At 72.1% G+C, this 56,526-nt stretch carries 52 protein-coding genes and 1 riboswitch (1 of these 53 only partly in view); of the genes, 15 read left to right on the top strand and 37 right to left on the bottom strand.

What is annotated here, in order from left to right:
* Both WDV06_RS09540 and WDV06_RS09535 read left to right on the top strand, forming a co-directional pair.
* Positions 1-476, top strand: the 3' portion of a protein-coding gene (locus WDV06_RS09540) for a deoxyribonuclease IV (protein WP_395509202.1). The gene continues 385 nt to the left of window position 1, outside the view; 476 of the gene's 861 nt are visible here — the last part of the coding sequence; the start codon falls outside the window, past its left edge; its stop codon occupies positions 474-476.
* Positions 477-577: 101 nt separating this feature from the next.
* Positions 578-1,144, top strand: coding sequence for a DUF4396 domain-containing protein (locus WDV06_RS09535; protein WP_395509201.1), 567 nt, complete (start codon positions 578-580; stop codon positions 1,142-1,144).
* A 27-nt stretch (positions 1,145-1,171) separates the two neighbouring features.
* On the opposite strand, the gene WDV06_RS09530 is transcribed toward WDV06_RS09535, so the two are convergent.
* Positions 1,172-1,804, bottom strand: coding sequence for a sulfite oxidase-like oxidoreductase (locus WDV06_RS09530; RefSeq protein WP_395509200.1), 633 nt, complete (start codon positions 1,802-1,804; stop codon positions 1,172-1,174).
* Between the two features lie 172 nt (positions 1,805-1,976).
* Between WDV06_RS09530 and bfr the strand changes: the two genes are divergently transcribed.
* Complete coding sequence (bfr, locus tag WDV06_RS09525; RefSeq protein ID WP_037926968.1) at positions 1,977-2,453, top strand: bacterioferritin; 477 nt, start codon at positions 1,977-1,979, stop codon at positions 2,451-2,453.
* A gap of 22 nt (positions 2,454-2,475) precedes the next feature.
* Here bfr and WDV06_RS09520 read toward each other — a convergent pair whose 3' ends face one another.
* Positions 2,476-2,730, bottom strand: coding sequence for a (2Fe-2S)-binding protein (locus WDV06_RS09520; RefSeq protein WP_395509199.1), 255 nt, complete (start codon positions 2,728-2,730; stop codon positions 2,476-2,478).
* A gap of 153 nt (positions 2,731-2,883) precedes the next feature.
* Positions 2,884-4,248, bottom strand: a complete 1,365-nt coding sequence (locus WDV06_RS09515) for a class II 3-deoxy-7-phosphoheptulonate synthase (protein WP_395509198.1) — start codon at positions 4,246-4,248, stop codon at positions 2,884-2,886.
* A gap of 335 nt (positions 4,249-4,583) precedes the next feature.
* Between WDV06_RS09515 and WDV06_RS09510 the strand changes: the two genes are divergently transcribed.
* The gene (locus tag WDV06_RS09510) at positions 4,584-6,512 is read left to right on the top strand and encodes an anthranilate synthase family protein (RefSeq protein ID WP_395509197.1); all 1,929 of its coding nucleotides are present in this window, start codon (positions 4,584-4,586) and stop codon (positions 6,510-6,512) included.
* A 118-nt stretch (positions 6,513-6,630) separates the two neighbouring features.
* Here WDV06_RS09510 and WDV06_RS09505 read toward each other — a convergent pair whose 3' ends face one another.
* The 5 genes from WDV06_RS09505 to WDV06_RS09485 all read right to left on the bottom strand — a co-directional run bounded on the left by WDV06_RS09505 (position 6,631) and on the right by WDV06_RS09485 (position 11,658).
* Positions 6,631-7,635, bottom strand: coding sequence for a 2-hydroxyacid dehydrogenase (locus tag WDV06_RS09505; RefSeq protein ID WP_395509235.1), 1,005 nt, complete (start codon positions 7,633-7,635; stop codon positions 6,631-6,633).
* Between the two features lie 93 nt (positions 7,636-7,728).
* Positions 7,729-8,760 carry a 6-phosphofructokinase gene (locus tag WDV06_RS09500; protein WP_395509234.1) on the bottom strand — a complete coding sequence of 344 codons (1,032 nt, stop codon included), beginning with the start codon at positions 8,758-8,760 and terminating at the stop codon, positions 7,729-7,731.
* A gap of 175 nt (positions 8,761-8,935) precedes the next feature.
* Positions 8,936-9,580, bottom strand: a complete 645-nt coding sequence (locus WDV06_RS09495; RefSeq protein ID WP_395509233.1) for a response regulator — start codon at positions 9,578-9,580, stop codon at positions 8,936-8,938.
* A gap of 71 nt (positions 9,581-9,651) precedes the next feature.
* Positions 9,652-10,866, bottom strand: a complete 1,215-nt coding sequence (gene macS, locus WDV06_RS09490) for a MacS family sensor histidine kinase (RefSeq protein ID WP_395509196.1) — start codon at positions 10,864-10,866, stop codon at positions 9,652-9,654.
* 48 nt (positions 10,867-10,914) lie between these two features.
* Positions 10,915-11,658: a lysophospholipid acyltransferase family protein gene (locus tag WDV06_RS09485; RefSeq protein WP_395509232.1), complete on the bottom strand. Its 744-nt coding sequence runs from the start codon at positions 11,656-11,658 to the stop codon at positions 10,915-10,917.
* A gap of 208 nt (positions 11,659-11,866) precedes the next feature.
* Between WDV06_RS09485 and WDV06_RS09480 the strand changes: the two genes are divergently transcribed.
* Together WDV06_RS09480 and WDV06_RS09475 are read left to right on the top strand one after the other, a co-directional pair.
* Entirely contained in the window at positions 11,867-12,646 is a 780-nt protein-coding gene (locus WDV06_RS09480) for an alpha/beta hydrolase (RefSeq protein ID WP_395509195.1), read from the top strand.
* Positions 12,639-13,190, top strand: a complete 552-nt coding sequence (locus WDV06_RS09475; protein ID WP_395509194.1) for a hypothetical protein — start codon at positions 12,639-12,641, stop codon at positions 13,188-13,190. Before WDV06_RS09480 ends, WDV06_RS09475 begins: the two co-directional genes overlap by 8 nt.
* A gap of 277 nt (positions 13,191-13,467) precedes the next feature.
* Here WDV06_RS09475 and WDV06_RS09470 read toward each other — a convergent pair whose 3' ends face one another.
* The 6 genes from WDV06_RS09470 to WDV06_RS09445 all read right to left on the bottom strand — a co-directional run bounded on the left by WDV06_RS09470 (position 13,468) and on the right by WDV06_RS09445 (position 19,032).
* Positions 13,468-14,262, bottom strand: a complete 795-nt coding sequence (locus WDV06_RS09470; protein ID WP_395509193.1) for an endonuclease/exonuclease/phosphatase family protein — start codon at positions 14,260-14,262, stop codon at positions 13,468-13,470.
* 75 nt (positions 14,263-14,337) lie between these two features.
* Positions 14,338-15,279: an ROK family glucokinase gene (locus WDV06_RS09465; protein ID WP_395509192.1), complete on the bottom strand. Its 942-nt coding sequence runs from the start codon at positions 15,277-15,279 to the stop codon at positions 14,338-14,340.
* Positions 15,280-15,340: 61 nt separating this feature from the next.
* Positions 15,341-15,808: a DUF5304 domain-containing protein gene (locus WDV06_RS09460; protein WP_395509191.1), complete on the bottom strand. Its 468-nt coding sequence runs from the start codon at positions 15,806-15,808 to the stop codon at positions 15,341-15,343.
* Between the two features lie 79 nt (positions 15,809-15,887).
* Complete coding sequence (locus tag WDV06_RS09455; RefSeq protein ID WP_395509190.1) at positions 15,888-17,057, bottom strand: ArsA family ATPase; 1,170 nt, start codon at positions 17,055-17,057, stop codon at positions 15,888-15,890.
* A 629-nt stretch (positions 17,058-17,686) separates the two neighbouring features.
* Positions 17,687-18,133, bottom strand: coding sequence for an SRPBCC family protein (locus tag WDV06_RS09450; protein ID WP_395509189.1), 447 nt, complete (start codon positions 18,131-18,133; stop codon positions 17,687-17,689).
* Positions 18,134-18,249: 116 nt separating this feature from the next.
* The gene (locus tag WDV06_RS09445) at positions 18,250-19,032 is read right to left on the bottom strand and encodes a metallophosphoesterase family protein (protein WP_395509188.1); all 783 of its coding nucleotides are present in this window, start codon (positions 19,030-19,032) and stop codon (positions 18,250-18,252) included.
* Positions 19,033-19,285: 253 nt separating this feature from the next.
* Between WDV06_RS09445 and WDV06_RS09440 the strand changes: the two genes are divergently transcribed.
* The gene (locus tag WDV06_RS09440; RefSeq protein ID WP_395509187.1) at positions 19,286-21,082 is read left to right on the top strand and encodes an AMP-dependent synthetase/ligase; all 1,797 of its coding nucleotides are present in this window, start codon (positions 19,286-19,288) and stop codon (positions 21,080-21,082) included.
* 12 nt (positions 21,083-21,094) lie between these two features.
* Here the strand turns inward: WDV06_RS09440 and WDV06_RS09435 are convergent, their stop codons facing one another.
* The 7 genes from WDV06_RS09435 to WDV06_RS09405 form a co-directional block, all read right to left on the bottom strand.
* Positions 21,095-22,711 carry a GMC oxidoreductase gene (locus WDV06_RS09435; RefSeq protein ID WP_395509186.1) on the bottom strand — a complete coding sequence of 539 codons (1,617 nt, stop codon included), beginning with the start codon at positions 22,709-22,711 and terminating at the stop codon, positions 21,095-21,097.
* A 109-nt stretch (positions 22,712-22,820) separates the two neighbouring features.
* Complete coding sequence (locus tag WDV06_RS09430; RefSeq protein ID WP_395509185.1) at positions 22,821-23,963, bottom strand: glycosyltransferase family 4 protein; 1,143 nt, start codon at positions 23,961-23,963, stop codon at positions 22,821-22,823.
* 347 nt (positions 23,964-24,310) lie between these two features.
* A complete protein-coding gene (locus tag WDV06_RS09425) occupies positions 24,311-25,435 on the bottom strand; it encodes a hypothetical protein (RefSeq protein WP_395509184.1) in 1,125 nt (374 codons plus the stop codon).
* A gap of 25 nt (positions 25,436-25,460) precedes the next feature.
* Positions 25,461-26,516, bottom strand: coding sequence for a C40 family peptidase (locus tag WDV06_RS09420; protein ID WP_395509183.1), 1,056 nt, complete (start codon positions 26,514-26,516; stop codon positions 25,461-25,463).
* Positions 26,517-26,755: 239 nt separating this feature from the next.
* Positions 26,756-27,808, bottom strand: coding sequence for a C40 family peptidase (locus tag WDV06_RS09415; RefSeq protein WP_395509182.1), 1,053 nt, complete (start codon positions 27,806-27,808; stop codon positions 26,756-26,758).
* A gap of 254 nt (positions 27,809-28,062) precedes the next feature.
* A complete protein-coding gene (locus WDV06_RS09410; protein WP_395509231.1) occupies positions 28,063-29,427 on the bottom strand; it encodes an NYN domain-containing protein in 1,365 nt (454 codons plus the stop codon).
* 39 nt (positions 29,428-29,466) lie between these two features.
* Positions 29,467-29,709 (bottom strand): hypothetical protein, encoded by a 243-nt coding sequence (locus tag WDV06_RS09405; protein WP_042813634.1) that lies wholly within the window; start codon positions 29,707-29,709, stop codon positions 29,467-29,469.
* A 125-nt stretch (positions 29,710-29,834) separates the two neighbouring features.
* On the opposite strand from WDV06_RS09405, the gene WDV06_RS09400 reads away from it, so the two are divergent.
* Both WDV06_RS09400 and WDV06_RS09395 read left to right on the top strand, forming a co-directional pair.
* A complete protein-coding gene (locus WDV06_RS09400; RefSeq protein ID WP_395509181.1) occupies positions 29,835-30,557 on the top strand; it encodes a rhomboid family intramembrane serine protease in 723 nt (240 codons plus the stop codon).
* Positions 30,554-30,835, top strand: coding sequence for an Lrp/AsnC family transcriptional regulator (locus WDV06_RS09395; protein ID WP_344153804.1), 282 nt, complete (start codon positions 30,554-30,556; stop codon positions 30,833-30,835). The genes WDV06_RS09400 and WDV06_RS09395 overlap by 4 nt, the downstream gene beginning before the upstream one ends.
* 18 nt (positions 30,836-30,853) lie before the next feature.
* On the opposite strand, the gene WDV06_RS09390 is transcribed toward WDV06_RS09395, so the two are convergent.
* The 6 genes from WDV06_RS09390 to ctaE form a co-directional block, all read right to left on the bottom strand.
* A complete protein-coding gene (locus WDV06_RS09390) occupies positions 30,854-32,251 on the bottom strand; it encodes an aminotransferase class V-fold PLP-dependent enzyme (protein WP_395509180.1) in 1,398 nt (465 codons plus the stop codon).
* Positions 32,252-32,483: 232 nt separating this feature from the next.
* Positions 32,484-32,600: riboswitch (SAM riboswitch) on the bottom strand.
* Positions 32,601-32,679: 79 nt separating this feature from the next.
* Positions 32,680-33,744 (bottom strand): anthranilate phosphoribosyltransferase, encoded by a 1,065-nt coding sequence (gene trpD / locus WDV06_RS09385; protein ID WP_395509179.1) that lies wholly within the window; start codon positions 33,742-33,744, stop codon positions 32,680-32,682.
* A gap of 178 nt (positions 33,745-33,922) precedes the next feature.
* Positions 33,923-35,548, bottom strand: a complete 1,626-nt coding sequence (gene qcrB, locus WDV06_RS09380; protein ID WP_395509178.1) for a cytochrome bc1 complex cytochrome b subunit — start codon at positions 35,546-35,548, stop codon at positions 33,923-33,925.
* Positions 35,545-36,603: a cytochrome bc1 complex Rieske iron-sulfur subunit gene (gene qcrA, locus WDV06_RS09375; protein WP_395509177.1), complete on the bottom strand. Its 1,059-nt coding sequence runs from the start codon at positions 36,601-36,603 to the stop codon at positions 35,545-35,547. The genes qcrB and qcrA overlap by 4 nt, the downstream gene beginning before the upstream one ends.
* Entirely contained in the window at positions 36,600-37,409 is an 810-nt protein-coding gene (gene qcrC / locus WDV06_RS09370) for a cytochrome bc1 complex diheme cytochrome c subunit (protein ID WP_344153790.1), read from the bottom strand. Before qcrC ends, qcrA begins: the two co-directional genes overlap by 4 nt.
* Positions 37,410-37,486: 77 nt before the next feature.
* On the bottom strand, positions 37,487-38,107 hold the full coding sequence (ctaE, locus tag WDV06_RS09365; protein ID WP_385523670.1) for an aa3-type cytochrome oxidase subunit III: 621 nt from the start codon (positions 38,105-38,107) through the stop codon (positions 37,487-37,489).
* Between the two features lie 200 nt (positions 38,108-38,307).
* On the opposite strand from ctaE, the gene WDV06_RS09360 reads away from it, so the two are divergent.
* Positions 38,308-38,712, top strand: coding sequence for a hypothetical protein (locus tag WDV06_RS09360; protein ID WP_395509176.1), 405 nt, complete (start codon positions 38,308-38,310; stop codon positions 38,710-38,712).
* Positions 38,713-38,785: 73 nt separating this feature from the next.
* Here the strand turns inward: WDV06_RS09360 and WDV06_RS09355 are convergent, their stop codons facing one another.
* From WDV06_RS09355 to ctaC, 4 genes are all read right to left on the bottom strand, one after another.
* A complete protein-coding gene (locus WDV06_RS09355; protein WP_395509175.1) occupies positions 38,786-40,036 on the bottom strand; it encodes a L,D-transpeptidase in 1,251 nt (416 codons plus the stop codon).
* A 125-nt stretch (positions 40,037-40,161) separates the two neighbouring features.
* Positions 40,162-40,560 (bottom strand): cytochrome c oxidase subunit 4, encoded by a 399-nt coding sequence (locus tag WDV06_RS09350; RefSeq protein WP_042813651.1) that lies wholly within the window; start codon positions 40,558-40,560, stop codon positions 40,162-40,164.
* Positions 40,557-42,284 (bottom strand): aa3-type cytochrome oxidase subunit I, encoded by a 1,728-nt coding sequence (gene ctaD / locus WDV06_RS09345; protein WP_042813652.1) that lies wholly within the window; start codon positions 42,282-42,284, stop codon positions 40,557-40,559. Before ctaD ends, WDV06_RS09350 begins: the two co-directional genes overlap by 4 nt.
* A complete protein-coding gene (gene ctaC / locus WDV06_RS09340) occupies positions 42,281-43,252 on the bottom strand; it encodes an aa3-type cytochrome oxidase subunit II (RefSeq protein WP_395509174.1) in 972 nt (323 codons plus the stop codon). Before ctaC ends, ctaD begins: the two co-directional genes overlap by 4 nt.
* Before the next feature lie 349 nt (positions 43,253-43,601).
* On the opposite strand from ctaC, the gene WDV06_RS09335 reads away from it, so the two are divergent.
* Complete coding sequence (locus WDV06_RS09335; protein ID WP_395509173.1) at positions 43,602-44,987, top strand: cysteine desulfurase/sulfurtransferase TusA family protein; 1,386 nt, start codon at positions 43,602-43,604, stop codon at positions 44,985-44,987.
* 231 nt (positions 44,988-45,218) lie between these two features.
* Here the strand turns inward: WDV06_RS09335 and WDV06_RS09330 are convergent, their stop codons facing one another.
* Positions 45,219-46,196 (bottom strand): carbohydrate kinase family protein, encoded by a 978-nt coding sequence (locus WDV06_RS09330; protein WP_395509172.1) that lies wholly within the window; start codon positions 46,194-46,196, stop codon positions 45,219-45,221.
* A 186-nt stretch (positions 46,197-46,382) separates the two neighbouring features.
* Positions 46,383-46,739, bottom strand: coding sequence for a hypothetical protein (locus WDV06_RS09325; RefSeq protein WP_395509171.1), 357 nt, complete (start codon positions 46,737-46,739; stop codon positions 46,383-46,385).
* A gap of 204 nt (positions 46,740-46,943) precedes the next feature.
* Here WDV06_RS09325 and WDV06_RS09320 point away from each other — a divergent pair, with 204 nt between their 5' ends.
* Together WDV06_RS09320 and WDV06_RS09315 are read left to right on the top strand one after the other, a co-directional pair.
* Positions 46,944-47,159: a hypothetical protein gene (locus WDV06_RS09320; protein ID WP_395509170.1), complete on the top strand. Its 216-nt coding sequence runs from the start codon at positions 46,944-46,946 to the stop codon at positions 47,157-47,159.
* A gap of 85 nt (positions 47,160-47,244) precedes the next feature.
* The gene (locus WDV06_RS09315; protein ID WP_395509169.1) at positions 47,245-48,705 is read left to right on the top strand and encodes a hypothetical protein; all 1,461 of its coding nucleotides are present in this window, start codon (positions 47,245-47,247) and stop codon (positions 48,703-48,705) included.
* Positions 48,706-48,781: 76 nt separating this feature from the next.
* On the opposite strand, the gene WDV06_RS09310 is transcribed toward WDV06_RS09315, so the two are convergent.
* On the bottom strand, positions 48,782-49,138 hold the full coding sequence (locus WDV06_RS09310; RefSeq protein WP_030029080.1) for a HesB/IscA family protein: 357 nt from the start codon (positions 49,136-49,138) through the stop codon (positions 48,782-48,784).
* Positions 49,139-49,473: 335 nt separating this feature from the next.
* On the opposite strand from WDV06_RS09310, the gene nadA reads away from it, so the two are divergent.
* Entirely contained in the window at positions 49,474-50,661 is a 1,188-nt protein-coding gene (gene nadA, locus WDV06_RS09305) for a quinolinate synthase NadA (protein ID WP_395509168.1), read from the top strand.
* A gap of 62 nt (positions 50,662-50,723) precedes the next feature.
* On the opposite strand, the gene WDV06_RS09300 is transcribed toward nadA, so the two are convergent.
* The 3 genes from WDV06_RS09300 to WDV06_RS09290 all read right to left on the bottom strand — a co-directional run bounded on the left by WDV06_RS09300 (position 50,724) and on the right by WDV06_RS09290 (position 55,578).
* Positions 50,724-53,846, bottom strand: a complete 3,123-nt coding sequence (locus tag WDV06_RS09300; protein ID WP_395509167.1) for an efflux RND transporter permease subunit — start codon at positions 53,844-53,846, stop codon at positions 50,724-50,726.
* A gap of 157 nt (positions 53,847-54,003) precedes the next feature.
* Complete coding sequence (locus WDV06_RS09295) at positions 54,004-54,723, bottom strand: response regulator (protein WP_395509166.1); 720 nt, start codon at positions 54,721-54,723, stop codon at positions 54,004-54,006.
* A gap of 33 nt (positions 54,724-54,756) precedes the next feature.
* Entirely contained in the window at positions 54,757-55,578 is an 822-nt protein-coding gene (locus WDV06_RS09290) for an adenosylcobinamide-GDP ribazoletransferase (protein ID WP_395509165.1), read from the bottom strand.
* Between the two features lie 70 nt (positions 55,579-55,648).
* On the opposite strand from WDV06_RS09290, the gene WDV06_RS09285 reads away from it, so the two are divergent.
* Positions 55,649-56,446, top strand: coding sequence for a hypothetical protein (locus WDV06_RS09285; protein ID WP_395509164.1), 798 nt, complete (start codon positions 55,649-55,651; stop codon positions 56,444-56,446).
* Positions 56,447-56,526: the final 80 nt, after the last annotated feature.

Below are 56,526 nucleotides of genomic sequence, written 5' to 3'. Positions count from 1 at the left end.
ACATGCTGCCGCTCCTGGACGAGCTGACGCACGAGGACGACCCGTTCCTGCTGCTGGAGTCCACGGCGGGCCAGGGCTCCTCGCTGTGCTCGCGGACCTGGGATTTCGGCCCGTACTTCGAGGCGCTCGACCACCACGAGAAGCTCGGCATCTGCCTGGACACCTGCCACATCTTCGCGGCGGGCCACGACCTGGCCGAGCCGGGCGGCACCAAGCAGACGCTGGACCTGCTGGTGGACACGGTCGGCCCGGGCCGGCTGAAGCTGATCCACGCCAACGACTCCAAGGAGGGCGTGGGCGCGCACAAGGACCGGCACGCCAACATCGGGCAGGGCCACATCGGCCGGGAGGCCTTCGCCGAGCTGTTCTCGCACCCGGAGACGGACGGCGTCCCGCTGGTCATCGAGACCCCGGGCGGCAAGGAGGGGCACGCGGCCGACGTGGCCCTGCTGAAGGAGCTCCGCGACCTGCACTGACCACGGCCACAGTCCTTGAGGGAATACCCCTGGGGGGTATACGGTTCCACCAGTCGGCGGGACCGTCACCCGGCGTTCCGCCAGACCTTCAGGGGGTTGTCATGGAACAGGCGCACGAACACCACGAACACCACGAGCACCAAGAGCACCACGGCCACCACGGACCTCACGAGCCCGCACACGAGGACCACCGCAGCCACGCCGGCCACCAGGCCCACCACCACGCCGGGCCCGTCGGCTGGGGCATGGCCGCCAAGGCGACCCTGCACTGCCTCACCGGGTGCGCCATCGGCGAGGTGCTCGGCATGGTCGTCGGCACCGCCTTCGGCTGGGGCAACCTGCCGACGATGGTCCTGGCGATCGTCCTCGCGTTCTTCTTCGGCTACGCCCTCACCCTGCGCGGGATCCTCGCCGCCGGCGTGGACTTCCGTTCGGCCGTCCGGGTGGCGCTCGCCGCGGACACCCTGTCGATCGCCGTCATGGAGCTGATCGACAACGGCGTCATCGCCGTCTGGCCCGGCGCCATGGACGCCCACCTCTCCGAGGCCCTGTTCTGGGGCGCCCTGGCGATCTCGCTGGCGCTCGCCTTCGTCGTGACCACCCCGGTCAACAAGTGGATGATCGGCCGCGGCAAGGGCCACGCCGTCGTCCACCAGTACCACCACTGACGCGCACCGCGCCCCACTGGAGGACGGTCACAGCTCCGGACCGTCACCCGGCCCCTCCTGGTACGAGTACCGCTGCTCGCGCCAGGGGTCGCCGATGTTGTGGTAGCCGCGCTCCTCCCAGAAGCCGCGACGGTCGGCCGTCATGTACTCGATGCCCCGGACCCACTTGGGCCCCTTCCAGGCGTACAGGTGCGGGACCACGAGGCGCAGCGGGAAGCCGTGTTCGGCCGTCAGGGGTTCGCCACCCATGTGGGTGGCGAAGACGGTCCGGTCGGAGGCGAAGTCCGCCAGTCTCAGGTTGGAGCTGAAGCCGTACTCGGCCCACACCATCACGTGCGTGGCCTGCGGGGCCGGCGGCGCCAGGGCGAGGACGTCCCGGGCCAGCACCCCGCCCCACTCGGCGCCCTGCATGCTGAACTTGGTCACGCAGTGGAGGTCGGCCACCACCGAGTTGAACGGCAGTGCCGTGAACTCCTCGTGGCTCCAGCAGCGCTTCTCACCGTCGGCCGTCGCGCCGAAGACGCGGAACTCCCAGCGGTCCGGCTTGAACTTGGGCACGGGACCGTAGTGGGTGACGGGCCAGCCCCTCTGCAACCGCTGCCCCGGAGGGAGCTCGACCTGCTCTGCTCCCGGAAATTCCCGGCTGTCCGGCTGACCCATGTCTCCATGGTGACAGACGTGGCGGGGTGGTCACGACCAGGTACGAGCCGAAACGGGCAAGTCCCGGTAACTCCCACTAAGGAGGTACTTACTGGACGGTCCCCTACGGCGGTGCAAAGATGCGCGCACTGCCCAGTCACCTAGCTGACATTGCCTGGAAGGAGCCTCTGCGATGCAGGGCGACCCCGAGGTCCTCGAATTCCTGAACGAGCAGCTGACCGGCGAGCTCACGGCCATCAACCAGTACTGGCTGCACTACCGCATCCAGGACAACAAGGGGTGGACGAAGCTCGCCAAGTACACGCGTGAAGAGTCCATCGACGAGATGAAGCACGCGGACAAACTCACCGAGCGCATCCTCATGCTCGACGGTCTGCCGAACTACCAGCGCCTCTTCCACGTGCGCGTAGGACAGACGATCACCGAGATGTTCCAGGCCGACCGGCAGGTCGAGGTGGAGGCGATCGACCGCCTCAAGCGCGGCATCGAGGTCATGCGGGGGAAGGGCGACATCACCTCCGCCCGCCTCTTCGAGGAGATCCTGGAGGACGAGGAGCACCACATCGACTACCTCGACACCCAGCTGGAGCTCATCGAGTCCCTGGGCGAGGCGCTCTACATCGCACAGCTGATCGAACAGCCGAGCTGACGGCTCCGGCGGATCGGACCGCTCAGGCGGCTTCCGCCAGCTGCGGAGCCGGGGCGGCGGCGAGGACGGCCGCCGCGTCGCCCTTCTCCAGCAGTTCCCGGCGCGGGCACGCGCCGCGGCCCAGGATCCCCTGGATGGTCCGCACGCAGGAGCCGCAGTCGGTGCCGGCCTTGGTGACGGAGGCGATCTGGCGGGGGGTGCAGGCTCCGGCGGCCGCGTGTTCCTTGACCTGCCTGTCGGTGATCCCGAAACAAGAGCAGACGTACACGCGGTTCACCTCCCTGAGCGGAATGGTTCTGCAGCCATCCCCGGTGCGGTGAGGCTTACCTAACCGTACCCAAAGTTAGGGTTGCCTAAAAGGCCCGGAGACGAGGATGGGGCGCGGATCACATCGATCCGCGCCCCGTCCTCACTCAGTGCTCAGCGCACCTCACTGGTCGCGGTACATCTCCGCCACCAGGAACGCCAGGTCCAGGGACTGGCTGCGGTTGAGACGCGGGTCGCAGGCCGTCTCGTAGCGCTGGTGCAGGTCGTCGACGAAGATCTCGTCGCCGCCGCCCACGCACTCGGTGACGTCGTCACCGGTGAGCTCGACGTGGATGCCGCCCGGGTGGGTGCCCAGCGCCTTGTGGACCTCGAAGAAGCCCTTGACCTCGTCCAGGACGTCGTCGAACCGGCGCGTCTTGTGGCCGGAGGCCGCCTCGAAGGTGTTGCCGTGCATCGGGTCGGTGACCCAGGCGACGGTCGCACCGGACGCCGTGACCTTCTCGACCAGCTCGGGGAGCTTGTCGCGCACCTTGTCGGCGCCCATGCGGACGACGAAGGTCAGCCGGCCCGGCTCGCGCTCGGGGTCCAGGCGGTCGATGTACGTCAGCGCCTCGTCGACCGTGGTGGTCGGGCCGAGCTTGACGCCGATCGGGTTGGCGATCTGCGAACAGAACTCGATGTGCGCGTGGTCCAGCTGGCGGGTGCGCTCACCGACCCAGACCATGTGGCCGGAGGTGTCGTACAGCTTGCCGGTGCGGGAGTCCGTACGGGTGAGGGCGCCCTCGTAGTCCAGCAGCAGGGCCTCGTGCGAGGAGTAGAACTCCACCGCCTTGAACTCGGCCGGGTCGGTGCCGCAGGCCTTCATGAAGTTCAGGGCGTTGTCGATCTCCCGTGCGAGCTGCTCGTAGCGCTGCCCGGACGGGGAGGACTTCACGAAGTCCTGGTTCCAGGCGTGCACCTGGCGCAGGTCGGCGTAACCGCCGGTGGTGAAGGCGCGCACCAGGTTCAGCGTGGAGGCCGACGCGTGGTACATGCGCTTGAGGCGCTCGGGGTCCGGGACGCGGGCCTCTTCGGTGAAGGCGAAGCCGTTGACCGAGTCGCCGCGGTAGGTCGGCAGGGTCACGCCGTCGCGGGTCTCGGTGTCCTTGGAGCGGGGCTTGGAGTACTGGCCCGCGATGCGGCCGACCTTGACGACGGGCACGGAGGCCGCGTACGTCAGGACGGCGCTCATCTGGAGCAGCGTCTTCAGCTTGGCGCGGATGTGGTCGGCGGAGACGGCGTCGAAGGCCTCCGCACAGTCACCGCCCTGCAGCAGGAACGCCTCGCCCTTGGCGACGGCTCCCAGGCGGGCGCGCAGCTGGTCGCACTCGCCCGCGAAGACGAGCGGAGGATACGATTCGAGGTCCGCGACGACAGCGCGCAGGGCCTCGGCATCGGGGTACGAAGGCTGCTGCGCCGCGGGAAGGTCTCGCCAGGTCGCCTTGGCGGCGAGGGCGTGGGTTTCAGCGTTCACGGTCACCCCGTACACATTACGGCGTCAAACGCCGTGTCCGGCCTGATGCCCACCAGGTGAGATGATCTCGTTCGAAGGTCCACATGGCCCGAGATGAACGGAATGCAAGGTTCAGGCGACCGATGAGCCGGGATGCGGCGGTGCGGGAGCGCTGTGGGCTATGGTGCCTTCCATGTACGCGCTCTCCAGCCAGACCTGGTGGTGGTCCGCTCCCGGCGGCCCACCCCTCGTGCGTACCCACTGACACGAGCGAAACGAAGGCCGCCCCGAGGGGCGGCCTTCTGCGTGTACCCGCAGGTACCGGCCGGCCGCCCCTCCTCCCGACACCCACCGGAAGGACGCCCGCCACCGTGCACCAGTCCCACGTCTCCCCGTCCGACGTCTCCCCCTCCCCCTTCCGCCTCTCCCGGCTCCTCGACGAGAACGCCCCGCCCTTCGCGCTGCTGCGCCGGCGCACGCCCGGCCGGGACCACGACACCGTCGAGGTGCTCCTCGGCCCCGTCCACGAGGCCGGACTCCTCGCCGACCTGCCCGTCCGCGAGCTGCCCACCCTCGCCCTGGTGCCCTTCCGGCAGATCCGCGAGCGCGGCTTCGACGTGCGCGACGACGGCACGCCGCTGAGCGTGCTGGCCGCCGAGGAGGCCTACGAGGTCCCGCTCGCCGAGGCCCTCGCCGCGCTCCCGGACCACGTCGTACGGGTCGAGGGCGGCGGCTTCGACGTCGGCGACGAGGAGTACGCCGCCACCGTCGAGCGGGTGATCCGCGACGAGATCGGCCGGGGCGAGGGCGCGAACTTCGTGATCCGGCGGACGTACGGGGGCCGGATCGACGGCTTCGGCCGGGCCGACGCCCTGGCCCTGTTCCGGCGGCTGCTGGAGGGCGAGCGGGGCGCGTACTGGACGTACGTGGTCCACACCCCGGACCGGACCCTGGTCGGGGCCAGCCCCGAGGTCCACGTCCGCATGACGGGCGGCACGGTGGTGATGAACCCCATCAGCGGCACCTACCGCTACCCGGCGGGCGGCCCGACCGCCGAGTCGCTCCTCGCCTTCCTCGGCGACCGCAAGGAGACCGAGGAGCTGTCGATGGTGGTCGACGAGGAACTGAAGATGATGTGCACGGTCGGCGACATGGGCGGAACCGTCGTCGGCCCGCGGCTGAAGGAGATGGCGCACCTCGCGCACACCGAGTACGAGCTGCGCGGCCGCTCCTCCCTGGACGTGCGGGAGGTGCTGCGGGAGACCATGTTCGCGGCGACGGTCACCGGCTCACCGGTGCAGAACGCCTGCCGCGTGATCGAGCGGTACGAGCACGGGGGCCGCGGATACTACGCGGGCGCGCTGGCCCTGCTCGGCCTGGACTCCTCCGGCTCGCAGACGCTGGACTCCCCGATCCTGATCCGCACCGCCGACATCGCCCCGGACGGGACGCTGCGGGTGCCGGTCGGGGCCACCCTCGTCCGCCACTCGGACCCGCACGGGGAGGTCGCGGAGACCCACGCCAAGGCGGCCGGGGTCCTGGCCGCCCTGGGCGTGCGGGCGGCGGCGCCCCTGCCGGACCGCGCCGGCGGCGCCCGGCTGGCGGACGACCCCCGCGTCCAGGCGGCGCTGGCCTCGCGGCGGGCGGACCTGGCGCCGTTCTGGCTGCGGATGCAGGAGCGACTGCCCGCGGTGGGCGGGCACGCGCTGGTGGTGGACGGCGAGGACACGTTCACGGCGATGCTGGCGCACGTGCTGCGGGCGGCGGGGCTGGCGGTGACGGTCCGCCGCTACGACGCGCCGGGGCTGCGGGAGACGGCGCTGGCCTGGGACGGCCCGGTGGTCCTGGGCCCGGGCCCGGGCGACCCGGGCGACGGGGCGGACCCGAAGATGCGGGTGCTGCGCGGGCTGGCGGGCGAGCTGCTGGCCTCGCACCGGGGCGGCCTGCTCGGGGTCTGCCTGGGGCACGAGCTGCTGGCGGCGGAGATCGGCCTCCCCCTCGTCCGCAAGGCGGAGCCGGCGCAGGGGGCGCAGGTGCGGATCGACCTGTTCGGCAGGCCGGAGGTCGTCGGCTTCTACAACACGTACACCGCCGCCTGTGACGCGGAGGCGGAGGCGGAGCTGGCGGCGCACGGGGTCGAGGTCTCCCGCGACCCCGTCACCGACGAGGTCCACGCCCTGCGGTGCGCTGCGCGGGGCTTCGCGGGGGTGCAGTTCCATCCGGAGTCGGTGCTGACGCTGCGGGGCGCGGAGCTGCTGTCCGACCTGGTCCGGGGCCTGACCCCGGTGGGGCGGGCCTAGCCGTCGGGGGTGCTCCGCCCCGGACCCCGCGCCTCGAAACGCCGGCGTGGGGTCGGGGGCGGAGCCCCCGGGAACGGTGGATGGGCGGGGTGGGGAACGAGGCCGCCGCGGGCGGACCTCAGGCCGGGGCCGGGACCAGCGTGTTCTCGGAGCGGCGCCCCGCCAGGTAGTCCCCCACGTTCCGGACGGTCGCCTCGATGATCTGCCCCACCGCGTCGTGCGTGTAGTACGCCTGGTGCGAGGTGACCAGCACGTTCGGAAACGTGATCAGCCGCGCGAGGGTGTCGTCCGGGACCGCCTCCAGGGACTTGTCCAGGAAGAACACCCCCGCCTCCGCCTCGTACACGTCCAGCCCCACCCCCTCGAACCGCCCCGCCCGCAGCTCCCCGACCAGGGCCTCCGTGTCGATGAGCCCGCCCCGGCTGGAATTCACCAGGATCGCGTCGTCCTTCATCGAGGCCAGCGCTTCCGCGTCGATCAGGTGGCGGGTCGCCTCCATCAGGGGCACGTGCAGGCTGACCAGGTCCGCCGCCGCGAGCAGTTTCCCCTTCTCCACGTACGTCATGCCCAGCTCCACGCACGCCGGGTTCGGTGCGAGGTCCCAGCCCAGCAGCCGCATCCCGAACCCGTGCGCGATCCGCGTGAAGGCCTCCCCGATCTTCCCCGTGCCCAGCACCCCGGCCGTCCGCCCCCGCATGTCGCGGCCCATCAGCCCGTTCAGCCGGAAGTCGAAGTCACGGGTGCGGTTCGACGCGCGGACGATGCGCCGGTTCACGGCCATCGCCAGGGTCCAGGCGAACTCGGCGACGGAGTGGGGCGAGTAGTACGAGACCCGGCTGACGGTCAGCCCCAGCCGCCGCGCCGCGTCGAGGTCGATGTTGTTGAAGCCGGTGGACCGCTGGGCGATCAGCTTCGTGCCGCCCGCCGCGAGGACGTTCAGGACGCGGCCGCCCAGATCGGCGTTGACGCTGGAGGAGACGACCTCGTACCCGGCGGCGATCGGGGCGGTGTCCTCGCCGAGGAAGACGTCCAGGCAGCGGACCTCGTGCCGGCCCTCTCGCGCGAAGGCCCGTTCCAGGAGGGGTGCCTCGTCGGCGGTCACGCCGAAGGCCAGGATCTCCACGTTCACTCCCGAAAGGTCGGACCACGGGCCGTTCCATCGCTTTCGTCACGATACGTCCCGTGGTCCGGCCTCCCGCAGAGGCGGGGCGGCGGCTCAGCCGAAGAAGACCCCGGCCTCCTCGTACAGCTTGGGGTCCACCGTCTTCAGCTTGGCCGTCGCCTCGGCGATCGGGACGCGGACGATGTCCGTCCCCTTCAGCGCGACCATCTTCCCGAAGTCCCCGTCGCGCACCGCGTCGATCGCGTGCAGTCCGAAGCGGGTGGCCAGCCAGCGGTCGAAGGCGCTCGGGGTGCCGCCGCGCTGGATGTGTCCGAGGACCGTCGTGCGGGCCTCCTTGCCGGTCCGCGCCTCGATCTCCTTGGCCAGCCACTCCCCCACGCCCGACAGCCGGACGTGCCCGAAGGAGTCCCGGGAGACGGCGTCCTTGAGCACCAGCTCGCCGTCCTTGGGCATGGCCCCCTCGGCGACGACCACGATCGGCGCGTAGCTCGCCTTGAACCGGGAGGTGACCCAGGCGCAGACCTGGTCGACGTCGAAGCGCTGCTCGGGGACGAGGATGACGTTCGCCCCGCCCGCGAGCCCCGAGTGCAGCGCGATCCAGCCGGCGTGCCGGCCCATGACCTCGACGACCAGCACCCGCATGTGGGACTCGGCCGTGGTGTGCAGCCGGTCGATGGCCTCGGTCGCGATGCCGACGGCCGTGTCGAAGCCGAAGGTGTAGTCGGTGGCCGACAGGTCGTTGTCGATGGTCTTGGGCACGCCCACGCAGGGGATGCCGTACTCCTCGTACAGCCGGGCGGCCACGCCCAGGGTGTCCTCGCCGCCGATCGCGATGAGCGCGTCGACCTCGGCCTTGGCGAGGTTCTCCTTGATGGCGCGGACCCCGTTGTCCGTCTTGAACGGGTTGGTGCGCGAGGAGCCGAGGATGGTGCCGCCGCGGGGCAGGATCCCGCGGACGGCGGGGATGTCCAGGGGGACGGTGTCGCCCTCGACCGGCCCGCGCCAGCCGTCCTTGAAGCCGACGAACCCGTATCCGTACTCCTGGACGCCCTTGCGGACGACGCCCCTGATCACCGCGTTGAGCCCGGGGCAGTCGCCGCCGCCCGTGAGCACTCCGACCTTCATGGAATCTCCCTTCGCCATGACGGCCACGCTAGTGGTGACGCAGGTCACAGCGAGGGCTCTGGAGGGGTCAATTCCGGTGGAATTACGGGGCGTTGCGTACGCGTGTTCACTCGTAAGGGGAAGTAAGTACGACCGGTGCGGCCTTGCGCGTCCCCCTTACGCGTCGCTCCGTGCCTCACGCGTCGTCGAGCCCGCGTTCTATCGCGTACCGGACGAGTTCCACCCGGTTGTGCAGCTGGAGCTTGCCCAGGGTGTTCTGGACGTGGTTCTGCACCGTGCGGTGGGAGATCACCAGCCGCTCCGCGATCTGCTTGTACGACAGCCCCTTGGCCACCAGCCGCAGCACCTCGGTCTCCCGGTCGGTCAGCTGCGGGGCCTTCGGCACGTCGGCGGCGGCCGGCGCCGGGTCGGTGGCCAGGCGCCGGTACTCGCCGAGGACGAGCCCGGCCAGGCCCGGCGTGAAGACCGGGTCGCCCACGGCGGTGCGGCGGACCGCGTCGATCAGCTCCCGGGCCCCGGCGGACTTCATCAGGTAGCCGGTCGCCCCGGACTTCACCGCCTCCAGCACGTCCGCGTGCTCCCCGCTCGCCGACAGGACCAGCACGCGCAGCGACGGGTCACTGCCGACCAGCTCTTTGCAGACCTGGACGCCGGGCATGCCGGGCAGGTTGAGGTCGAGCACCAGCACCCTCGGGGCGGCGGCGCGGGCCCGGCGGACCGCCTCCGGGCCGTCCCCGGCGGTGGCGACGACGTCGAACCCGGCGGCGGCCAGGTCGCGGGCCACCGCGTCCCGCCACATCGGGTGGTCGTCGACGACCATCACCCTGATGTCGCGGAGCTCGCCGCCGTCGACGCCGCCGACTCCGTTCCCGCCGCCGCTCTCGCTGTCGTTCACTGGGTTCTCCCCCTCGGTACTTTCAGTTCCACTTCGGTGCCCTGCCCGGGGACGGACACCAGTTCGGCGCTGCCGCCGAGGTCGCGCAGCCGGCCCCGGATGGACAGGGCCACGCCCATCCGCCCCTCGCCCTCCGCCTGGTCGAGCCGGCCGGCCGGGATGCCTGGGCCGTCGTCCCGTACGGTCACGATCACCTCGTCGCCCCAGTCCTCGACCAGGATCCAGGCGCTGGCCCCCTCCCCGGCGTGCTTGCGCACGTTGTCCAGGGCGGCGCCCACGGCCGCGGCCAGCTCCCGCGCCGCGGGCACCGGCAGCGGCACCGGGGTGCCCGGCTCCGCGAAGCTCACCCGGGAGCCGGCGTGCGGGGCCAGCAGGGAGCGCAGGTCCACCTCGCCCCCGTCGGCGCCCGGCTCCTCCACCTCGTACGTGTCCACCAGCGCGCCGAGCGCCTCGTCGCGCGAGACCCGGGAGGGGCGCACCAGCCCGCTGGAGACCAGCGAGCGCAGCGCCACCTCCTGCTCCCCGGCCATCCGGCCGAGCTCGGCGGCCTCTCCGCCCAGCTCGGTGCCCCGCCGCTGGACCATGGCGAGGACCTGGAGGACCCCGTCGTGGATGTCACGGGCGAGGCGTTCGCGTTCGCGGGTGGCGGCCTCGATCTCCAGGGCACGGGCGAGGGTCGCCTCGCTGGCCCGGGCGACCTCGACGACGTAGCCGAGGGCAATGGAGGCGACCCAGACCAGCAGGACGTTGTGCAGGGTGTCCCGGGTGGGGTCGCCGCCGTGGATGGCGATGTTGGCGACCGCCACGAAGGTCGAGGCGATGCCGGCCCAGCGCCACCCGCCCTTGAGGGCGAAGGCGAGGACCGAGCCGGCCGTCCAGATGCTGGGGAGGGTGGGGCCGCCCGCCTGGATGCGGGCGTGGGTGTCGGCGAGCGGGGTGAGGGCGATCCCGACGAGGGCGACGGCGAGGTCGGCGGCGAGGAAACCCCGGGTGCAGCGCGCCGCCCCGGCCACCCGGCGCAGGGTGGCCGGCGTCCAGACGGCGAGGGCGGCGAGGTAGCCGGCCGCGAGCCAGGGGCGGACGAAGTCCTTGTACGCGGAGGCGAACAGCAGGACCGCGTAGACCATGGTGAGCAGCCGGTACGCGGTCAGCGCCCGCCACAGCGGCTGCTCGACCGACATCCGTACGACGCGCTCGCGCTTCGGCGCCATCTCCCCCACCCCCGCCGCGCGGACGGCGGCCTCGGCCGTCCGCGGCGACTACTCCGCGCTCTCCGCGCTCTTCTCGCCCTTGTCGCCCTTGTCCGCCTTGGCGGCGTCCTTGGCGGCCTTCTCCGCGTCCGCGATCTGCCGCTTGGCAGCCGTCGCGTAGATGTCGACGTACTCCTGGCCGGAGAGCTTCATGATCTCGTACATGACCTCGTCGGTCACCGAGCGGAGGATGAAGCGGTCCCCGTCCATGCCCTGGTAACGGCTGAAGTCCAGCGGCTTGCCGATCCGGATGCCCGGGCGCATCAGCTTCGGGACCACCTTGCCGGGCGGCTGGATCTTCTCGGTGTCGATCATCGCCACCGGGATCACGGGGGCACCGGTGGCCAGCGCCACCCGGGCCAGACCGCCGGGCTTGCCGCGGTAGAGGCGGCCGTCGGGTGAACGGGTCCCCTCCGGGTAGATACCGAACAGCTCCCCGCGCTCGATGACCTCGATGCCGCTCTTGATGGCGGCCTCGCCCGCACCGCGGGCGCCGGAGCGGTCCACGGGGAGCTGGCCGACGCCCTTGAAGAAGGCCGCGGTCAGCTTGCCCTTGACCCCGGGGGAGGTGAAGTACTCCGCCTTTGCGATGAAGGTCACCTTCCGGTCCAGCACGGCCGGCAGGAAGAAGGAGTCGGAGAAGGACAGGTGATTGCTCGCGAGGATCGCCGGCCCCTCGGCGGGAATGTTTTCGAGGCCCTCCACCCACGGCCTGAAGGCGAGCTTCAGCGAACCGCCGATGGAGAACTTCATTGCGCCGTAGATCAACTCGAAAGCCTTCCTGTGTCTGTCGATCAGACCATAACCCCTGGCTCCACCGAGAGCGCCCGACGACCCTGGTCGGTGTCATCCCGGTCGCGTACGGTGAAGTCACACAGCGCGACGCACCCGTACGTACCCGTACCCCGCACGCGTCATGGTCATCGTCGAGTCGAAGTCCTCACCCATCAAGGAGACTGTGGTGCCCGTCCTCCCTGGAGCAGAGCCGTTCCGCCACGAGGGCGGAGAGGTGGGCGTGCTCCTCTGCCACGGCTTCACCGGTTCCCCGCAGTCGCTGCGCCCCTGGGCCGAGTACCTGGCCGAGCGCGGACTGACGGTCTCGCTGCCGCTGCTCCCCGGGCACGGCACGCGCTGGCAGGACATGCAGCTCACCGGCTGGCAGGACTGGTACGCGGAGGTGGACCGGGCGCTGCGGGAGCTGCTGGAGCGGTGCTCGCAGGTGTTCGTGTTCGGGCTCTCGATGGGCGGCGCGCTGACCCTGCGGCTGGCCGCCAAGCACGGGGACGCCATCAGCGGCATCGTCCTCGTCAACCCGGCCAACAAGGTCCACGACCGGCTGGCCGTCGCCCTTCCGGTGGCCAAGCACTTCATCCGCTCGACGCCGGGGATCGCCAGCGACATCGCCAAGCCGGGCTCGGCGGAGGTCGGCTACGACCGGGTCCCGACGAAGGCGGCGCACTCGCTGCGCACGTTCTTCCGGCTGGTCGACACCGAGTTGCCGCAGGTCACCCAGCCGGTGCTGCTGCTCCACAGCCCCCAGGACCACGTGGTCCCGCCGGTGGACTCGGAGCGGATCCTGGCGCGGATCTCCTCGACGGACGTCACCGAGACCCTGCTGGAACAGAGTTACCACGTCGCGACGTTGGACCATGACGCGGAGCGGATCTTCGCGGACAGCTATGCGTTCGTCGGGCGGCTCGCGGAGAGCGTCGGCAGGGAGGGGGCGGCCAGCGGTGGCTGAGCACGAGGAATCCTCCGGGGGGGTGCCCCCGCTGGACGAGGAAGCGGCGTGGGCCGCGATCGTCGCCGGGTACGGGCAGGAACCGCCGGACCCGCCGGGAGCGCGTCCGTTCCGGCCGATCGAGAACCTGATGTTGCCGGAGGAGGACGTCCAGCCGGAGCCGCCGTCCGCCGCGCCGTCGGCACCGACGGCCCTGGGCAGCTCGGTGGTCTTCGCCCCGGGCGTCGGCCTCGGGCCCCGCGACCACTCCCCGGCCGAGCCGAAGGACGAGGACGCGTCGGAAGACAGCGCCGACGAGGGCCACTTCGTCCCGCCGGAACCCCCGGAGCTCCCGGCGGCGGACACGACGGCGAAGTTCGCCTGGCTGGCGGTCGTCGGCGGCCCGGTGCTGCTGCTCCTGGCGGTCCTGCTCCAGTGGGACATGACCTGGTGGCTCACCACCCTGGGCATCGGCGGCTTCCTCGGCGGCTTCGCCACCCTGGTGGCCCGCATGTCGGGCGACACCGATGACGACGACGACCCGGGCCGCGGGGCGGTGGTGTAGGAGGCGGCCATACCGCCCGTAGCGCGGGCCATCTCCCCCGCGAGGGGCCCACGCGCCTCCCCGGGTGCGGCTGGGTGGGCGGGCGCCGGCACCCCGCCGGCCGGAACCAGGACAGCGGCCCGGGACGGGGGGCTTGGCGGCGGATCGGCCGACGGAAGCGCAAAGACGGCCGGGACCTGCGATGACCGGGTTCCGGCAGGCCGGTCTCAGGGAGGGTTGGGGGGTTCCCGCCAGTCTCATCGTCCTTCCAGCCGCTACCCGCCGGGCTGCCGGGCCCCTACGCCCCCGCCCGCAGGCGCAGGGCCGCCAGGAGCGGGAGGTGGTCCGTGGCGGTGCGGAGGTCGGTGGCGGGGAGGCCCGTCGGGACGCCGCAGGCGAGGACCTCCACGCTGCGGGAGGCGAAGACCGCGTCGATGCGGCGGGACGGGGCTGCGGCGGGGAAGGTGTTCTCGCCGCCCCAGGGGGCCTTCGTCCAGCAGTCCTGGAGGGTGTCCGACAGGCGGGTGAAGGCGGGGCCGCCCGGCGTTTCGTTGACGTCGGCGGCGGCGATCACGTGCGGGGTGTCCAGGGTCTCGACCCGGTCCAGGAGGAGCTCGGCCTGGGCGGCGCGCTCGGTCGGTTCCAGGGAGAGGTGGGCGCTGACCACACCGACCCGCGCCGACCCGAAGCGGACCACCGCGGTGGCGAAGCCGCGCCGGTGCAGCCCGGGCGTGAGCGGGAGCAGGACGTCCTCGGTCCGCTCCACGAAGGCCCGTAGCGAGCACAGCAGCAGCGGCCCCGCCGCCGTCGCGCCGCCGCTCAGGACCACCAGGTCGGTCTTGGCGGCCAGCCGGGCGGCGTGCTTGCGCCAGCGGAAAAAGCGCGGGGCTTCCTGGACGAAGACCAGGTCCGGCGCGCAGGCGCGGATCACCCGGGCCAGCGCCTCCTCGTCGTCGCGCAGCGAACGCACGTTGTAGCCGAGGACGCGGATGACGGCGGAGCCGTCCGGTTCGGTGTGGGAGGCGGGCAGTGCGTCGGGGAGGGCGTCGGCATCGGGCAGCGGCTGGGGCAGGGGCAGCGTGTCGGGCACCATGTCCGCACGATACGCAGCCGCCCGCCGCTCCCACAGGGGGCGCGGCGGGCGGCTCCAGAGGTGTCCGAGCGGGGCTCAGCCCTGACGGGCCAGGTCCGCGGCGCCGACCAGCCCGGCCTTGCCGCCGAGCTGTGCGGCCAGCACCTGGGCGTGCGGCCGCCAGGCTCCGCCGATCAGCCAGCGCTTGAAGGACTTGCGGATCGGGTCGAGGACGAGGTCCCCCTCGTCGGAGACGCCGCCGCCGACGATGAACGCCGACGGGTCGAAGAGGGAGGCCAGGTCGGCCAGGCCGGCACCGGCCCAGCGGGCCAGTTCACGGAAGGAGTCGACGGCGACCGGGTCGCCCTGGCGGGCGGCCTCGCTGATGTGCTTGCCCTCGATGCCGTCGGGGGTGCCGTCGCCCAGGCCCAGCAGGACGGTCGCGTTCTCGGGGGTGGCGTTGGCGCGCTGCTTGGCGTAGCGGACGAGCGCGCGGCCGGAGGCGTACTGCTCCCAGCAGCCCTGGCTGCCGCAGCCGCACAGCAGGCCGTCGGGGACGACCCGGATGTGCCCGAACTCGGCGGCGACGCCGAAGCGGCCGCGGCGCAGCTTGTTGCCCATGATGATGCCGCCGCCGAGCCCCGTGCCGAGGGTGATGCAGATGACGTCCTCGTGGCCTTGGCCGGCGCCGAAGCGGTACTCGCCCCAGGCGGCGCAGTTCGCGTCGTTCTCGACGACGACCGGAAGGCCGATGCGCTGTTCGACCTTGTCCTTGAGCGGCTCGTGCCGCCAGTTGATGTTCGGCGCGAAGAGGACGGTCGCGCGCTTGTCGTCCACGTATCCGGCGGCGCCGATGCCGACGGCCTCGATGGTGTGGTTGCTGCTGACCTCGGAGACGGCGAGGCAGATCGCCTCCGTCACGCCGTCCGCGGTCGGCGGGGTGGGCACCTTGTACGTCTCAAGGATGGTGCCCTCTTCGTCGACCACGCCGGCCGCGATCTTGGTGCCGCCGATGTCGACGCCGATGGTGAGTCCCATTAGTCCCTCGGTTTCCGGTCAAGCCCCGCCACGGCCAACCGTACCCGAGGCGGACGGAGTCTCAGTCGAGATCGATCCGCTGGGCCGGGCCCTCCTCGGGCCCTCCGTCGTCGCCGTCGGTGTGCTTGCGGGGGGCCGGGGGCTCGTCGCGGACCCAGCGGCGTTCGTGGCTTTCGACGGCCGAGCGGTAGGCGGCGAGCAGCTCCGATCCGGCGGCCGCGAGGTGGCCGAAGACCTCCGGGTTGCGCTCGATGACGGGCTTGGCGGCGCTCTTGGCCTGGTTGACGAACTGGCGTACGGCGCCTTGGGCGGCCGCGGCGAGTTCCGGGTTGTTGAGGGCGGAGACCTTGTCGGCGACGGCGCCGAAGAGCTTGAACAGCTCCTCGGCGGCGGTGCCGGTGGCCGCGCCCGCCCCGGCGTCCCGGCGCTCGCGCTCCGCCCGGCGGCGCTCCTGTTCGGCGGCGAGGTCCTCGGCGCAGGCCTTCGCCCAGGCGTCGTCGTCGGTGGGGCGGTCGGTGGCCTCGCTCATGGCGGACTCTCCTGCGGCGGCTGCGAAAGGGGCTACTTCCGACGGTACCCGAACGGGGGTACGTGCCCGCGTACGCCTCTCAGCGCGCGCGGGGCCACAGCTGCGGGTCGGGGGTGAAGCGGACGCGGAGCACCCCGTCGGTGAGGGCGGCGCCGGAGACGGTGCAGCGGCGCAGCGCGGAGGGGAGGGAAACGGTCCTGCGGTAGGGGCCCACCGCGAGGAGCAGCTCGTCGCCACGCCGGATCAGGTCGAGCTCGCTCTTGCGGGCGCGGGGCAGGGGGACGGCCCAGACGAGCACCCCGTCCTCGGCGAGCCGGTCCTCGACGGGCCAGCCGGGGCGGGCGGCGGGGGCCTGGGCGGTGGCGGGGGCGATGCCGTCGGCGGTGGCGAGCTCGTCGGGGCCCTCGGGGTCGCGGCCGAGGTGGGCCAGCGGGACGACGGGGAGCTCCCGCTCCCACCGCGTGAGGTGTTCGGACTGCCGGGCGGCGAGACCGGCCAGCCAGGGGTCGGCGGAGTGCTGCGGGACGAGCCGGTTGGCCACCAGGTCGTGGACGGGCAGCTGGTACAGGGCGAGGCCGAGCAGGCCGGTGCGCAGGGCGGTGTCGGCGGCGGGTCCGGGCTCGGCGACGAGGCGGACGCGGGTGGTGGGGGCCTCGACGACGGCCTGGACGGCGGCGAGCTCCTCGTCCCAGCGGGCGGCGGTCTCGTAGAGCCACTGGGCGGGCATGGGGACGCCGGCGAGCTGGGCGAGTACGGGGCGCAGGGCGCGGGCCGCCTGGCGTTCGGCGGGCAGCAGGCGGGCGAGGTAGCGGCGCAGTTGGGCGGGGAGGGCGAGGGTGGTCAGGGCCTGGTGCAGCGGGGGCATGTCCACGACGACGAGGTCGGTGCCGGGTGCGGCGGCGGCGCGGCGCAGGCCGCGCAGGAGGGCGAACTGTTCGGCGCCGGGAAGCTCGGTGAGTTCCTCTGCGCCGAGGGGGCTGCCGCCGAGCATGCCGAGGAGGGTGGCGCCGCGCTCCTGGAGGGCGGCGAGCTCGGTGCGGAACTCCTCGCCGGAGTCGATGCGGGCCAGGCGGAGCCGCTCGGGGGCGGGGGCGCCCGCCCAGGGGTCGTCGGCGCACAGCAGGAGCACGCGCTGCCCGGCGCGGGCCGCGGCGAGGGCGGTGGCGGCGGCGACGGTGGTGCGGCCTGAGCCTCCGGGGCCGGTGACGAGCAGGGTGTGCGGCATGCGGTGCTCCGGGTGGTAGATCATCCTCCCCCGCACGCTACGCCGCCGGGTGCCGGTACCGGAGCCTGGGTCCTGCCCGCACCGCCGCCCACGGTGCAGGCCCGCCCCGCCGACCGGGCCCACGGGGGCACCGCCGGCGCACCGCCGCCGCCGGGCCGCGGCGATGGCCCGGCAGGCCGGTACCGGTGAGCCGGTCCCATCGCCTGTGGCCGGTCCCAACAGGCCCGCGGACCAGTGCCGACAGGCCCCTGGGCCGATGCCGGCAGACCCGTGAGCCGGTACCCGCAGGCCCGTGGGCCAGTGCCGACGGGCCGATGCCGGCAGGCCCGGGGGCCGGTGCCGACAGGCCTATGCCAGCCGGCCCGGGGGCCGATGCCCGCAGGCCCGGGGCCGATGCCCGCAGACTCGTTGGCTAGTCCCCGCAGACCCGGGGGCTGGTGCCGACAGGCCGACGGGCCGGTACCCGCAGACCCGTGAGCCGGTACCCGCAGGCCCGTGGGCCAGTGCCGGCGGGCCGGCGGGCCGGGGGGCCGATGCTGGCAGGCCGGGGGGCGCTGGGCGGCCTTCGGGCGGAGCTGAGGCCGTGCGGGCGTCGCGCGCGGCTCCGTCCGGGGGCCGCCGGACGGGGGCGGCGCTGCGGCGTCGGCGGCGGGTCAGGAGGAGGTCGACTCGACCCGCTTCTTCAGGCCCGCCAGCGCGCGGTCGATGATGACCTTCTCCGCCTTGCGCTTGATCATGCCGAGCATCGGGATCTTGACGTCGACGGTCAGCTGGTAGGTGACCTCCGTGCGACGGCCCCCGTCCAGCGGGGCGAGGCGGTAGGAGCCGTCCAGCTGCCGCAGCATCTGGGACTTGTGCAGGGTCCAGCTGACCTCGTCCTGGCCCTTCCAGCTGTAGGACAGCGTGTGGTCGTCCTTGATCGCGCCGGCGTCCAGGAGCAGCCGCACCTTCTCGGCGCGGCCCTCGGCGTCGGTGGACAGCACCTCGGCCTCCTTCACCTCGCCCGTCCACTCCGGGTAGCGGGCGAAGTCGGCGATGACGGCCATGACCGCGGCCGGCGAGGCCTCGATCGTGATGCTAGAGCTGGTGTGTTCCGCCATCGCGGTCGCTCCTCCGGGGGAGAGTGTTCGGCAAGGGTGCGGGGGCCTCCCGCCGCGTGAAGGCTACCGCGCGTGTGGGGGCCGACACTGCGGGGCCCCGGCCCGGCGGCGCGCGGTCACCACTCCAGGGCCCACGGCCGTCCCGTCGCCGCGAAGTGGCCGACGTTCACGCACTCCGTGCCGCCGATCCGCATCCGCCGCGCCAGCGGCTGGTGGACGTGGCCGAAGAGGGCGTAGCGCGGCCGGGTGCGGCGGATCGCGGCCAACAGGGCGCTGCTGCCGCGCTCGAAGCGGCGCGCGACCGTGTCGTAGCAGAGTTCGGGGACCTCCGGCGGGATGTGGGAGCACAGGACGTCGACCTCGCCGAGGGCTTCGACCTTCGCGGCGTACTCGTCCTCGTCCACCTCGTAGGGGGTGCGCATCGGTGACGGCAGGCCGCCGCCGACGAAGCCGAAGACGCGGCCGCCGATCTCCACGCGCTGTCCGTCGAGGACGGTGGTGCCCGGTCCGGCGTACTCCTGCCACAGGCCGGGCACGTCGACGTTGCCGTAGGTGGCGTACGTCGGGGTGGGGAAGGCCGCGAACATCTGGGCGTACTGGCGGCGGACGGCGTCCTCGATCATCCGGTCCCTGTCCAGCCCGTCCCAGAGCCGGCGGCCGAATTCGCGCGCTTCGGCGAAGCGGCGCGCCGTGCGCAGTTCGACGATCCGGTGGGCGTTCTCGACGCCGAAGAGGTCGGGGAAGATCCCGCGGGAGTGGTCCGCGTAGTCCAGGAAGAGGACCAGGTCACCGAGGCAGACGAGGGCGTCGGCGCCGTCGCCGGCCCGCGCGAGGGCCTCGGTGTTGCCGTGGACGTCGCTGACGACGTGGACCCGTGTACGCCTCTTGCTGCCACCCATGCGGCCACCCTAGGGGTGTCGTCGGCCGCCGGGTAGAGGGGGGCTCGCAGGCGGCCGGACCTGCGGTTACTTCCGAGTCCTGGAGGCGGTCGACTACTGTCGGCAGCGCTGTGGCGACGTACGCGATGCACGGCGAAGTCCAGAATGTGACGCACGGAACATCTGGCCGGTTCCCTCTATCGGGAACCCACTACCGGTGGGTAACGTCCGGTCGGTCCACACGGTGGCGATGGCGCCCAGAGGAGCAGCAGTCTTGCGCGAGTTCAGCCTTCCGGCCCTGTACGAGGTCCCGTCGGACGGGAACCTGACGGATCTCATCCGCCGCAACGCCGCCCAGCACCCAGACACCGCCGTCATGAGCCGCAAGGTCGACGGACAGTGGCGCGACGTGACCTCGACGGAGTTCCTCGCCGAGGTCCGGACCGCCGCCAAGGGCCTGATCGCGGCGGGCATCCAGCCCGGCGACCGGGTGGCGCTGATCTCCCGCACCCGCTACGAGTGGGTCCTGTTCGACTTCGCGATCTGGAGCGCGGGCGCGGTCACCGTGCCGGTGTACGAGACCAGCTCCCCGGAGCAGATCCAGTGGATCCTCGGGGACTCCGGCGCCGTCGCGGCCATCGTGGAGAGCCCGGGGCACAGCGCGAGCGTGGCGGCCCTGCGCGACCGGCTGCCGGAGCTGCGCGAGGTCTGGGAGATCGAGCAGGACGCGTTCGGCGCGCTGAAGGCCGCCGGCGCCGGCGTGCCGGACGCGGACGTGGACGCCCGCAGCTCGCTGGCGAACGCCGACGATCCGGCCACCATCGTCTACACCTCGGGCACCACCGGCCGCCCCAAGGGCTGCGTGCTGACCCACCGCAACTTCTTCGCCGAGTGCGGCAACGTCGTCGAGCGCCTGAAGCCGCTGTTCCGCACCGGCGAGTGCTCCGTGCTGCTGTTCCTCCCCGCCGCGCACGTCTTCGGCCGCCTGGTGGAGGTGGCCGCGGTCCTGGCGCCGATCCGGCTGGGCTGCGTGCCGGACATCAAGAACCTCACCGACGAGCTCCAGTCCTTCCGGCCCACGCTGATCCTCGGCGTGCCGCGCGTCTTCGAGAAGGTGTACAACTCGGCGCGCGCCAAGGCCCAGGCCGACGGCAAGGGCAGGATCTTCGACGCCGCCGCGGAGACGGCGATCGCGTACAGCCGGGCGCTGGACCTGCCCTCGGGTCCGTCCTTCGGCCTGAAGCTCAAGCACAGGATCTTCTCGAAGCTGGTCTACAGCAAGCTGCACGCCGTCCTCGGCGGCCGCGGCGAGTACGCGATCTCCGGCGGCGCCCCGCTGGGCGAGCGGCTCGGCCACTTCTTCCGCGGCATCGGCTTCACGGTGCTGGAGGGTTACGGCCTGACGGAGACCTGCGCGGCCACGGCGTTCCTGCCGTGGGACAAGCAGAAGATCGGCACGGTCGGCCAGCCGCTGCCGGGCTCGGTGCTGCGCATCGCCGACGACGGCGAGGTGCTGGTGCACGGCGAGCACGTCTTCAAGGAGTACTGGAAGAACGAGGCGGCCACCGCCGAGGCGATGTCCGACGGCTGGTTCCACACCGGTGACGTCGGCACCCTCGACGAGGACGGCTACCTGAAGATCACCGGCCGGAAGAAGGAGCTCATCGTCACGGCGGGCGGCAAGAACGTCGCCCCCGCCGTGATCGAGGACCGGATCCGGGCCCACGCGCTGGTCGCCGAGTGCATGGTGGTCGGCGACGGCAAGCCGTTCGTGGCGGCGCTGGTCACCATCGACGAGGAGTTCCTCGGCCGGTGGGCCGCGGAGAACGGCAAGCCGGCCGGGTCGACGGCGGCGGACCTGCGCGAGGACGCGGACCTGATGGCCGCCGTCCAGAAGGCCGTGGACGACGGCAACGCGGCGGTCTCCAAGGCGGAGTCGGTGCGGAAGTTCCGCATCCTGCCCTCGCAGTTCACGGAGGAGTCGGGCCACATCACGCCGTCGCTGAAGCTCAAGCGCAATGTGGTGGCGAAGGACTTCGCGGACGAGATCGAGGCCCTGTACCGCTCCTGACGCGGGCACCCCCTAACGCGGGTCCTCGGCCAGGATCCGCTCCATGTTCCGCTCGGCGAGGGCCGTGATCGTCACGAACGGGTTCACGCCGAGCGAGCCGGGGACGAGCGAGCCGTCGGTGACGTAGAGCCCCCGGTAGCCCTTGACCCGGCCGTAACCGTCGGTGGCTTCGCCGAGGACGCAGCCGCCGAGCGGGTGGTAGGTGAAGGTGTCGGCGAAGGCCTTGTTGTCGCCGAACAGGTCGTAGCGGTACATGGTGAAGTTCCTGAGGTTGATGCGGTCGAAGAGGTTCTTGGCCGCCGCCACCGAGGGGGCGTTCTGGTCCCGGGTCCACTGGAGCCGCGCCGAGTCGGTGGCGGCGTCGTAGGTGAAGTGGCCGCGCTCCGGGTTCCGGGTGATGGCCAGGTACATCGAGATCCAGTGCTCGATGCCCATGGGGAGCGGGGCGATCTCCGCGAAGACCGGGTTGGCCGCGTTGTCCCAGTCGTCGATGCCGAGGGCGGGCATGGTGGCCTGGTTGGCGCCGACCGTGTCCCAGAGGTGGTTGGCGCGGGCGGTCATGACGTTGCCGTTGGTGCCCCAGTTCTGCCCGACCCGGTCGCTCAGGGCGGGGAGGGCGCCGGTCTCGCGGGCGCGCAGCAGGATCTCGGTGGTGCCGAGGCTGCCGGCGCCGAGGAAGAGCCGGTCGCAGCCGAGTTCGCGGACCTGGGTGACCTTGCCGGTGGTGTCGCTGGTCCGCACGGTGAGGACGTAGCCGCCGGCGGGGTCCGGGCGGACGGCGACCACGCGCTGCATGGTCTCGATGGTGACGTTGCCGGTGCCGAGGGCGGCCGCGAGGTACGTCTTGTCGACGCTCTTCTTGCCGTGGTTGTTGCCGTAGATGACCTCTCCGGCGAGCGCGGACCGGGGGGCCGTGCCGGCCGCTTCGCGCTGCATGTACCCGAAGTCGTAGACGTTGGGCACGAAGGTGGTCTTCAGGCCGGTGTTCTGGGCGTGCTTGCGGGAGACCCGGGCGAAGCGGTACCACTCGGTGGACTCGAACCAGTCGGGGTCGACGGAGTTGACGCCGAGCATGGCGCGGGCGCGGGGGTAGTAGGTGCCGTACATCTCGTCGGCGTCGACCTGGGGCAGCACCTCGGAGAAGTAGGAGCGGCGGGGCGTGGGTGCCATGCCGCCGTTGACGAGCGATCCGCCGCCGACGCCGCGGCCGACGTAGACGGACATGTCGCCGTAGTTCACCCGGTCGAGGACGCCGGGATAGGGGCTGATGTCGCGGTTGACGACGTCCAGCCAGAGGAAGGTGGCGAGGGGGGCCTCCGTGCGGGTGCGGTACCACATGGAGCGCTGGTCGGGGGCGCTGGTGGAGGGGAACACCTTGCCGTCGGGGCCGGGGGTGTCCCACAGCCTCCCCATTTCGAGGACGACGGTGCGGACGCCGGCCTGCCCGAGCCGGAGCGCGGCGACGGCGGAGCCGTAGCCGGACCCGACGACGATGGCGGGGGCGTAGCGGGCGGCGGGCGGGTCCTCGGCGGCGGTGGCGGTGGTCAGGCCGATGCGGGTGAGACCGAGGGCGGCGGCGGTGTGGAGCGCGGCGAGGCCGAGTTGACGCCGTGTCAGTTCGGGTGTCATGGCGGCATGATGAGCGGATTCCGCCGAAGCGGCCAGACGGCGGGGTGCCACGCATCTGAGTGACAGTCAGCCGTGTCGCTCCGCCGGTGCGGGCCCCCGGCCCGTGGTGCTACAGGAGTTCGCGGAGGCGGTCGGCCAGCAGGTCCCAGCGCCACTTCTCCTCGACCCAGGCCCGGCCCGCCGCGCCCATGCGCGCCCGCAGGGCGGGGTCCTGGAGGAGGGGGACGATACGGTCCGCCGCCGCGGCGGGATCACCGCCGGGGACCACCCACCCCGTCTCCCCCGGCAGCACCGCGTCCGGCGCGCCGCCCGAGTCCCCGGCGACCACCGGCAGGCCGGTCGCCGAGGCCTCCAGGTAGACGATGCCGAGGCCCTCCACGTCCAGCCCGCCCCGCCGGGTCCGGCAGGGCATCGCGAAGACGTCCCCCGCCCCGTAGTGGGCCGGCAGCTCCGACCAGGGGACAGCACCGGTGAAGACCACCGCGTCCGCGACCCCCTTGGCGCCGGCCAGCGCCCGCAGGTCCGCCTCGTAGGGGCCGCCGCCCACGATCAGCAGCACGGCGTCCGGCACCTGCGCCCGGATCCTCGGCATCGCCTCGATGAGGGTGTCCTGGCCCTTGCGCGGCACCAGCCGCGAGACGCACACGACGACCGGCCGGTCGCTGAGCCCGAGCCGGGCGCGGACCTCGGCGCCGCCGGAGCCGGGGTGGAAGGTCTTCTCGTCGACGCCGGGCGGCAGTTGCACCATCCGCGCCGCCGCCGGCGCGGTCAGCGCCGAGGCGATCCGCGAGCGGGTGTACTCGCCGAGGTAGGTGAGGGTGTCCGTACCCTCGCCGATCCGCCGGAGCAGCTGCCGCGCGGCCGGCAGCTGCGCCCAGCCCGCCTCGTGGCCGTGGGTGGTGGCGACCAGCCGGCGCGCGCCCGCCCGGCGCAGGGCGGGGCCCATCAGGCCGAGCGGGGCGGCCGCCCCGAACCACACCGACTCGCAGCCGTGTTCGCGCAGCAGGGACACCGCCCGCCGGGTCACGCGGGGCGTCGGCAGCAGCATCGTGGTGCGGTCGCGTACGACGGTGAAGGGCTGTTCGGCGTCGAAGGCGGCGGTGGCCGCGCGGCCTTCGGCGCTGTGCTTCCAGGTGGAGGCGTAGACGACGACCCGCTCGGGGTCGAGCCGCAGGGCCATGTTGTGCAGGAAGGCCTGGATGCCGCCCGGGCGCGGCGGGAAGTCGTTGGTCACGATCAGCGTCTTGTGCATCCCCGCCAACGTACCGGACGGCCGGGGGGCGCCCGCACAGCGGCGCCGCCCGCCCCGGGGGCCGGCCCCGGCCTCGGGGGGCGGACGGGACCTTGACGACAGGGCTTAGGGCCTGTCGTCACACTCCCGTCGTCGCCCGCAGGGCGGCCCCGCGGCGTCATGGGGGTCCCCCTGGTCGAGCGAAGTCGAGAGCTTGGGGGAGCGCGCTCTCGGTGCGCCGGGCGGAAGCCCGCGTACTGGACGTACTCGGCTTTCGCCCGGTGCGGCGAGTGGGGGCACCCCCTGCTCGAAGAGCTCGGGGGAGCGTGCCAGGCGTCGCGGGGCAGACGGGAGTGTGACGACAGGCCCTAGGCCAGCTCCTCGCGCAGTGCCTGCTGCCAGGCCTTCGTCAGAGCGGCCGGGTCCGTGCCCAGGGCCTGGTCGAGGGCGGTGGGCAGGGGTTCGCGGCCGGCGAGTTCGTAGAGGCGGACCAGGGCCGCGTCCCCCCAGCGCGCGGCGATGAGCCGGCAGGCCAGCCAGGCGCCTTCGTAGGCCCGGGCCGTGGCGTCCTGGTCGCCGCCGAAGGCGAAGGCCTCGTCCGCCGGGAGGGCGGCGGGCAGGTCGCCGAGCCGGACGGCCCGCGCGAGGGTGGGCGCGGCCTGGGCCGGGGCCGGGGGGTCCTGCCGGTAGGCGGCCCAGTCCGCGAAGCCCTCGGAGAGCCACTGCGGGGTGCGGGCGGTGGTGGCGGTGCGGGTGGCGACGTGGGTGGTCTCGTGGGTGAGGACGATCTGCCGGCCGGCCCGGGACAGCTGCGCGTACCCCTCCGGGTTGACGACCACCCGGTCCGCCGGAGCGGGGCCGCCGCCGGTGGCGCCCGTGGTGACGGCCCCCAGTCCGCGGTAGGTGTCGGCGGGCCGGCCCAGCAGGGCCGCCATCGCGTCGAGGGTGCCGGGGACCAGGACCACCACCCGGCCCGCCCACGGCCGGGGCCAGGCGGCGCTCACCGCGGGGACGGCCCGGTCCGCCTCGGCGGCGATCCCCGACAGGGTCTCCCGGCTCTGGCCGGCCCCGAGGACGAGGCAGTGGGCGCCCCGTACGACGGCGACCGGGCCCGGCTGGTCCCACAGTTGCCGGGGTGCCCCCGGGGAGGGCGATTCGGCGGCGACCCGCCAGGTCGTACGGCTGCCGTCGCGGGTGAGCACCAGCTCGCGGGCCGACCCGGCGGGGGCGCTGTCGTAGCCGGCGAGCCGGTAGCGCAGTTCGGCGTGCGCGAAGGCCCGTGCGCCCTCCTGCCGGACCGAGGTGACCTCGTAGGACCAGCCCTCCAGCGGGATCCCGGAGAGCCGCTGCGGCGGGGCGGCCGCCCAGTCGGCGACGGCCCGGCGTACGGCCGCGTCGACGGGCGGGGCGGGCGCCGAGCACCCGGCGACGGCCGCGAGCGCGCAGGGGGCCGCCGCGAGCAGGCGTACGAGGGCACGGCGGGCGGGATCCATCCGCCGATCGTACGCAGACGGCTCCTCAGGGCCGGGTGACCGAGGACACCGGCATCATCCCGACGGGGTCGTAGCGGACCCGGGCGCCGGGGTAGGGGGCGTGGATCACCTGGCCGTTGCCGACGTACATGCCGACGTGGCTGGCGTCCGAACGGTACGTGACCAGGTCCCCCGGCTGGGCCTGCGAGAGCGGCACCCGCCGGCCGGCGTACCGCTGGGCCTGCGAGGTGCGCGGCAGGGAGACCCCCGCCTGCCGGTACGACCACACCATCAGCCCCGAGCAGTCGAAGCCGGAGGGGCCGGTGGAGCCCCACACGTACGGCTTGCCGACCGCGGCCCGGGCGGCCATCACGGCGGCCATGGCACGGCCCGAGGCGTGGCCGCCGCCGGCGGGCAGGCCGGGCAGGTCCGGGAGGGCGTCGGCGCGGCCGCCGGAGCGGGAGGCCCGCTCGAAGTCGGCGCGCTCCTCGGAGGGCATCTCGTCGAGGAGCCTGCGGGCGGCGGCGAGCTTCGCGGTGACGGCCCGCTTCTGGGTGGCGACCTCGGTGCGCAGGGCCTCCAGTTCGGCCAGTTTGCGGGAGGCGTCCTGGCGCTGCCGGCCGATCCGCCGCTGTTCCTCGCGCAGTTCGGCGAGCTGCCGGGCCTGGCGGCCGCTCAGCCGGTCGAGGACGGCGGCCTTGTCGAGGTAGGCGCCGGGGTCCTCGGACAGCATCAGCTCGACGGTGGGGTCGAGGCCGCCGGAGCGGTACTGGGCGCCGGCGAAGGTGCCGAGGACGCCGCGCATGGTGTTGATCCGGTCCTGGGCGCGGGCGACGGCGTCCTGGGCGCGGGCGATCTCGGCGCGCAGCGCGTCGGCCTTCTCCCCGGCCCGGTTGAACTTCTCGGTGGCCTGCTCGGCCTCCTCGAAGAGCTGGTCGACCTGGGCGCGGGAGCTCTTGGCGGGATCCTGCGGGAGGCCTGGGGCGGCACTGGCGGGTGCGCCCGTCATGGCCACGGCGGCGGTGGCCGCGGCGGCGGTGAGGACGGTGACCCTGGCGTTCCGGTCGAGGCCGCCGCTCCCGGGCCGGCGATGGGACCCCACGTGGCACCGCTCCCTTCCGCTGCGCGGGCCCGGGTCCGCCCCCGAGGACGGCCGTGTGCCGGGTTCCGCGCTGGCAGACAGTAGTCGCGCGGCCACGCACCGGCCAACGACCGCCGGGGGCCCGGTACACCGGCGCCCCGCCTCTGACACAGGTCAGGGGCGGGGCGCGGGGTCAGTGCGGGTCCGCGCAATTCGCCCGGATGGGCGGTGTACGGCGCGTCCCGGGGACGGGGTCCGGGTCAGCCGACGCGGACGCCGAACTGGAAGGGCATGTTGCTCATGGCCTCGTAGCGGACGCCACCGGTCGGGTTGGAGGCGTGGAAGACCTGGCCGTTGCCCGCGTAGAGGCCGACGTGGTGCAGGTCGCTGTAGAAGAAGACGAGGTCGCCGGGCTGGAGCTCGCTGCGGCCGATGCGGGTGCCGTCGTTGACCTGGGTGTAGGTGGTGCGGCTGATGCTGACGCCGGCCTGGGCGTAGGCCCACTGGGTCAGGCCCGAGCAGTCCCAGGAGTTGGGGCCGGTGTCGCCCATGTGGTACGCGTCGCCCTCCTGGGTGATGGCGGCGGCGAGGGCGGCTCCGGCCCGTCCCGAGCCCTTGGCGGCGCCGGGCTTGGCGGCCGTCCCGCCGCCGGCGGCCTTCGCGGAGGCGGCGCCGTCCTGGGCCGCGTCGCTCTTCAGCCGGTTGCGCTCTTCGGCGGTCAGGGAGTTGAGGAGGGCCTGGGCGTCGGCGAGCTTGCTCTGGGCGGCGGCCTTGTTGTCGGCGAGCTCCTTGCGGACGGCGGCCAGGTCGTTGAGCTTGGCGGTGGCGTCCGCGCGCTGCTGTGCGAGTTCCCGCTGCTTGGCCTGGATCCTGGATATCGCCTCGACCTGCCGGCCGCTCAGCTGCTGGAGGGTGGAGGAGTTGTCGAGGTACTTCTGCGGGTCGCCGGAGAGCAGCAGTTCCACGGACGGGTCGATGCCGCCGCCGCGGTACTGGGCCGTGGCCATCGAACCGAGCGTGTTGCGCAGGTCGTTGAGGTCGGCCTGGCCGCGGGCCACCTGGTCCTGGAGGTAGCCGATCTCCTTCTCCAGCTTGTCCTGGCGGTCCTTGGCCGCGTCGAACTTCTCGGTGGCCTGCTCGGCCTCCTCGTAGAGGCCGTCGACCTTGGTCTTGACCTCGTCCTTGTTCGGCTTGTCCGGCGCGGGTGCGGCCAGGGCCGACTGGGAGGAGAGGGCGACGGCCGCGGTGGCGAGGGCGGTGAGGACGCTCACGCGGGTGCGGGTCGGCGGCTTGGGTCGACGGTGGGACGCCACGGACGCGAGCTCCTTCGGCAGCACACCTCCGTCGACACTCCGAATGAGTGACCTACCGAACGAAGGTTTGAGCAGACCCTAGTGACCCGTCCGTGATCACTTCAAATCCCGGAACGTAAAAATCCGCCCGCCTTCCGGCTTCTTTACCCGGGGCCCACGCTGCGTGTCGCCCCCTTGACGGTACGTCTTCTCCACGCACCGTCAATCCGGGCATCCCACACAGTGGTTACATCGGACGCACAAGCCGCCAAGCGCTACGAAACACGCGCGAGCCGCTTGAGCAGCAGCGCCGACGCCACCGGCCGGGCGCCCGCCTTCGCCACCCCGTCGGCCACCTCGCGGTCGGTGGAGACCACCACCACCGGACGGCCCGGCGGCTCCGCACGCACCAGCTGGCGGATCAACTCGTCCGCCGTGACCCCCGCCTTGGAGAACAGCACCCGCACCCCGCGCGGCGGCGCGAGCAGCACCGGCGCCGCCAGCTCCGCCCCGTCGAAGACGCACGTCATCTCGGCCCCGGTCTGCGCGGCCAGCATCGACAGCCCGCCCAGCAGCCGCAGCCGCTGCTTCTCCAGCGGCATCGTCGGATAGCCGGTCTTCGTCACGTTGTAGCCGTCGACCACCAGATGCGCCTGGGGCAGCGCCAACAGCTGGTCCAGCAGCGCCGGATCGGTCTCCGACAGGGCCCGTGCCGCGATGTCCTTCGGGGTCATCCGGCCCGGCTCCACGGCGTCCACGGTGTCCGCGGGACGCGTCGACACCGGCGGCAGCGCCAGCTCGCGGCGCAGCCCCGCCGCCGCGTCGAGCACGGTGTCCAGCAGCAGCCGCAGCCGCATGTCCTCGACGCTGCGTCCCTCGCGGGTGGCCCGGCGCGCCGTCTCCAGCGCGGACTCCGCCTCCGCCAGCCGGGACTTCAGCCGCCGGGACTCGCTCTCGGCGGCGGCCACCTGCGCGGCCGCCTCACCGCGGATCCCGTCGATCTCCGCACCGAGCTTGCGCAGGGCCGCCTCACCCCGCTTGACGTCGCTCAGGGCGCTGCGCAGCTTGCGCTGAAGCGATTCCGCTTCCTTGCGGGCGGCGTCCAGCTCGGCCCGCACCTGCTCACCACCGCTGCGCTGGGACTCGCGCAGCTGGGCCAGTTCCCCGCGGAGCCGCTCCAGCTCGCGCCGGGTCTCGTCGTCCACCCGCTCGGCGTCGGCGCGCTGCGCCTCCTCGCCCGCGGCGGCCACCAGCTTGACCCACCCGGCGGGACGCAGCACGTACGCGGCGGCCGCCACGTCCAGGGGGTCCGCGGCGGCCGGCGGGGCACCCGACTCCAGTGCCCCTGCCAGTTCGGGCTGCGCCTCGCGCACCTTCTCCGCGACCCGGCTGCGGAAGACCCCGTCGCTCTCCACGGCCGCGGCCATGGCGTTGCCGGCGAACTTGGCGCGCCGGGTCGGGGTGAACCGGGCGTACTGGCGCAGCTGCGCCGGGAGGTCTGCGACCGTCAGGCCGCCGAAGGCGTCCGAGACGAGCGAGACGACCCGGCGCCGCACGCCTTCCGGCAGCGGGCGGTCGAGGACCTCCGCGGCGTCGCGGGCGCCGTCGGCCGGCCCGTCGCCGCTTGCTGGCTCCACAATCCGTCACCCCTACCGTGATCTCCTGTGGGCCCGGCTCCCTCAGGAGTCGGTGCCCGGCCTGTCGACGAGCTCGATCTGGTCCACCGCGTTGCACCAGCGGCAGCGGACCGACTCGATGGTCTCACTGACCACCTCGCGCTCCTCGACCTTGGGCTCCCCGGCGAGGTCGAGGTGGACGTACTCGACCACCTTCGACGATCGGGTGACATCGAACCGCGTGAGGTTGCCGCACAGGGTGCAGCGCCACCGGGTGGTGTCGGTCGGCAGGGGAACCGTCGTCATCAGGCCGCTCTCTCCTTCGTAACTCATTCAATTAAAGCCTTCCGCGGCGGTCGGCGGACCGCAGCACGTAACCCTACGGCCTGGCACCACCCTCAGGGGGGTCCGCCTGCGTCATGCTCTGTCGCATGATCGTAAAGTGGCGGGCCGTGCGCGAGGCCGCCCGGGGCCCCGTGGTCACGTACGCGCTGATCGCCGGCTGCTGCGTGGCGTTCCTGACGAGCCCGGCCTCCGGCCTGAACCCGTCCTTCGGGACGGGCGAGCGGCTGCTGGCGACGGGTACGGCCTACTTCCGGCACTGGGGCGTGGTCCCCGACGAACTGTTCTCGGGCGCCGCGCGCCCGCTGCTGACCCCGCTGACGGCGCTCTTCGTCCACGGCAGCTGGCTGCACCTGCTCGGGAACATGCTCTTCCTCTACGTCTTCGGCGCCATGACGGAGGAGCGGATGGGGCGGCCGGCGTTCTTCGTCTTCTACCTCTGCACCGGCTACGTGGCCCTGGCGGCCTACGCGGCGGCGAACGCCTCCTCGGACCAGACCCTGGTCGGGGCGTCCGGCGCGATCTCGGCGGCGCTGGGCGCCTTCCTGTGCCTGTTCCCCCGGGCACGGGTGACGTCCCTGTTCCCCTTCCTGCTCTTCCTGCCGCTGCGGTTCCCGGCGTGGATCGTGCTGCTGTTCTGGTTCGGGCTCCAGTGGCTGGCCGCGCACCGCGCGGGGAGCGGGCCGGGGGTGGCCTACCTCGCCCACGTCGTGGGCTTCTCCGTGGGGTTCTGCTACGCCTGGGCGCGTTATCGCCGTACGACTAGAGTGAGGCGACCAGTGACTGCCGGCGAGGGAGACAGCCAACCGTGATCACCGCGATCGTGCTCATCAAGACCAGCGTGGACCGGATCCCCGAGATCGCCGAGTCCATCGCCCAGCTGGACAGCGTCAGCGAGGTCTACTCCGTCACCGGTACGTACGACCTGATCGCACTGGTCCGTGTGGCCCGCCACGAGAACCTGGCGGACGTCATCCCCGGCCGCATCAGCAAGATCCCCGGCGTCGAGGCCACGGACACGCACGTCGCGTTCCGCACGTACTCCCAGCACGACCTGGAAGCCGCCTTCGCCATCGGCCTGGACGCGTAGGTCCGCTCCCCGTCCCGACTACACCGCCGGGACGCAGCGGCCGTCCTCGGTGCGGTACCGCCACTTCGCGCCGTCCGCGACGAGTTCCTTCACCGCGCGCAGGAAGCGGTCGACGTGCTCGTCCGGGGTCCCCGCCCCGAAGCTGACGCGGATCGCGTTCAGGGACCGCTCCCCCGGCGCCGCCTCCGGCGCCCCGCACTCGCCCTGGGCCTGCGGCTCGCTGCCCAGCAGCGTCCGCACCAGCGGGTGGGCGCAGAAGAGGCCGTCCCGCACCCCGATCCCGTACTCCGCGGACAGCGCCGCCGCGAAGTGCGAGCTGTTCCAGCCGTCGACCACGAACGAGATGACGCCGACGCGGGGGGCGTCGTCCCCGAACAGGGACAGCACCCGCACCGCCGGGACCTCGGCCAGGCCCTCGCGGACCTTCGCGATGAGGTGCCGCTCCCGGGCGACGAGGTGGTCGAACCCGGCCTCCTCCAGGGCCCGGCAGGCGGAGGCGATGGAGTAGACGCCGATCACGTTCGGGGAGCCGGCCTCGTGGCGGGCGGCGGTGGTGTGCCACTCGACGTCGACGCCGCCGTCCTCGCGGCGGGCCACCTTGCGGGAGGCGCCGCCCCCGGCGAGGTACGGGTCGGCCTCCTGGAGCCAGTCCGCGCGTCCGGCGAGCACGCCCGACCCGAAGGGCGCGTACAGCTTGTGCCCGGAGAAGGCGACCCAGTCCACGTCCAGCTCCCGCACCGAGACGGGGTGGTGGGGCGCCAGCTGGGCGGCGTCCAGCACGATCCGCGCGCCGTGCGCGTGCGCGGCGGCGGCGAGCTCCTTGACCGGCCACAGTTCACCGGTGACGTTGGAGGCGCCGGTCACGCAGACCAGGGCCGGCCCGTAGGGGTCGCGGTCGGCCAGTGCCCGCTCCAGGGTGGCGACGGCCTCGGACGGGGTGCGCGGGGCGTTGAGGTAGGTGACCCGCGCGTCGCCCCAGGGCAGCAGCGAGGCGTGGTGCTCGGTCTCGAAGACGAACACCTGGCAGTCGGCCGGGAGCACGGCCGCGAGCAGGTTGAGGGAGTCGGTGGTGGAGCGGGTGAAGACCACCTGGTCGGCGGGGCGGCAGTCGAGGAACGCGGCGACGGTGGCCCGGCTCTGCTCGAAGAGGTCGGTGGACAGCTGCGAGAGGTACCCGGCGCCGCGGTGGACGCTGCCGTAGTAGGGGGCGTACGCGGCGACGTCGTCCCAGACCCGCTGGAGCGCGGGGGCGCTGGCCGCGTAGTCCAGGGCCGCGTAGGCGACCTCACCGCCGGTGACGAGCGGGACGGTGACGTCCCGGCCGAGCACGGGCAGGGGCTCGGCACAGGCGGGGCCCTCGGCGGGGGCGGCGGCGGTGCGGGCGGTGGCGGTGGCGGCGTTCAGGGATGCGGACATGGCGGTATCTCCCGGCAGGCAGGGCGGAATGGCTTCGGTGTTGCCCGTACGCGGGTACGGCGGCACGCGGCGCGGAGCCGGCCGTCAGGGGGTACGGGAAGTGCCTCGGACGGGGTGCGGGTACGCGGAAGGGACCCTGTTCCGAGGGGTGAAGAAGGGGCGGAGACGCCCTATCGCATTCGCTTGCTCACGGAAAACGCTCCTCGAAAGACCAGGACCCCTGGTGTCGAGGGATCCGCGCTTGCCGTAGACCTCGCTGCCTACGGCCTGGTCATCACCCGGGGCACCCCGCCACGGAAGGAGGGTTGCCGGACAGCAAGCCGGGGCCAAAACGCTGTCACTCGTGACCTTGGAGAGCATCCTGCCACACGGACCGCCGAACACGGGACCCCGGTCCACGATGTGGGACCGGGGTCTCGTCGGAAGGGTCACGCGTTGCTGGCCGCCACCCACCGCTCCAGGGTGGCCCGGGCGGCGCCCGAGTCGATGGACCCGGCCGCGCGGGCGATGCCCGCGGCGAGCTGTTCCTCCAGCGAGCCCGTGCCCGGGTCCAGGGCGACCAGGGCGGACGCCGCGTTCAGCAGGACGGCGTCGCGGACCGGGCCGGTCTCCCCCGCCAGCAGGCGGCGGGCCACGTCGGCGTTGTAGGAGGGGTCTCCGCCGCGCAGGGCCGAGATGTCGATGGTCTCGATGCCGACGTCGCGCGGGTCGAAGGCGTGCTCGGTGACCCGCCCCTCGCGCACCCACCACACCCGGGAGGGCCCGGTGGTGGTCAGCTCGTCCAGGCCGTCGTCGCCGCGGAAGACGAGGGCCGAGGTGTTCCGTTCGGCGAGCACCCCGGCCATGATCGGGGCGAGCCGGCCGTCCGCGACGCCCACGGCCTGGGCCGTGACCCGGGCGGGGTTGGTGAGCGGGCCCAGGCCGTTGAAGGCGGTGCGCACGCCGAGGTCCCGGCGGGCCGAGGCCGCGTACCGCAGGGCGGGGTGGAAGACCACCGCCGCGCAGAAGGTGATGCCGGCCTCCTCGGCGACCTCCGCCACCCGCTGCGGGGTCAGCGACAGGTTGACGCCGAGCTTCTCCAGGACGTCGGAGGAGCCGGAGGCGGAGGACGCGGCCCGGTTGCCGTGCTTGACGACCTTCGCCCCGGCGCCGGCGGCCACGATGGCGGACATGGTGGAGATGTTGACGGTCTTGGCGCCGTCGCCGCCGGTGCCGACGATGTCCACGGTCCGCCCGGGCACCTCGATGAGGTTGGCGTGGGCGTACATCGTGCGGACCAGGCCGGTGTACTCCTGCACGGTCTCGCCCTTGGCCCGCAGGGCCACCGCGAAGCCCGCGATCTGCGCGTCGGTGGCCTCGCCGCGCATGATCCGCTCCATCGCCCAGGCGGTGTCGTCGGAGGCGAGGTCACGGCCGCTGAGGAGGGCCTCCAGGATGCCCGGCCAGCCGCGGGCCGCCACGCTGTCGCCGCCTGCCGGGGTCGCAACGTTCATGGTCAGCTCCTGCTGCTCGTCGGCCCACCGGTGCGGGGCCCACGTCGGATGGGAAGGATCTCAGCCTATCCAGCCCCGGAGACGGCAATGAGCCCCCGTCCAGACACTGGACGGGGGCTCATGCCGTGGCGACAGCAGGATCGACCTGGATCGATCCCTCAAGCGGTCCTGCCGGAGATCAGTGGTGGCCGTGGCCCGACTGGATCTCCTTGTACTCCTCGACGGTGGGCTTCGGGATCTGGTTGCCCTCCGCGTAGAGGCCCTTGCTGAGCTTGGCGCGCAGCTTCTCGCCGCGCGTCACCTTGCGCTCGACACCGTTCTCGTCGACCGTCGGGCCGAGCTCGATCGGCTTGTACTGCTCGTGCGAGGTGAGCGTGTGCAGCTTGCCCTGCGGGAGCGGCTCGTGGACCTCGATGAACTCACCGTGCGGCAGACGCTTGATGATGCCGGTCTCGCGACCGTGCAGCACCTTGTCGTGGTCCCGGCGCTGGAGGCCGAGGCAGATCCGCTTGGTGGCGATGAAGGCCAGGACCGGGACGACGAAGAAGCCGATCCGGACGAACCAGGTGATCGAGTTGATCGACAGGTGGAAGTACTGGGCGAACATGTCGTTGCCACCGCCGATGAGGAGCACGATGTACTCCGCGATCCAGGCGACACCGAAGGCCGTACGGGTCGGGACGTTGCGCGGGCGGTCCAGGATGTGGTGCTCGCGCTTGTCGCCGGTGACCCAGGACTCGATGAACGGCCAGACGGCGATCGCGCCGAGGACCAGCGGGAAGAGCAGCAGCGGGATGAACACGCCCAGGACGAGCGTGTGGCCCCACAGGTTGATCTCCCAGCCGGGCATGGCACGGATCAGGCCTTCCGGCATACCCATGTACCAGTCGGGCTGCGCACCGGTGGACACGTGGTCCGGGCGGTACGGGCCGAGCGCCCAGATCGGGTTGATCGAGGCGAGGGCCGCGATGGCCGCGATGACACCGAAGACCAGGAAGAAGAAGCCTCCGGCCTTGGCCATGTAGACCGGCAGCAGCGGCATGCCGACGACGTTGTTGTTCGTCTTGCCGGGACCCGCGAACTGGGTGTGCTTGTGGTAGAAGACCAGGATCAGGTGGGCCACCAGCAGGCCCATCATGATGCCGGGCAGCAGCAGGATGTGGATCGAGTAGAAGCGCGCGACGAAGTCGCCGCCGGGGAACTCGCCGCCGAAGAGGAAGAACGACAGGTACGTGCCGACGATCGGCACGGACAGGATCGCGCCCTCCATGAAGCGGACACCGGTGCCCGAGAGCAGGTCGTCCGGCAGGGAGTAACCGGTGAAGCCGGTGAACATGCCGAGGACCAGCAGCAGGAAGCCGAAGATCCAGTTGACCTCGCGCGGCTTGCGGAACGCGCCGGTGAAGAAGACGCGCATCATGTGCACGACCATCGCGGCGACGAAGATCAGCGCCGACCAGTGGTGGATCTGCCGGATGAGCAGACCGCCGCGGACGTCGAAGCTGATGTCCAGCGTCGAGGCGAAGGCCTCGGACATCTGGACGCCCTGCATCGGCACGTACGAGCCGTGGTACACGACCTCGTTCATGCTCGGGTGGAAGAACAGCGTCAGGTACACACCCGTGAGGATGATGATGATGAAGCTGTAGAGGCAGATCTCACCCAGCATGAAGGACCAGTGGTCCGGGAAGATCTTGCGCATGTTGGCCTTGGCGAGGCTGTAGATGCCCAGGCGGCCGTCCGCCCAGTCGGCTACGCGCTCACCGCGCGGCGCTTTGCGCTCGGTGGTGGTGGCAGTGCTCATCCGCGCTCCCAGAATGCAGGACCGACGGGCTCTTCGAAGTCGCCGAGCGCTTCGAGGAAGCCTTCGTCATTCACGCCGATCCGCAGCTGCGGAAGCGCGTGACCGGCCGGGCCGAAGATGACACGGGCGCCGTCGGAGAGGTCGAAGGTGGACTGGTGGCACGGGCAGAGCACGTGGTGCGTCTGCTGCTCGTACAGGCTGATCGGGCAGCCGACGTGGGTGCAGATCTTCGAGTAGGCCACGATGCCCTCGTGGGACCACTCCAGCTCCTGCTTGTCCTTGATGTCCTCCGGCTTGATCCGGACGAGCATCAGGGCGGCCTTGGCGATCTGGACCTGGAAGTCGTGCTGGTCCTCCTCCAGGCCCTCGGGCATGGCGAAGGTGAGCGAGCCGACCAGGACGTCCTCGGGGCGCAGCGGCTCCATGGTGTTCTGGTTGATGATCAGCTTGCCCTTGGCCCAGACGGTCTTGCGCAGCTTCTTCTCGGGCAGCGGGCCCAGGTCGCGCAGCAGCATCACGCCGGAGAGCGGCACCAGGGCCAGCGCACCGAGCAGGGTGTTGCGGATCAGCGGGCGGCGGGCGATGCCGGACTCGTTCGCACCGTCGGCGAAGTCCTGCATGACCTTGGCCTTGACGTCCGCCGGCGCCGCGATCTCGTGGCGGTCGTCGGCGACCTCGACGTCGGACATCAGGGTGCGGGCCCAGTGGACCGCGCCCGCGCCGATGCAGAAGAGGGCCACGCCCAGGGTCAGGCCCAGGGCGAAGTTGAGCGCGCTGACCTTGCCGATCGGGAAGACGTAAATGATCTTGTCGACCGGGATGGACACGTACGAGGCGATGAAGCCGACGGTGGCCAGCATCGACAGCGTGAACAGCATCGCGACCGTGCGCTCGGACCGCTTGGCGGCCCGCTCGTCGATGTCCTGGATGCGCGGCTTGTGGACCGGGAGGCCCGGGTCGGCGAACGGGTCGTCCGCGACCGCTACGGCACCGTGGTGCGCGTCGCCCTGCTCACTCGGCAGGTGCTTGTCTTCGGGAATGTCTTGGCTACTCATGACTTCTTGGCCTTAGCGGTGTGGGCCGCGACCCAGACGGCGACAGCGATCAGCGCACCCAGACCGAAGATCCAGCCGAACAGACCCTCGGAGACGGGGCCGAGGCCACCGAGCTTCAGGCCGCCAGGGCTGACCGACTTCTCGCCGTTCACGTTCTGGAGGTACGCGATGATGTCCTTCTTCTGCTTCTCCGGCATCGTGCTGTCGGGGAAGGAGGGCATGTTCTGCGGGCCGGTGAGCATGGCCTCGTAGATGTGCTTCGGCTCGACGCCCTCAAGGTTCGGGGCGTACTTGCCGTTCGTCAGCGCGCCGCCCTCGCCGGTGAAGTTGTGGCACTGCGCGCAGTTGTTGCGGAACAGTTCGCCACCGGCGGCGATGTCGGCACCGGCCGGGTCGTACTGCTTCTCGGTCGGCGTGATCGGACCGGCGCCGAGGGAGGCGATGTACGCCGCGAGCTGGTCGATCTGGGCCTGCGAATAGATGTTCCGCTTCTTCGGCACCTGGGCGCCGGGCTGCTGGGCGGGCATGCGGCCCGTGCTCACCTGGAAGTCGACGGCCGCGGAGCCGACGCCGACCAGGCTCGGGCCGTCAGAGGAACCCTGACCGCCGGTTCCGTGGCAGCTTGCGCAGCCGACGGCGTAGAGCTTCTTGCCCTCCTCGATGGCGAGGGACTGGGCGGTTTCATCGGCCTGCGCCTTGCCCGCGGGCGCGAAGGCGGCGTACAGCCCCCCCGTGACCGCCAGCGCGAAGAGTAGAACGACGACCGCCGCCAGCGGATGGCGTCGTCGTGCGGAAAGCTTTTTCACGGATTACCCCGGTGTCAGGATCTTCTGCGTCGGTGTTTCTGGATGGTGCGCCGGGAACGGGCCCGGCGACGGGTTCGCTACTTGATCAGGTAGATCGTCGCGAAGAGGCCGATCCAGACGACATCGACGAAGTGCCAGTAGTAGGACACGACGATGGCCGACGTGGCCTGTTCGTGGGTGAACCTCTTGGCCGCGTACGTCCGGCCGAGGACCAGCAGGAAGGCGATGAGGCCGCCCGTCACGTGCAGACCGTGGAAGCCGGTGGTCAGGTAGAACACCGTGCCGTACGGGTCGGACGAGAGGCTCAGGCCTTCCTCCTTGACCAGGTCGGTGTACTCGAACACCTGGCCGCCAATGAAGATCGCACCCATGACGAACGTGATGATGAACCACGTCCGGAGCTTCTTCACGTCACCGCGCTCGGCGGCGAACACGCCGAGCTGGCAGGTGAGCGAGGAGAGCACCAGGATCGTGGTGTTCGTCGCCGAGAAGGGCAGGTTCAAGGCCGAGGCCTGTTCCGCCCAGTGCTCGGCACCCATCACGGATCGCAGGGTGAAGTACATCGCGAAGAGGGCCGCGAAGAACATCAGCTCGGAACTCAACCAGATGATGGTTCCGACGCTGACGAGGTTCGGCCGGTTGACCGTCGGGTGCGCGTGCCCGGTATCTACTGTCGTTGCTGTCGCCACGACCGACATTATGTCGGTCGCTTATCCCGCCCTCACCCCGGGGGGTGCCGTTCGGAGTGTCAGGGGGGTGTGCAAGGCCCGAACGGCCCATCAGATCACCCCCGCGCGGACTCTCCCGCCAGGCTGGCGGAACCGATGTTGACACGGGGTCGGACGGAGTAGCATCCCGCGCATCATCAGCGTGATTCACGGACACGTGGAGGAACGAAATGCGGGCGACTGCGCGGGTTCTGGTCTACAGCGACGACGCGGGCACCCGGGAGCAGGTGCGGCTGGCGGCCGGGCGCAGGCCTGCCGCCGACCTGCCGCCGGTGGAGTTCCTGGAATGTGCCACGCTTCCAGCCGTCCTCAAGGAACTGGACGCCGGCGGCATCGACGCGTGCGTGCTGGACGGCGAGGCGGTCCCGGCCGGGGGCATGGGCGTGTGCCGGCAGATCAAGGACGAGATCTTCCGCTGTCCCCCGGTGCTGCTGCTGATGGGGCGCCCCCAGGACGCCTGGCTGGCCACCTGGAGCCGTGCGGACGCGGCCGTCACCCTTCCGGTGGACCCGGTGGAGTTCCCCGAGGCCCTGGCGGGCCTCCTGCGCGCCCGGCTGGCGCCCAACGCCGCCTGAGGACGCGGGCGAGGGCCCGTGGACGGCTCTGCGGCCGTCCGCGGGCCCTCGCGTGCTTCGCGGGGCGTGCGGGTCAGACGGTGGGGCGCAGGCGGGCCTGGTCGACGGGGCTGCGGCCCTCCTGGGTGCCCTTGAGGAGGTAGCTGCCGTCGCGCCATTCCTTCCAGTCCAGGTTCCAGTCGCCGTAGCCGTTGCCGAAGGGCTCCATGTCGTCGCCGATACTGTTGATCACCCGGACGATGTCGCCCTCGGTGATGTTCTCGTAGAACCAGGCGGCGTTGCCCGTGCTCATGCCGGTGCAGCCGTGGCTGACGTTCTCGTAGCCCTGGGAGCCGACCGACCAGGGCGCGGCGTGGACGTACTCGCCGCTCCAGGTGACGCGGGTGGCGTAGTAGACGGGGAGGTTGTAGTACTCGCTGCCGCCGATGCCGACGGTGTCCCCGCGCATCTGGACGAAGTACTGCTTGCCCAGCACCACCTTGACCCCGTTGCGGGTGGAGAAGCCGGGCTTCCCGGTGGTCACCGGAATGGTGTTGATCACTTCGCCGTTGCGCTCGAACGTGAGGGTGTGCGCGGCGGCGTCGGTGGTGACCTCCACCCGGTCGCCGATCTCCAGCTTGAGGGGCTTGGAGGCGGTGCCGTGGAGGTCGTCCTCGATCTTGACGCCCTCCAGGTTGCTCCGTACGGAGACCCAGGAGTGGGCGGGCCAGTACTCCTTGGGGCGGAAGTGCAGGTTCTTGTCGTCGACCCAGTGCCAGGCGCCCTCGACCGGCTCCGGGGTGTCGATGACCAGTCCCCGTTCGACGAGGGCGCGGGCCGCCTTGTCCTTGACGGGTTCGCTGAGTTCGGCCGTGATGGGCTGGCCGACCCCGTATTTGCCCTCGTCCGGGCCGAATTCGACCTTGAGGACCTTCTTCGCCGGGGTGGTGTCGAAGGCGAGTGTGCGCTGCCCTGGGGCCCCGTGCTGGTCCTCCGTGCTCACGGTGACCGTGTAGTGGACGCCCGCGGCCATCGGCGAGGTGCTGTGCCAGCGGTCGCCCTTGGCGGAGAGCTCGCCCGCCAGGCGGCGGCCGTGGGTGTCCACGGCCATCACGTCGGTGATACGGGACTCCGTGCCCTTGGCGGTGACTTCGAGCGGCTTGTCGGGGTCGGCGGCCCGGCCGCCCGCGGGCGGCTGGTTGAAGGTCACCTGCTCGCCCGCGTCGTACGGGCGGGCTGACAGCGGGTTGTCTGCGGACCCCCCGCATGCGGTGGCGCCGGCACCGAGGGACGCGACCAGCAGGGAGCAGCTGAGTACCGTCCAAAGACGCGGTGAGTGCTTCATACGCTCAACGCTATGAACATATGACTATTACGTCGCGCGGGGTGACTGCAAACGAGGGGCCCGGACTCCTCCGAAAAGGTGTCCGGGCCCCTCTGTACCGCTCGTGCGGCTGGTACCGCTACGGCCTACTGGTTCTGGTTCTCACCGCGGTAGTACTCGTACACCCAGCCCCACAGGCCGATCAGGATGATCGGGGCCGAGAAGTACATGAGCCACCAGCCGAAGATGACGCCCATGAACGCGAGCGCGCCACCGATGCCCAGCGAGAGCGGCTGCCAGCTGTGCGGGGAGAAGAACCCCAGCTCGCCCGCCTCGTCGGCGACGTCGGCCTCCAGGTTGTCCTGGGCCATCTCGTCCACGCGCCGGGCCGTGAAGGCCAGGTAGTAGCCGATCATGGCGCTCAGGCCGAAGGCCAGCGCGAGAGCGGTGGTTCCGACCGGCTCCTTCGACCAGACGCCGTAGACGACGGTCATGATCAGGATGAAGACGGAGAGCCAGAGGAACATCTTGCCCTGGATCTTCACTTGCCGGCCTCCTTGCCACCGGTGACGGCCTTCGCCGGGGCGTGGTCCTCAAGGTGGTCGAGGGCCGCGATCTCCGGGTGGTGCAGGTCGAACGCCGGCGATTCACTGCGGATGCGCGGCAGGGTGAGGAAGTTGTGCCGCGGCGGCGGGCAGGAGGTCGCCCACTCCAGCGAACGGCCGTAGCCCCACGGGTCGTCGACCTCGATCTTCTTGCCGTACTTGGCGGTCTTCCAGACGTTGTACATGAACGGCAGGAAGGAGAGGCCGAGGACGAAGGAGCTGATCGTCGAGATCGTGTTCAGCGTGGTGAAGCCGTCGGCGGCCAGGTAGTCCGCGTAACGACGCGGCATGCCCTCGGCGCCCAGCCAGTGCTGCACCAGGAAGGTGCCGTGGAAGCCGATGAACAGCGTCCAGAAGGTGATCTTGCCGAGGCGCTCGTCCAGCATCTTGCCCGTGAACTTCGGCCACCAGAAGTGGAAGCCGGCGAACATCGCGAACACCACGGTGCCGAAGACGACGTAGTGGAAGTGCGCGACGACGAAGTACGAGTCGGAGACGTGGAAGTCCATCGGGGGCGAGGCCAGGATGACGCCGGTCAGACCACCGAAGGTGAAGGTGACCAGGAAGCCGATCGTCCAGAGCATCGGGGTCTCGAAGGACAGCGAGCCCTTCCACATGGTGCCGATCCAGTTGAAGAACTTCACACCGGTCGGGACCGCGATCAGGAAGGTCATGAACGAGAAGAACGGCAGCAGCACACCACCGGTGACGTACATGTGGTGGGCCCACACGGTCACCGAGAGGCCGGCGATCGCGATCGTCGCGGCGATCAGACCGATGTAGCCGAACATCGGCTTGCGGGAGAAGACCGGGATGATCTCGGAGACGATGCCGAAGAACGGCAGCGCGATGATGTACACCTCTGGGTGGCCGAAGAACCAGAAGAGGTGTTGCCACAGCAAGGCGCCGCCATTGGCCGCGTCGAAGACGTGCGCGCCGAACTTGCGGTCGGCCTCCAGCGCGAAGAGCGCGGCGGCCAGGACCGGGAAGGCGAGCAGGACCAGGACACCGGTCAGCAGCACGTTCCAGGTGAAGATCGGCATGCGGAACATCGTCATGCCCGGAGCGCGCATGCAGATGATCGTGGTGATGAAGTTGACCGAGCCGAGGATCGTACCGAAGCCGGAGAAGGCCAGACCCATGATCCACATGTCGGCGCCGATGCCCGGCGAGCGGACGGCGTCCGACAGCGGGGAGTAGGCGAACCAGCCGAAGTCGGCCGCACCCGAGGGGGTGACGAAGCCGGCGACCGCGATGGTCGAGCCGAAGAGGTACAGCCAGTACGCGAACATGTTCAGCCGCGGGAACGCCACGTCGGGCGCGCCGATCTGCAGCGGCATGATCCAGTTGGCGAAACCGGCGAACAGCGGGGTCGCGAACATCAGCAGCATGATCGTGCCATGCATGGTGAACGCCTGGTTGAACTGCTCGTTCGACATGATCTGCGTGCCCGGACGGGCCAGCTCGGCGCGCATGAAGAGCGCCAGGATGCCGCCGATCAGGAAGAACACGAACGACGTGACCAGGTACATCGTGCCGATGGTCTTGTGGTCGGTGGTGGTGAGCCACTTCACGACCACGTTGCCCGGCTGCTTGCGCCGCACCGGCAGCTCGTTTTCATACGAGTCGGCGGCGGCACCCTGGGATTCGTTGAGGATGCTCACAGTTTGTTCACTTCCGCATTCCGGGCGGGGTCAGTCTGCTTGATGCCGGCCGGCAGGAAGCCGGTCTGCCCCTTCTCCGCGAGCTGCTTCAGGTGCGCCTTGTACTCCGCCGGGGAGACGACCTTCACGTTGAACAGCATGCGGGAGTGGTCGACACCGCAGAGCTCGGCACACTTGCCCATGAAGGTGCCTTCCTGGTTCGGGGTGACCTCGAAGACATTGGTGTGACCGGGGATGACGTCCTGCTTGAACAGGAAGGGCACCACCCAGAAGGAGTGGATGACGTCGTTCGACGACAGGATGAAGCGGACCTTCTCGCCCTTGGGCAGGTAGAGGGTCGGCCCCGGGTTGTTCGTGTCCGCGTTCCGGTCGCCGGGGACGCCCTTCTCGTAGACGCCCTCGGCGCCCGCGGGGAAGTCCTTGGTGAAGCGGTCCGGGAGGGAGGCGAGCTCCTTCGGAACCACACCCGCCTTCGGGGTCGCGGCGTCGCCGTCGACGTTCTCGACGTAGTTGAAGCCCCAGCTCCACTGGAAGCCGATCACGTTGATCGTGTGCGCCGGCTTGGAGAGGGTGAGCAGCTTCGACTCATCACGCGCGGTGAAGTAGAACAGCACCGAGACGATGATGAGCGGGACCACGGTGTACAGCGCCTCGATGGGCATGTTGTACCGGGTCTGCGCGGGGACCTCGATCTTCGTCCGGCTACGCCGGTGGAAGATGACGCTCCACAGGATCAGGCCCCACACCAGGATGCCCGTGATGAGAGCGGCCGCCCAGGATCCCTGCCACAGGGAGAGGATGCGAGGCGCCTCCTCCGTGACCGGGCTGGGCATTCCGAGGCGGGGGAAGTCTTTCCAGGTGTACGAGCAACCAGTGGCGGTCGCCAGGACCACGCCCGCAGTCAGCGCCTGCAGCAGCTTCCGCCGCATCGGGCGCCGCGGCGAGCGGTCGGAGCCGTAGGGACTCACGTAGCGCCTTCCCGAGAGTCTCGGCCCGCGCGGCCGGCCGCGGCCGTGTTCGGGTCGGTCGCCGGCCCTGACGCAGGCAGGGGTTTGGATGTTTATGCGGACCAAACCCTACTGGACGCTATTTGAGGCCGCGCGGGGAGGGTGCCCAACGCGCCGCTACTGCCCCCGAAGGGATGGATCCGCCGTACGGGGGACAGGCCGTCCGGCCCTGAACGGCGGGCTCCGGACGGCATCTGACGGCCCTTGAACCCCCGCGCGACCAGGGCCGATCGCCATCCCCGGGGCCGCCCGGCCGGACGGGCGCCCCTCAACACCCCGCCTCCCCCCGCCCCTGCCTTACGGTGGCCGGATGCCGTACTTCGACACCGCGTCCGCCGCCCCGCTGCATCCCGTGGCCCGGCAGGCGCTGCTGGCCGCACTGGACGAGGGCTGGGCGGACCCGGCCCGGCTGTACCGGGAGGGGCGGCGGGCCCGGCTGCTGCTGGACGCGGCACGGGAGGCCGCGGCCGAGGCGGTCGGATGTCGCCCCGACGAGCTCGTGTTCACTCCTTCGGGGACGCACGCGGTTCACGCGGGCGTCGCGGGGGCCCTCGCCGGGCGCCGGCGGGTGGGCGGCCATCTGGTGGTGTCGGCGGTCGAACACAGCTCCGTCCTGCACGCGGCGCAGGCCCACGCGGCGGGCGGGGGCACGGTGACGGAGGTGGCGGTGGACCGCTTCGGCGCGGCCTCTCCCGCCGGGTACGCCGCTTCCCTGACCTCCACCACGGCTCTGGCGTGCCTCCAGTCGGCCAATCACGAGGTGGGCACGGTCCAGCCGGTGGCCGAGGTGGCCGAGGTCTGCGCGGCGGCGGGGGTGCCGCTGCTGGTGGACGCGGCGCAGTCGCTGGGGTGGGGTCCGGTGGAGGGCGGCTGGTCGGTGCTGACGGCCAGCGCCCACAAGTGGGGCGGCCCGCCCGGGGTCGGGCTGCTGGCCGTCCGCAAGGGGGTCCGCTTCGCCCCCCAAGGCCCCGCCGACGAACGGGAGTCGGGCCGCTCCCCCGGCTTCGGCAACCTGCCGGCCGTGGTGGCGGCGGCGGCCTCGCTGCGGGCGGTGCGGGCGGAGGCGGACGCGGAGGCGGCCCGGCTGCGGGTGCTGGTGGACCGGATCCGGCGGCGGGTGGCCCGGCTGGTGCCGGACGTGGAGGTGGTCGGCCACGCGGACCGGCGTCTGCCGCACCTGGTGACGTTCTCCTGCCTGTACGTCGACGGCGAGACCCTGCTGCACGAGCTGGACCGCGCGGGCTGGTCGGTCTCCTCGGGCTCCTCGTGCACCAGCTCCACGCTGACCCCGAGTCACGTGCTGCGGGCGATGGGGGTGCTGTCGGAGGGGAACGTACGGGTGTCGCTGCCGCGGGGGACGACGGCGGAGGAGGTCAACGGCTTCCTGGACGTGCTGCCGCGGGCGGTGGCCGGGGTGCGGGCGGAGCTGGGCGTCCCGGACCCCTCGGCCTCCGCCGCCACGCCGGTGGCGGAGTCGGTGGAGGTCGACGCCCTCGGGCTGCGCTGCCCGCAGCCGGTGATCGAGCTGGCCCGGGCGATCGGGACGGTCCCGGTCGGCGGGACGGTGACGGTCCTGTCGGACGACGAGGTCGCACGGCTGGACATTCCCGCGTGGTGCGCGATGCGGGGGCACGTCTACCTCGACGAGACCCCGCGCCCCATCGGCGCGGCCTACCGGGTCCGCCGGGCGGTCTGACCCGGGCCCGCCGTCGGGCCGGCCGGGGCGCCACCGCCGGGCCGGCCGGGGGGCCGCTGCGCGGAGCCGTCTCCCCGCCCCGCCCTTCACCCGTTCTCCGGGGCTCCGCCCCAGACCCCGCGCCTCGAACGCCGGCGGGGCCGGAATCAGCCCCGCCGGCGTTTGGGGGCACCGCCCAGCGGTAGCCGGGGGGTCCGCCCCGCGCAGCGGCCCCCCGCCTCCAGCCGGCGGTTACGCCTCCAGGTGGGCGCGGACCTCCGCGGCGGCCTCGTCGCCGTACGCCTTCGTGAAGCGCTCCATGAAGTGCGCGCGGGCCAGGGTGTACTCCTGGGTGCCCAGGGTCTCGATGACGAGCGTGGCCAGCATGCAGCCCAGCTGCGCGGCCCGCTCCAGCCCGACGCCCCAGCCCAGCCCCGTCAGGAACCCGGCCCGGAACGCGTCGCCGACACCGGTCGGGTCGACCTTCGCCGTCTCCTCCGGGCAGCCGACCAGGATCGGCTCCTCCCCGGCCCGCTCGATCCGCACGCCCTTCGAGCCGAGCGTGGTGACCCGGGTGCCGACCTTGGCGAGGATCTCCTCGTCCGTCCAGCCGGACTTCGTCTCGATGAGGCCCTTCTCGTACTCGTTCGAGAAGAGGTACGTCGCGCCCTCCATCAGGGTGCGGATGTTGTCGCCGTCCATGCGGGCGATCTGCTGCGAGAAGTCCGCCGCGAAGGGGATCCCCCGGGTGCGGCACTCCTCCGTGTGGCGGAGCATCGCCTCGGGGTCGTCGGCGCCGATGAGGACGAGGTCCAGCCCGCCCACCCGGTCGGCGACGGCCTTCAGCTCGATCTGCCGGGCCTCGCTCATCGCGCCCGTGTAGAAGGAGCCGATCTGGTTGTGGTCGGCGTCCGTGGTGCAGACGAAGCGCGCGGTGTGCAGCACCTCGGAGATCCGCACGGAGGCCGTGTCCACGCCGTGCCGGTCCAGCCAGGCGCGGTACTCGTCGAAGTCCGAGCCGGCCGCGCCGACCAGGATCGGACGGCTGCCGAGCTGGCCCATGCCGAAGCAGATGTTCGGGCCGACGCCGCCCCGCCGCACGTCGAGGTTGTCGACGAGGAAGGAGAGGGAGACCGTGTGGAGCTGGTCGGCGACGAACTGGTCGGCGAAGCGGCCCGGGAAGGTCATGAGGTGGTCGGTGGCGATGGAGCCGGTGACTGCGATGCGCACGGCGTGGATGCTCCTGCTGATGACGGCGGGTGACAGTCAAAGTTACCGTTCCCCGCCTCGGCGGTCACCATCGGCCGGATCCCCGCGCACCGGCCTGGCCGGTTGTCTCCCCCGCGTCCCCGGAGCGGTCCCGTCCCTTGGTCCTCGCGGGACGGGACGGGACCGGGGCGGCCGCGTGCGCCGGGCCTACTTGGCCGGGTCTCCGAAGCGGACGGAGCGGACCTCCAACGTGTCCTTGGCCGGATTGCCGTTGGCCTTCAGCCGCCAGCTGGCGCCCTTGCAGTTCGCGCCGAGGTAGACGGTCACCGCGGTGTCGGTCTGGTTGTGGGGGCCGTAGCCCGGCAGCTCGTCGTCGTCGCCGACGGCGTAGAGGTTGATGCAGTGGTCGCTCAGCGGGTCGTGCAGCGTGACGACCTGCTCCTGGCCGTAGCCGTCGACGTACTTGTAGTGGAAGTAGCCCTCGGCGGCCTGGGCCGAGCCGGTCGTCGACAGGACGAGGGTGAGGGCGCCGAGGCAGCCGCCCAGGGTGGTGCGCAGTTTCATGGGAGGGATCCGTTCCCTGGATGATCAAGGGTGGTGCGGGCCCAACCCTAGGAGGGGCGTGCGGTGGAGAATCGATCCGCCGGGCCGCACGCCCCTGCGCGTCCCGGGCCGCCACCCGTTCGGCCCCCGCCCCCTGACCGACCGGCCGGAACTACCCCGTAGTAGGACTTCCTTCGCTCGACCCGGCGTGCCTACCGTGCCTCCATGACCTCTACCGATGGTTTCGGTTACACCGAGTACGCCGGGGGCGCCCGCCCCGGCTTCGCACGGCTGCTGGGCGACTGCGCCCGTATGGCCCCGCACTGGGCGGTCCCGCCGGAGCCCTCGCCGGTGCGGGTGGCCCCCTCGCAGATCCACGGGGTCAGCGTCCCGCCGGCCTCCGCCCGGCTGATCGCCGCCACGGCGGAGTACGGGGAGTAGGAGGGAAGGAGGACGGGGGAACCGGTTGCGCGGTCCGCGCGTCACACCCGCATCACGTACGGCGGGACACGCGAAGGAGCAAGCGGTGACCAGCGAACAGCCCGACACATCACGCGCCACACGACGGCGGCCGGCCTGGGCCATCGGCTCCATCGCGGCCGCCGTCCTGCTGGCCGGCGGCGGTACGGCCTACTGGGCGTCGACGGCGTACGGCGACGCCCCGGGCGGCCGCGGCCGTACGGCGGACACCGCCGCGGTCGCCCCGCGCGACGCGGGGTCCCCCTCGGGGCCGGGCATCGCCCCCGGGGAGCCGGACCCGCACGGCGGCGGGGTCACCTACCGGGCGGACGGGCCGCTCCCCCAGGCCCCGGCGTCCGCGCCCTCCTTCGCCGCGTCCGGGGAGGTCACCGCGGAGGAGGTGGCCCGGCTCGCGCAGGCCCTCGGGATCTCCGGCGCGCCCCGGCTCAGCGGCGAGCAGTGGCTGGCCGGGGAGACCGGCGACGGCTCCGGGCCCCGGCTGAGCGTCACCCGCAAGGCCCCGGGCACTTGGAGCTTCTCCCGCTACCAGGGCGGCGGCGCGGGCGACGACTGCGTGCGCGGCAAGGACACCTGCGGCCCCGCCACCCTCCCGGAGGGACCGGGTGCGGCGAAGCCGGCCGCGCCGCAGGACACGGGCTCCGGCACTCCGGTCTCCGAGCAGGCCGCCAAGGACGCCGCGGCGCCGGTGCTGGCGGCGGCCGGGCAGGGCGACGCGAAGGTGGACGCCCGGCTGGTGACGGGCTCGGTCCGGGTGGTGGTCGCCGATCCGGTGGTGGGCGGGCTGCCCACGCAGGGCTGGTCGAGCCGGATCAGCGTCGGGGCGGACGGCCGTCCGGTGGCGGGCAGCGGGGAGCTGAAGGCGCCGGTCCGCGGGGCGGAGCAGCCCGTGGTCGGCGCGGCCGAGGCCCTGGACCGGCTCAACGCCGCGAGCAAGGGGGGCGGCGGCACCGGTCCGGGCCCCAGCGGCTGCGCGACCTCGGTGCCGCTGACCCCGGACACGGCGACGGGGGCCACGGACACCCTGCCCTGCAACCCGGAGCCGCGCCCGATGAAGCCGCCGCGGACCGAGAGCGTGAAGGGGGCCGTGTTCGGGCTGGTCGCGGGGACGGTCGACGGCGGGCGGGGCCTCGTACCGGCCTGGCTGTTCGAGGTGGCGGGTACGGACGGCAAGCCGGGCCGCACGGTGGTCCAGCCCGCGGCCAGGGAGGACGGCGGCACCACGGCGCCGGTGCCCCCGCAGGACCGCACCGTGCCGGGGTTCTCGTACGCGCAGGCCGACCGGACGCTGACGGTCGACTTCTGGGGCGGGGTGTGCAGCTCCTACGCCCTGGAGGCGCGGGAGGAGGCCGGTTCGGTGCTGGTGAAGATCACGGAAACCCCGAACAAGCCCGGCCAGGCCTGCGTCATGCTGGCGAAGGAGATGTCCGTCACGGCGCAGCTGAAGCAGCCGCTGGGCGAGCGCAAGGTGGTCGACGCGACGACCGGCAAGGCCCTTCCCCGCCGGTAGGGCGGGACGGGCGAGGGCCCGGGCGCCGGTCGGATCGACCGGGGCCCGGGCCCTCGTCGTGCGCGTTCAGCCGGTTCTAGCTGAAGGAGTCGCCGCAGGCGCAGGAGCCGGTGGCGTTCGGGTTGTCGATCGTGAAGCCCTGCTTCTCGATGGTGTCGACGAAGTCGATGGAGGCGCCGCCCAGGTACGGGGCGCTCATGCGGTCGGTGACGACCTTGACGCCGTCGAAGTCCTTGACGACGTCGCCGTCGAGGGAGCGCTCGTCGAAGAAGAGCTGGTAGCGCAGGCCGGAGCAGCCGCCGGGCTGGACGGCGACGCGCAGCGCCAGGTCATCGCGGCCTTCCTGCTCCAGCAGGGTACGGACCTTCTCGGCGGCGGCGTCGGACAGGAGGATGCCGTCGCTCACAGTGGTCTTGTCGTCCTGTACGGACATCTGCATTCACTCCCGAAGTGGGCGGCTCCCCGCCGGTGGCTGGGGAAACGTCGGACTCTTGCCGTCGGTGGCAACCAGCGGGACCGCGGTTTCATTCCGGGTCCGGCGCCTTGTTTCAGATATTCATGCTCGCACACCCGTGGGGAGCGGTGGACCCCTCGCGGAGGGCCACTGGAGTGTGCCGGTCCGGAGTGGGCGAATGCGTCACATCGACATTATCGCCATCGTCAAAGTGACGTGAAGCGGTTATGATAGATAGCGTCATATAGACGAGAAGTCGAAGTGACGCCTTCGGAAGCCCTCTTCGGAAGGCACCTAGTCGCAGAACAGAAAGGGTGCGTGTCGTGACCACCGCCCAGCCCTTGGACGTCCAGCCGACGCCCCTCGCCCTGCTGCTGCTCGGCCGCGAGTCCGACCCCAAGAGCGAGCGCGGCGTGGAGTGCCCCGGCGACCTGCCCTCGCCCTCGGACCCGGACCTGGTGGCCCGCGCCCGTGCGGCCAAGGAGAAGCTCGGGGACAAGGTCTTCATCCTCGGGCACCACTACCAGCGGGACGAGGTCATCGAGTTCGCCGACGTCACCGGCGACTCCTTCAAGCTGGCCCGCGACGCGGCCGCCAAGCCGGAGGCCGAGTACATCGTCTTCTGCGGCGTGCACTTCATGGCCGAGTCCGCGGACATCCTGACCTCCGACGACCAGAAGGTCGTCCTGCCCGACCTCGCGGCCGGCTGCTCGATGGCCGACATGGCCACCGCCGAGCAGGTGGCCGAGTGCTGGGACGTGCTGACCGAGGCCGGGATCGCCGGCAGCACCGTGCCCGTCTCGTACATGAACTCCTCCGCCGACATCAAGGCCTTCACCGGCAAGCACGGCGGCACGATCTGTACCTCGTCCAACGCGAAGAAGGCCCTGGAATGGGCGTTCGAGCAGGGCGAGAAGGTCCTCTTCCTCCCGGACCAGCACCTGGGCCGCAACACCGCCGTCCGCGACATGGGCATGTCCCTGGACGACTGCGTGGTCTACAACCCGCACAAGCCGAACGGCGGGCTGACCGCCGAACAGCTCCGCGCGGCCAAGATGATCCTGTGGCGCGGCCACTGCTCGGTCCACGGCCGCTTCAGCCTGGACTCGGTCAACGACGTGCGCGAGCGGATCCCGGGCGTCAACGTGCTGGTGCACCCCGAGTGCAAGCACGAGGTCGTCGCGGCCGCGGACTACGTCGGCTCGACGGAGTACATCATCAAGGCGCTGGAGGCGGCCCCGGCCGGCTCCAAGTGGGCCATCGGCACCGAGCTGAACCTCGTCAAGCGGCTGGCGAACCGATTCGCCGCCGAGGACAAGGAAGTCGTCTTCCTCGACAAGACGGTCTGCTTCTGCTCGACGATGAACCGCATCGACCTCCCCCACCTGGTGTGGACCCTGGAGTCCCTCGCCGAGGGCAACCTCGTCAACCAGATCCAGGTCGACAAGGAGACGGAGAGCTTCGCCAAGCTCGCGCTGGAGCGGATGCTCGCGCTCCCGTAGGCGGCACGGACACGCACGAAGGGGCGCCCCCGGTGGGGGGCGCCCCTTCGGCGTTCACGGGGTCAGACCTTGGCCGGGGCCGCCTCGTCCGACGGGGCCGGGACCACCGTCAGCGCGGCCTGGCGCCTGGTCGCCCGCTTGGCCCGGCGGCGCTCCTTGCGCAGCTCGATCGCCGTGTAGAGGGTCGGGACGAGCAGCAGCGTCAGCAGGGTGGAGCTGACCAGGCCGCCGATCACGACCACGGCGAGCGGCTGCGAGATGAAGCCGCCCTCGCCGGTGACGCCCAGCGCCATCGGCAGCAGCGCGAAGATCGTCGCCAGGGCCGTCATCAGGATGGGCCGCAGACGGTGGCGGCCGCCCTCGACGACCGCCTCGACCACGCCCAGGCCCTGCGCCCGGTACTGGTTGACCAGGTCGATCAGGACGATGGCGTTGGTGACGACGATGCCGATGAGCATCAGCATGCCGATCATCGCCGGGACGCCCATGGGGGTGCCGGTGACGATGAGCAGGCCGAGGGCGCCGGTGGCGGCGAAGGGGATGGAGACCAGCAGGATCAGCGGCTGTACCAGGGAGCGGAAGGTCGCGACCAGCAGCATGAAGACGATCGCGACGGCCGCGAGCATGGCCAGGCCCAGCGAGCCGAAGGCCTCGTCCTGGTCCTGGGAGACGCCGCCGATGGAGGCCGTGGCCCCTTCGGGCAGGTGCAGGGCCTTGAGCCTGGTCTGGAGGGCGGCGCTGACGGCCCCCGTGTTGTCACCGACCGGCTTGGCGGTGATGGTGGCGGCGCGGGCGCCGTCGATCCGGGTCATCGCGACCGGGCCGGGAACCTCCTTGACCTCGGCGATGTCACCCAGCTTGGCGGGCCCGACGGGGAGCGCCTGGAGTTCGGCCAGCGTGGTGGCCGGGTGGGCGGAGCGGATGACGACGTCCCGCTCGGTGTCGTCCAGTACGGCCTTGCCGACCGGGTTTCCGCGGAGGGCCTGGGCGACGATCGCGCCGAGCGCGGCCTGGTTGAGGCCCGCCTCGGCTGTCTTCGGGGTGGCGGTGACCGAGATCCGGGGCACGGACTGGGCGAGGTCGCTCTGGACGTCGGTGACGTCCTTGAGGGTGGCCACCTCGGCGCGTACCTGCTCGGCGGCCTTGGCGAGGACGGCACCGTCACCGGCCTTGACGACCACGCTGAGGTTCTGGCTGCCGAAGCCGCCGCCCGCCGAGAGGGAGGTGTCGCCGATGCCCTGGAGCTTGCCGAGGGCGTCCTGGATGCGCTGCTTGACGGCCTCGGAGTGCTTGGCGTCGTCCAGGGTGACCTGGTAGGAGGCCTGGTTGGTGCCCGTCCCGCCGCCGAAGGCCGCGAGGAAGCCGGAGGAGCCGACCGTGACCTGGTAGTCCTTGACGCCCTCGACGGAGGCCAGGGCCTGCTCGACCTTGCGGCTCGCCTCGTCGGAGGCCGCCAGCGAGGTGCCCGCGGGCAGCTCCTGCTTGACCGTCAGGACGTCCTGCTCGCCCTGGTCGAAGAAGTTGGTCTTCAGCAGCGGGGTCATCCCGAAGGTGGCGACCAGGACCACGACCGCGATCGCGATGCTGGTCAGGCGGCGCCGGGTGGCGAAGCCCAGGACGCGGACGTAGAGGCGCTGGAGGCGGCTCTTCGCCTCCTTCTCCTCGGCCTCGCGGCGGGCCCTGTCCGGGTCTTCGGAGGTGCCCTTGGGCGCCCGCAGGAACCAGTACGAGAGCACCGGGACCACGGTCAGGGAGACCAGCAGCGAGGCCAGCAGAGAGGCGGTGACGGTGAGCGAGAAGGAGCCGAACAGCTCGCCGATCATGCCGCCGACCAGGCCGATCGGCAGGAAGACGGCGACGGTGGTGAGGGTCGAGGAGGTGACGGCGCCGGCCACTTCGCGCACGGCGGCGGTGATCGCGGCCTCGCGCTCCTCGCCGTAGCCGAGGTGGCGCTTGATGTTCTCCAGGACCACGATCGAGTCGTCGACGACCCGGCCGATGGCGATGGTGAGCGCGCCCAGGGTCAGCATGTTGAGCGACAGGTCGCGGGTCCACAGGACGATCAGGGCGAGGACCACGGACAGCGGGATGGACACCGCGGTGACCAGCGTCGAGCGGATCGAGGCCAGGAAGACCAGGATCACGATCACCGCGAACGCCAGGCCGAGGAGGCCCTCGGTGGTGAGGCCGGAGATGGAGCGGGCCACGGCCGGGCCCTGGTCGCTGACGACGGTCAGCTCGGCCCCGGAACCGAGCTGGGAGCGGAGCTCGGGCAGCTTGTCCTTGACGGCGTCGGAGATGGCGACGGCGCTGCCGTCCTTGTCCATGGTGAGGACGACGGCGAGGCTCGGCTTGCCGTTGGTGCGGGTGATCGAGTCGGCCTTGGCCGGCTCCTGCTTGACGGTGGCCACGTCGCCGAGGCGGACGGCCGGCTTGCCGGGGCCCGCGGTCAGCCGGAGGTCCTCCAGCTGGGCGAGGGAGGTGTAGCCGGAGCCGACGCGGACGGTGCGGTTCTTGCCCTGCTCGTCGAAGGAGCCGGCCGGGACGGCCGCGCCGCCCGCCTTGAGGCCCTCGGCGAAGGCGGCGCCGTCGAGGCCGGCGGCGGCGAGCTTCGCGGGGTCGGGGGTGAGGGTGACCTGGAGGTCGCGGACGCCTTCGACGCTGACCCGGCCGACGCCGTCGAGGTCCTCCAGGACCGGGACGACGGAACGGTTCAGCTGGTCGGCGAGGGCCTGCTGGTCCTTGTCGGAGGTGACGGCGAGGACGACGGTGGGGATGTCGTCGGTGGAGCCGGCCACCACCTGCGGGTCCACCTCGGCGGGCAGCCGGACGCGGGCCCGGTTGACGGCCTGCTGGACGTCGGCGACGAGCTGCTTGGTGCCCTCGTCGCCGTAGTCGAAGGTGGCGCGGATGAGCGCGTTGCCCTCGCTGGCGGTGGAGGTGATGCCGGTGATGCCGTCGACGCCCTTGAGGGTGTTCTCGATGGGCTCGATGACCTGCTTCTCGACCACGTCGGGCGAGGCGCCCTGGTAGGGCGCGAGCACGGAGACCATCGGCAGTTCGATGGACGGCAGCAGCTGCTGCTTGAGCTGCGGGATGGCGATGGCGCCGAAGAGCAGCGCGATGATCGACACGAGGCCGACCAGGGCTCTCTGGGCCAGGCTGAAGCGGGACAGCCAGGACATGGGCGTGGGATCTCTCTGCTGTGACGTGGGCGAGGGTCCTCCCAGCCTCACCCGCGCCGCACCGCCGCTGCGTCGGCCCCAGGTCCCGTCCTTATCCGCCGCATACCGCGCCCGCAGTACGCCGCCCTACTGCGGTGTGCCCGGCCGTCGGCCGGGGTCAGTCGGCGCGCGGGCGGACCAGGCCCGATTCGTACGCGATGACCACCAATTGCGCCCGGTCCCGGGCGCCGAGCTTGGCCATGGCCCGGTTCACGTGGGTCTTCACGGTCAGCGGGCTGACCTCCAGCCGGGAGGCGATGCCGTCGTTGGACAGCCCGGCGGCCACCTGGACCAGGACCTCGCGCTCCCGTCCGGTCAGCGCGGCCAGCCGTTCGGCGTGCGCCGAGCCGGCGAGGGGGGCGTCGGCGCGGCCGCCCTGGGCGAGGAAGCTGGCGATCAGCCCCTTGGTGGCGGCCGGGGAGAGCAGGGCCTCCCCGGCGGCCGCGACGCGGATGGCGTTGAGGAGCTCGTCGGGCTCGGCGCCCTTGCCGAGGAAGCCGGAGGCTCCGGCCCGCAGGGCCTGGACCACGTACTCGTCGACCTCGAAGGTGGTCAGCATGACGACGCGGACGCCGGCGCACTCCGGGTCCTGGCTGATCATGCGCGTGGCGGCGAGGCCGTCGGTGCCGGGCATGCGGATGTCCATGAGGACGACGTCCGCTCCGGCCTCGCGGGCCAGGGCGTAGGCCTGGGCCCCGTCCGACGCCTCGCCGACGACGCGCATGCCGGGCTCGGAGTCGACGAGCACCCTGAACGCGCTGCGCAGCAGTGCCTGATCGTCGGCGAGGAGCACCTTGATGGGGCCTGGGCCCCGCTCCCGGGTCGGGTTCTCGTCCACGCCCCGAGGGTACGCGGGCGGTGGGGCGCGGGATCAGCCGAGGGCGAGGACGACCAGGGCGGACGTGGCGGCCGTCTCGCAGACCGCGCCGAACACGTCGCCGGTGACCCCGTCGAAGCGGCGTACGCAGCGGCGCAGCAGGAGTTCGGCGGCGAGCAGGCCGGCGAGGACGGCCGCCGCGTGCCGGGCGGCGGCGGCCGGCCCGGCGGGGAGTGCGGCGAGGGCGGCGGCGGCCAGGACGAGAGCGGCCACCGCGGCGGCCGCGCCGGGCGGGACCACGCCGGCGACGGCCGCGCCGAGGCCGCCGGGCCGGGCTGCGGGGACGCCCCGGCGGGCGGCCAGGGTCATCGCGAGGCGGGCGGTGACGGCGGCGGTCACGGCGGCGAGCGCCCCCCGGACCCAGGAGTCGGCGTAGGCGTTCGCGAGGGCGGCGACCTGGACGAGGAGGACGAAGAGGAGGGTGATGACGCCGAAGGGGCCGATGTCGGACTGCTTCATGATCCGCAGGGCGTCCTCGGCGGGCTTGGCGCTGCCGAGCCCGTCGGCGGTGTCGGCCAGCCCGTCGAGGTGGAGCCCGCGGGTCAGGACGGCCGGGACGGCGGCGCTGACGGCCGCGGCGAGCAGGGGGCCGCCGCCGAGCCGCAGCAGGAGGACGCCGGGTACGGTGGCGAGGAGTCCGACGACGAGACCGGCGAGCGGGGCGCAGGCCATGCCGGTGCGGGCCGCCGGCCGGTCCCAGCGGGTGATGCGCGCGGGCAGGACGGTCAGCGTGCCGAAGGCGAAGCGGATCCCGTCGGCCAGCGTGGCGCGCTCCGCGGGCGGGAGCGGCGGTCGATCATCGGTCGAATCTGTCATCGGCGCGAACGCTACCCGCTTACGGTGAGCGGTAAATTGCTCATTAGGTGTCATATCGGGAGCGGGTGTCGTGGGTCACTGGTGGGAGCGCAACATCGTCGAGCCGGGCAAGCTCCCCTTGCTGCTCGCCCTGTTGTCGTTCGTCCTGTCGTTCCTGATCACCCGCGTGATCACACGGCTGATCAGGGCGGGCCGGGGCCCCTTCAAGAACATCACCCCGGGCGGCCTGCACGTCCACCACGTGGTCCCCGGCGTCGTGCTGGTGATCATCGGCGGGTTCGGGGCGGTGGGCAGCGGCGGGCACAGCTTCGGCGCGGGCCTGTCGGCCGTGCTCTTCGGGCTGGGCGCGGGACTGGTGCTGGACGAGTTCGCGCTGATCCTGCACCTGGACGACGTCTACTGGAGCGAGCAGGGCCGCAAGAGCGTCGAGGTCGTCGTCCTGACGGCCGCCGTGGTCGCCCTGGTGCTGGGCGGCTTCCTGCCGTTCGGGGTCAACGAGCTGTCCCCCGGGGAGCGGCACAGCCGCGGAATCGTCGTCATGAACACCGCCACCAACTTCTTCCTCGCGCTGATCGCCCTGTGGAAGGGCAAGCCCCGTACGGCGATCTTCGGGACGGTCATCCCGTTCGTCGCCCTGATCGGGGCGGTCCGGCTGGCCCGGCCCGGGTCCCCGTACGCGAAGCGGTTCTACGCGCACAGGCCGCGCGCCCGCGCCAAGGCGGGGCTCCGCGCCTTCCACCACGACCGGCGCTGGGCCCGGCCGCGCCGCAGGTTCGAGAACTTCATCAGCGGACTGTCCGACCCGGAGCGCGAGCGGGCGCGGGAGAGGAGCGGCGGCGGGGGCGGTCCCGGGCACGGCTGCGGATGACACGGAAGGGGGGGGGGGGGGGGGGGGGGGGGGGGGGGGGGGGGGGGGGGGGGGGGGGGGGGGGGGGGGGGGGGGGGGGG

It is taken from the genome of Streptomyces racemochromogenes, from assembly GCF_044129415.1.
In the GTDB taxonomy this organism is placed as follows: Bacteria; Actinomycetota; Actinomycetes; order Streptomycetales; family Streptomycetaceae; genus Streptomyces; species Streptomyces racemochromogenes_A.
This window is presented reverse-complemented; position numbering and strand designations above follow the sequence as displayed.

Bases quoted from the DNA above. Each gene is read 5' to 3' on its own strand.
- WDV06_RS09325 (WP_395509171.1), bottom strand. From the start codon at position 46,739: ATGAAACTGCGCACCACCCTGGGCGGCTGCCTCGGCGCCCTCACCCTC.
- WDV06_RS09335 (WP_395509173.1), top strand. From the start codon at position 43,602: ATGCCGTACTTCGACACCGCGTCCGCCGCCCCGCTGCATCCCGTGGCC.
- WDV06_RS09530 (WP_395509200.1), bottom strand. From the start codon at position 1,804: ATGGGTCAGCCGGACAGCCGGGAATTTCCGGGAGCAGAGCAGGTCGAG.
- WDV06_RS09310 (WP_030029080.1), bottom strand. From the start codon at position 49,138: ATGTCCGTACAGGACGACAAGACCACTGTGAGCGACGGCATCCTCCTG.
- WDV06_RS09355 (WP_395509175.1), bottom strand. From the start codon at position 40,036: ATGAAGCACTCACCGCGTCTTTGGACGGTACTCAGCTGCTCCCTGCTG.
- WDV06_RS09450 (WP_395509189.1), bottom strand. From the start codon at position 18,133: ATGGCGGAACACACCAGCTCTAGCATCACGATCGAGGCCTCGCCGGCC.
- WDV06_RS09405 (WP_042813634.1), bottom strand. From the start codon at position 29,709: ATGACGACGGTTCCCCTGCCGACCGACACCACCCGGTGGCGCTGCACC.
- WDV06_RS09470 (WP_395509193.1), bottom strand. From the start codon at position 14,262: ATGGTGCCCGACACGCTGCCCCTGCCCCAGCCGCTGCCCGATGCCGAC.
- qcrA (WP_395509177.1), bottom strand. From the start codon at position 36,603: ATGAGTAGCCAAGACATTCCCGAAGACAAGCACCTGCCGAGTGAGCAG.
- WDV06_RS09485 (WP_395509232.1), bottom strand. From the start codon at position 11,658: ATGAAGTTCTCCATCGGCGGTTCGCTGAAGCTCGCCTTCAGGCCGTGG.
- WDV06_RS09425 (WP_395509184.1), bottom strand. From the start codon at position 25,435: ATGGATCCCGCCCGCCGTGCCCTCGTACGCCTGCTCGCGGCGGCCCCC.
- WDV06_RS09390 (WP_395509180.1), bottom strand. From the start codon at position 32,251: ATGTCCGCATCCCTGAACGCCGCCACCGCCACCGCCCGCACCGCCGCC.
- macS (WP_395509196.1), bottom strand. From the start codon at position 10,866: ATGGCGCCGAAGCGCGAGCGCGTCGTACGGATGTCGGTCGAGCAGCCG.
- WDV06_RS09400 (WP_395509181.1), top strand. From the start codon at position 29,835: ATGATCGTAAAGTGGCGGGCCGTGCGCGAGGCCGCCCGGGGCCCCGTG.
- WDV06_RS09460 (WP_395509191.1), bottom strand. From the start codon at position 15,808: ATGAGCGAGGCCACCGACCGCCCCACCGACGACGACGCCTGGGCGAAG.
- WDV06_RS09445 (WP_395509188.1), bottom strand. From the start codon at position 19,032: ATGGGTGGCAGCAAGAGGCGTACACGGGTCCACGTCGTCAGCGACGTC.
- bfr (WP_037926968.1), top strand. From the start codon at position 1,977: ATGCAGGGCGACCCCGAGGTCCTCGAATTCCTGAACGAGCAGCTGACC.
- WDV06_RS09495 (WP_395509233.1), bottom strand. From the start codon at position 9,580: ATGGTCGTCGACGACCACCCGATGTGGCGGGACGCGGTGGCCCGCGAC.
- ctaE (WP_385523670.1), bottom strand. From the start codon at position 38,107: ATGTCGGTCGTGGCGACAGCAACGACAGTAGATACCGGGCACGCGCAC.
- WDV06_RS09435 (WP_395509186.1), bottom strand. From the start codon at position 22,711: ATGACACCCGAACTGACACGGCGTCAACTCGGCCTCGCCGCGCTCCAC.
- WDV06_RS09535 (WP_395509201.1), top strand. From the start codon at position 578: ATGGAACAGGCGCACGAACACCACGAACACCACGAGCACCAAGAGCAC.
- WDV06_RS09360 (WP_395509176.1), top strand. From the start codon at position 38,308: ATGCGGGCGACTGCGCGGGTTCTGGTCTACAGCGACGACGCGGGCACC.
- WDV06_RS09455 (WP_395509190.1), bottom strand. From the start codon at position 17,057: ATGATCTACCACCCGGAGCACCGCATGCCGCACACCCTGCTCGTCACC.
- WDV06_RS09300 (WP_395509167.1), bottom strand. From the start codon at position 53,846: ATGTCCTGGCTGTCCCGCTTCAGCCTGGCCCAGAGAGCCCTGGTCGGC.
- qcrB (WP_395509178.1), bottom strand. From the start codon at position 35,548: ATGAGCACTGCCACCACCACCGAGCGCAAAGCGCCGCGCGGTGAGCGC.
- WDV06_RS09320 (WP_395509170.1), top strand. From the start codon at position 46,944: ATGACCTCTACCGATGGTTTCGGTTACACCGAGTACGCCGGGGGCGCC.
- WDV06_RS09465 (WP_395509192.1), bottom strand. From the start codon at position 15,279: ATGGGACTCACCATCGGCGTCGACATCGGCGGCACCAAGATCGCGGCC.
- trpD (WP_395509179.1), bottom strand. From the start codon at position 33,744: ATGAACGTTGCGACCCCGGCAGGCGGCGACAGCGTGGCGGCCCGCGGC.
- WDV06_RS09430 (WP_395509185.1), bottom strand. From the start codon at position 23,963: ATGCACAAGACGCTGATCGTGACCAACGACTTCCCGCCGCGCCCGGGC.
- WDV06_RS09290 (WP_395509165.1), bottom strand. From the start codon at position 55,578: ATGACAGATTCGACCGATGATCGACCGCCGCTCCCGCCCGCGGAGCGC.
- WDV06_RS09500 (WP_395509234.1), bottom strand. From the start codon at position 8,760: ATGAAGGTCGGAGTGCTCACGGGCGGCGGCGACTGCCCCGGGCTCAAC.